Origin of the sequence: Dyella humi (assembly GCF_044904605.1) — a bacterium.
GTDB lineage: Bacteria > Pseudomonadota > Gammaproteobacteria > Xanthomonadales > Rhodanobacteraceae > Dyella_B > Dyella_B humi.
Window position 1 is genome coordinate 1377123 of the sequence record NZ_JADIKI010000022.1, and the last position, 57671, is coordinate 1434793.

The following is a 57671-nucleotide window of genomic DNA, read 5'->3' on the forward strand; positions in this document are numbered from 1 at the left end:
GGAGGGCATCAAGCTGCATCTCGGTGCGGAATGCATCGAACTGCAAGGGCAGGCTGGCAATGTGAGCGTCGTAGCCAAATGCGCGGATCCGCGCATGGAGGTGCGCGGTACGCATCTCTTGCTGGCTGTCGGACGCCGAGCCAACACCGATTCGCTCGGCCTGGACAAGGCCGGCGTGGCCACGGACGAACGCGGTTATATCACCGTCGACGATCAATGCCGAACGAACGTCGAAGGCATTTGGGCACTCGGCGATTGCAACGGCAAGGGCGCCTTTACCCATACCTCATATAACGATTACGAAATCGTCGCCGCCAATCTTCTGGACAATGAGCCCAGACGCATCTCCGATCGCATTGCCGCCTACGCACTATTCATCGATCCGCCGCTGGCACGTATCGGTCTCACCGAGCAGGAAGCCTTGAAACAAGGTCATGAGATACGGATCGGTGTGCGCCCCATGACACGCGTGGGGCGCGCGGTGGAGCGCGGCGAAACCCTTGGCTTCATGAAGGTAATCGTGGACGAGAAGAGCGAGCAACTGCTCGGCGCCGCCATCCTTGGCGTCAACGGCGACGAGGCTATCCATAGCTTGCTCGATGTGATGTACGCCAAGGCGCCGTATCGCACCGTGACGCATGCCGTTCATATTCATCCCACCGTTTCCGAGTTGCTTCCGACGACGTTGCAGAGTCTTGGTGCTGTGAGCGGCGGTGGCTAGGACAGCCTAAGTGCAAAAAAATTAAGCAAGCTTCAGCCAATCCGCATAGATAGTTCTACGTCTTCGGCGAACGGCGTGGACAGATAACCATTAGCGGGGGAACGCACATATGCCAGATAGTCAGGGCTGTGATCGGCGTTGTCGGCGACGATGAGGGCGCCTGGCCTGAGGTGGCTTTCCACCAGGCTCAGTATCTCGGGATAAAGCGCCTTGGCGCCGTCGAGCAAAAGCAGGTCGATCGTGCTGGGAAGATCGACGCTGAGTGTTTGCAGCGCATCTCCTTCACGGATTTCGACCAGATCGACGAGACCTCCCGCCGTCAGATTGTTCCGCGCCCGCGCTATCTTGGATGGCTCGAACTCGCTGGTGATCAGTTGGCCGCCGCCGTTGTCGCGCAGCGCCGCGGCGAGGTGCAATGTCGAGATGCCAAACGAAGTGCCGAACTCCACGATGGTCCGCGCGCGGCAGCTTCGCGCCAGCACGTAGAGCAGAGTGCCCGTCTCTCGCGAAACGGGTAAAGAAAAGTCTTTCAGGCGACGGTAGTAATCCAGGTAATCGGTCTTGGTGTACATCAGGTTGTGCATCAAGCGCGTCCGTTCTTCGGTGGAAAGACCGGCAAAGTCAGGGCTCGTTGCGGGCGAGGTCGCATCGGCCTCTTCGAACAGGCGTTTCAACAAGGGGGCAAGCGGGGAAGTGGTGAGGGTGGTCATACGGGTCTCCGGCCCAAAAATACGTCTTTGGTTGCGTCGGATTAGAATGCGACGAATTCGTCAGGTTTCCTATTCGCATTGCCGTGCCGCTTATGACCGATCGCCAAAACCCCAAGATTTCCTCGCGAAAACAGCCCAAACAGGTTCGTTCGACCGAACTCGTTACCGCCATTCTGGAAGCCGCGGCTCAGGTTTTGGCGAAGGAAGGCGCGCAACGTTTCACCACAGCGCGTGTGGCCGAAAAGGCCGGCGTCAGCATCGGATCGCTGTATCAATATTTCCCGAACAAGGCAGCGATCCTCTTTCGGCTGCAAAGCGACGAATGGCGAACGACGACGAATTTGCTGCGCACCATCCTAGAAGACACGCGAAGGCCGCCGCTGGAACGGGTACGTACACTCGTGCATGCCTTCATCCGCTCCGAATGCGAGGAAGTCGAAATGCGCGTGGCGCTTGACGACGCAGCACCTCTCTATCGCGATGCACCCGAAGCGCAGGAGGCAAAGGCATCAGGGCAGCATGCGGTCCAGCTCTTCATGCAGGAGATACTGCCCGAGGCATCCGAAGCGACGCGTACACTGGCCGCCGATCTGATCAAGACGACGCTCAGCACAGTGGGCAAGCATTTTTCGGAAAGCGCTCGAACCTCAGCAGAGATCGAAGCGTATGCCGACACCATGGCGGATATGTTTTGCGCGTATCTTGAAGGTCTGAAGAGCGGCGGATCGCGTAGGCTGGGATGGCAATCGCGGCAATAAGCCGTCATCCCAGCCTACATGGCGCTTGGTACTGCTTTACCCATGCAGATGCCCATGCATAGGTCCATGGCAAAGGCATTCTCCATCCGCATCGATGGCACCGAACATGTTGTGCAGCAGTGCTTCACTGGGGCTCCATTCGCCAATGGCCGGATGGATCAGCAGGGCCTTGCGCGCGGTTAGCCTGACATTGGCCAAGGCTGCATCGATCGCTGCGCGTTCGTAGGCTTTGACCGCATGCACCAATCCGCGCACTTCGTCGGGCAGGGGTGCAATCGGTTCGGGCACGATCGAATTGAGGCTGATATGCGCTGCCGTCTCCACGATGTCGTCGTCCGGCAGATCGGGAATGGCGCCGCGATTGCGCGTATTGACCACGATGGTCGCCGGCTTGGCACCCGTCAAGGCACTCATCACGTCGATCGCGATCCGGTGATAGCCGGTCGCGGTACGGAACGGGTCGACCTGCAGACTTACGTCAGGATCGAAGGCCGAACCGCCTTCCGCTTCCAGCTTCATGTATGAGCCGGAGCGCTGGTTGAGGTAGGCCGCATAGGCTGCTACCGCGCCATCGCCATCGTCGGCCATGAGTCGGCTTTTTAGTGTGTCAATCAGCACTTGGTTGAGTTGCTGGATTTCGGCGCCGCGGCTGCCGCCTTGCTGCAGCTGATTGTGCAGGGCACGTCGGCGTTCGTAGTAAAAGAACAGGTATTCGGTAGGAATGAGCCGCAACGAGCGAATCATATTGAAATCGAACAACGGTGCGAGATAAAGCTGGCGTAGCAATTCATCACTGCCGAGCAATTTATCCATCACGTCTTGCCCGCGTACACGCACACCGCGGACCCAACCCAGGTGATTGAGGCCGACGTAGTCGCATTGCACGTCGCTCAACGGCTCTCCCAGTGCCTTGGCGATATTGTGGAAAAGCTCTGTAGGGGTATCGCAGATACCGACCATCTTGACGCGTGTATGACTGGTTACGGCTTGCGTGATCAGGCCAGCGGGATTGGTGAAATTCACCAGCCAGGCGTCCGGGCTCAAGCGCTCGACGAGGCGTGCCTGCTCGAGCGCAGCGGGTACGGTGCGCAGCGCCATGGCGACGCCGGCGGGGCCGGTGGTTTCTTGCCCAGGGTAGCCTTGTTCGATGGCTGCGCGCTCGTCCGCCGCCCGCCCGGCGATGCCGCCGACACGGATGCTGTTCAACACGAAGTGCGCGCCTTCGATCGCCTGCTCGGCCGAGGTGGCCGCATGCAGACGCAAGGAGCCGCCGGATTTGGCCACGATCGCTTTGCCCAACTCCACCATGACCGCCAGACGTTCCTGATCGGGGTCGTAAAGCACCATTTCCGCGGCGCCCAATGCTTGCGTTGCTTCGTCGACGCCGAAAATCACCAGCGGTGCGCGCACGCCGCCGCCACCGATCAGGGCAATCTTACGGTCCATAGGTATGCTCATACGTACTCCTTAACAAAGAGAAATCGGGAAGCCCTTCAAGCGCACCGATCCGGGTCGTGCACAGCGCGCCGCAAATACAAGCGCGCCGCAGGCAGTTCTCGGTCGATTCGCCGTTCAATACGCCATCGATGAAACCGGCATCGAATGCATCGCCGGCACCGGTCATGTCCACGGCATCGACATGTGGTGGCGCTACGCGCAGCAGCCCACCATTGACGATGGCTGCCGCGCCCGCTGCGCCGAGCTTGATGACGCCATGCCGGATATCCATGGATGAAGACCAATCACGGAACGCCTCGGCGCTCTCGTCGCCGGTCAGCACCTGGGCTTCGCTTTGATTCGGGAAAAAATAGTCGACGGCACGGCAGGTCCATCGGTTTGCTGGATCGCGCAGCCAGTCTGGACTGAAGCCGACATCCAGCGATGTCGTGCATCCAGCCTTGTGCAAGAGCGGGAACAAGCGCTTGGCCAGATCCGCCATGAGAGGCATGGCGAAATGCACGTGACGTGCGGTGATCAGTTCGGCGCGGATGGTTGCCTCGTCCAGTAGTTCGGTCAGACGACGATTTGCGCCAAGGTAAGTGTAGAAAGAGCGGTCTTCCGCAGTGGAGACGCTCACGGTTACGCCGGTATTCAAGGCGTCGGAGCGCAGGCCATCGGCGGATAGGCCAAAGCCCTTCAGGCGTGTTTCGAACCAGGTACGATCGGCTTCTCCAATCAGCCCGATCAGGCGTACGCGGCGTTGCAGGCGGGCCAAAGCGCATGCGGTGTTGACCGCGCCACCGCCGAGTTCGCGCACGTAGTGATCGGCGTGTACTTCTTCACCCGGAGCGGGCCAGCGCTGAAATCCACTGAAGACGTGGTCCGCGTAAATTTCGCCCACTACGGCCACGTCCCAGCGTTTCATGGGTTGTGGAAAGGCCATGCTTTTTGTCTCCATGCGCCGATCGCGTAAATGAGCGTGCCAACCACCATGGTTGCCACGCCTGCCAGGATGTGCCGCGAAGGGCTGGTGCATACGATGTAAAGCCAACCGATCACACTGATCAGGATCGGCAAGGGATATAGCGGCATGCGGAAGGTGTTCGAATCGCGCCGGCCGTGGCGACGCAACAGCGGGACGGCCAGGCACTGTGCCATGTACTGAAACATGATCTGGATCACCATCAACGCCGCGATCAGATCGTCCAGTGACAGCATGCAGGCCAGTGCCGACGCAGCACCGGTAAACAACAGCGACACGGTGGGAAAATGGCCGCGCGGATGCAAGCGCGCAAAGACACGGAAGAACTGCCCGGATGCTGCTGCGGCATAGGGCACGCGCGAGTAGCCCAGCAATACCACCAGGGCCGAACCCCAGCTCGCCAGCAGTATCAACAGCACGGCGACGATACCGCCGGTTCTGCCGTAGATCGACTGCATGAAATCCGCGACGACCGCCTTGGACTGCGCAGCCTGTTGCCAGGGCAGCACGCCGAGCACCGAGATGTTTAAACCCATGTAGAGCACGGCCACGATCGGAATCGAAACCAGCACGGCAAGCGGGATATTGCGCCGTGGCCGTTTGATCTCGCCACCCAGCATGCACACGTTGTTGTAGCCGCCGTAGTCGTACACGGCGATCAAGCTGACCGCACCCAGGCCCAACCAGAAGCCCTGCTTGGAATCGCCGCCGGCATGCATGAAACGTGTGGCCAGATGCATATCGAAATGCATCAAGCCGCTCAATACGATCCACAGGCAGGCACCAATCACCACCACGCTGACCATGAGCGAAAGCCGTTGCACCGAATCGACTTTGCGATACAGCAGTGCTGTATTGACCAGGCACAGCACGACGGCAGCGAGTATCTGGCCCGCATGGCCCAGGCTCGGGATCAAAAAAGCCAGATATTGCGCGAAGCCGACAGCAGCCGAACCAATCGACAACGGTGCGGTAAGTACGGTTTGCCAGAGATAAAGAAAACCGAACAAACGTCCAAGGCGCTCGCTGCCGTAGGCCGTGCGCAGGTAATGGTAAGGGCCGCCGGATTCGGGAATCGTCGAGCCGAGCTCGGCCCACACCATGCCGTCGCACAGGCACAGCAGCGCGCCGGCGAGCCAGCCGACCAGCACCATCGGGCCGGCCAAGGCCGAAAGCGCCAGCGGGATGGTGATGAACGGGCCCACGCCGATCATGTTCAGCACATTGGCTGAAAGACCGCCCCAGAACCCCATGACGCGCGGTGGTGCGGCATTCGGACCAGGCAGCGCTTCATGTCCGGACAGCGCTACCGACATCGACGCTGTTTCGCCATGGTCATCCGCATTCGCCATAGGGGCTCGGGTCTGTTGCCCAAATAAGTTCATCATGCCGTGCCCGCCAGATTGTCTGCGCAACGCACGGGAGCAGCATGTACCTGATGCAGATCCAGAATCAGGATGCGGTTATCGCCAGTGGTCAACCATTCGCTGGGACAGTACAGACATTGCTGCGGCCCGATGTGCCAATAGCGTCCTAAAAGATGACCGTTGACCCAGACGTAGCCCTTGGTCCATGCGCGCAGGTCCACGTAAACGTCGCCCTGTTTTTTCAGGTGAACGGTTGCCTGGAAGAACATGCCAGGACGATCGGGACGGGTGAGCGTCGGTTTCAGGTCCGCGATGAAGGCATCGTCCAAGGGCAGGCCATAGACGTGCCAGTCGTGCAGCGGTTTGCCGTCGAGACGTACGCTACCGACCAGACCCTTGCGATCGCCCAGTTGGGGGCCAAAATTGATGTGCCCGAAACTGTCGACAAGAATATCCAGTGTCATCTCGCCATCGCTGCCGGTATGCATCAGACGCAGCTCGGGCGATGAATGGAGTCGGTGATCACGCACGCGCGAAATAGAGCCGCGCTCGGTCTGGTCAATATGCACGACCGCGTAATCATGCACTCCGTCGATGTGCAGCAAGTGACCCGGCTTTACGGTCTTGCGATAAATCACCAGGCCCTGATTCTGTTGCAGTAGTTGCTCGTTGCTGGTGGGCGCGTGGGTTTGTATCGGCGTGGCGGGAAGGTTGTCCCACAGCGACGCAAACGGCGTAGGCAGGACATCCGCAAATGAGGCTTTGGGGCAGGGCCGCGGTATGGGAGGTAAAGGCCCCGCGGTGGCGCGGCCGATGATGTCGCGCAACACGTGGTACGCCGGTGTAGGATCGCCGCGTTCGTTGATCGGTGCACTGTAGTCGTAACTGGTGACCACCGGCTGGAAGTTGGAGCCGTCGTCATCGGCATTGGCACCGGCGGTGAAGCCGAAGTTGGTTCCGCCGTGCACGACGTAAAGGTTGAAGGAGTAACCGTCGGCGACGATCTTGCGCAGTGCTTCCGCACAATCTTTGTTCGCTAGCTCATGTTCGCCCCAATGCGTGAGCCAGCCTGGATAAGCTTCGCCGACCCAATCCGGCGCATGTGGCGCGAAGTGCAGGCCTTCGCGTAGCTGCGGCGGTTCTGCGCCATCCAGACCAAGCGCGGCATCGGGCAGATACGCGTGACGGCGCTTGAGGTCGGACAAGACGTCGCTAATCGAAAACGGCCCATCGATGCCGTGCGTTTTCCATAGATCGCGAATCGCTTCGAGATAGCCCACGTCGTCGGCGAACGACGAATACTCATTCTCCACTTGCAGCATCAGGATCGGCCCGCCGGCATCGACCATCAGTGGCGCGATTTTCGGCGCCACCGCCGCGATGTAGCGTTGGACCGCAGCCATGTAATCCGGATCATGGCGGTCGCGCAGCTTGATGGCCTTGTTGCGCAGCAGATACGGCGGCAAGCCGCCCATATCCCATTCGCCGCATATATACGGGCCGGGGCGTAAATACACCCACATCCCTTCTTCCTGGCAAAGTTTGATGAAAGCGACAAAGTCGCGGCGTTCCGAGGTGAAGTCGAAAACACCAGGCTCGCGCTCCAAATAATTCCACATCACATACAGTGCAATGGTGTTTAGCCCCATCGCTTTGGCCATGCGGATGCGATGTCGCCAATACGATGCGGGAATGCGTGCGGGATGCATTTCTCCGCTGCGGACTTGAAATCGCGTGCCATCCAGCACGAAATCGTGGCCTTGCAAGGCAAACCGGTGTGGCTTGCCATCGGGGATCGGCGGTACGGCACCGTGCGGCTCGCCTTGGCTGGTTGTGGCGAGGACGCGACGATCCAGTGCCAACGTGGACAGAAGGGCGAAACGGATGAATTGCCGGCGTTTCATGCGTGGAAGTCACTATCCGTGCATGCGCATCTCGGACATTTGCATAACTTCCGAAATGGCAGACGAAGCCGAAAACCAGCTCCTCCCCCTGCTTGCAGGGGGAGGTTGGGAGGGGGTGAGTACTTGCGGGGTAGCGTCAGGCAAGTATTCACCCCACCCCAGCCCTCCCCTGCAAGCAGGGGAGGGTGCTGCATCGCGTGGCTGATGAGAGATGGTGCCGATCGCATCAAAAGTTGTACTTCACAGTAAGCAGCGATGTCATACCGGTATCGACGATGTCGGAGATTGCCAGGCTGCGCCTGCCGATGTGTGCCCAGTAACTGTAGTTGTTGGCCAGGTTGGAGATGGAAAAGTCCACTTGCAGGCCATTGTTGAACACATAGCCCGCATGCAGGTCGAGTCGCTTGATCGGGCGGATCCACAAGTCATCCCATGGCGCGCCCTGATTCAGGTAGTCGTAGTTCGCCAACCATGCACTGGTGTAGTGATAGCTCAAGTTGATCGAGAAGCCGTTCTTCTCATAGAAGACTTCCGCGTTCGCCATGAACTTGGGCGCGCTCTGCATTTCTTCGTTCTGGAAACCGGTCACCCCCAAGTTAACCTTGGTGTTTTGGCGGGTGGCGTTGAAACCAACGCCGAACCCGTCGAACGGGGCGGGGAGATTCTTGAACTTCTGGTGGGTATCCAGTTCGATGCCGTAAACGCGGCCGTTGCCACCGTTTTCGGGCGTCTTATAGAAAACCGTGCCTTCGCCGTTGGTGTTGGAGTTGGCCTGCCCGCCGCCGGCATCGTAGATATAGTGGCTCAGGTGCTTGAAGAAGCCGGCCACCGAAGCGTAACCGCCGTTGTTGTTGGTCCACTGTCCGGAGATGTCGAGGTTGGTGGCCTCGATCGCCTTCAAGTTGGGGTTGCCGCGCGTAATGGTGGTTATGCCGTCGGATATGCTGACCTGCGAGCTGCTGCCCAATTGGTAAAGAGAAGGGCGCGTATAGCTTTGCCACAGTGCGGCGCGATAAATGGCACCGTCGCTTGGTCGGTAATTCAGGAACACGCTTGGCAGCGGTTCGTTATAGACCGTGTGATTGCTCTGGAAATACCCAAGTATTTCGTTGCCCGCACTGTTTTGCGGCACCACCCAGTAGGTGTTCTGGATACCGGTGTGCTCGAAACGCAAACCGGGAATGATTTCCAGATTGCCGACATTGAACGTGGCCTTGGCATAAACGGCGCTGACCTCTTCCCTGCCGCGCAGGGTGTCGCAGTTGTAGTTATTCGCGTAGATGCTGTCGCCGCAGGTATCCAGGTCGCTGGACACCAGGTATTGCTGGATCAGATTGCTGACCGCCGATTCGCTGACCTTAGGCGACTTCCAGTTGTATTGGCCGGGAAAGATTGCGTTGTAGGAACCGGTGAAGATCCCCAGATCGCCAAGCGTGGTCACGCCATCGCTGATGCCCGCGGTCGACCAGTCGCGGTCGCTGAAATTGCGCACGCTTTCAGAGAACTTGGCGCCGAACTGAATCGAGGACAGGCTGCCGTCGGTAAAGTCGTAACGGGCGTCGATCTTGGCGCCGCCTTTACGCTGACCTGAGTAGATTTCGGTGAGTTCACCGTGATCGTTGGCGTACAGCGAAGGGATGTCGTTGACCTGGGCCAGCAACGCCGGAGTCAGCTGCGGATAAGGGAAGCTACCGCCGCCATAGCTCATCAGCGTGCTGCCGCTGTAAGCAAAATTGGTCTGCGAGTACTTGTCTTCGCGCCCGTCGATTTCCACGTGGTCCGGGCGATCGTTGTCACCGAAGCTGTAGAAAACATTCGGCGAGATCGTCCAGCCGCCGATAGTCTTGTCGGCGCCAAGCTGGAAGGTTGCCAGGTCCGCTATTTCCGGGTTGGTCTCGTACCAATAACGAGCGGCAATACGGCCGATGTTCGGCGTGTAGACGCCGCTGGTGCCGACTTCCTGATACGTCACGTTTTGCGGAATCAGCTGGGTAAAGGAAGTGTCTTCCGTGGTTTGGGCGTAAGCATAGGTCATGCGCAAATAGGCGCTGAGCGTTTCGTCGACTTTCCAGTCGAACGAGAAATTGCCGCCGTAGCGGCGCTCATAGCCGGGCACCACGCCTACGTCCATGCCAGTGCTGCTCAGATTGCTGGCTGGGTCGTAGCCTGGCGCATTTTTGCCAGTAGCGGTGGTGTGCGCGAATTGCCAGGACCCGTCGTTATAGGCGCTGGTGGCAGCAGCCTCTTCGCTGTTTACGTAAGTGCGATAGTCGTAATACGCGCTGGCATAAACGCCAAACTGTTTTTCGCTGCCGAATTTGGTTTGGAAGTCGGCGGCTGCACCGCCGCCCAGGCCGCTGTTGCCATAATCTTGTGCGCGGCTTTCCGAGCGACCGCTGATCGATACGCTGCCGCTGGTGGTCTTGGCGAAATCGAACGCCGTGGGAGTGCGAAAATCGACCGTGCCGCCGATAGCATCGCCATCCATATCGGCCGTGGAGGTTTTATTCATCACGATAGTTTGCAGGCCGGAGGGCGGCAGCAAACTCAGCTGCACGCTGCGGCTGTAAGGCATGCCTTGTGCAACTTCGACACCGTTGATCAAGTTGACGTCGTAATCCGCCGGTAGGCCGCGCACGGTGGCGTAGACGCCTTCGCCGCGTGCTGCGCCGTCGATACCGGAGAAATATCCCGAACCGGTATTGGTGACGTTGACGCCAGGAATCAGGCCAAGTGCTTCGGCCACGTTATGCACGGCGGTGTACTGCAAATCCGCGGCAGACAGGACATTGACCGAGTTGGGCGCATCCATTTGCATGCTGGAGGCATCGTAGCGATTGGCCGCCACGATGAGGCCTTTGAGTTCGGCGACCTTTTTCAAGCTGATGGTCACCGTGGCCGGACCGCTGCTGCCTACCGTCAGCGGGGCATGAGTCATTGCAAAACCGGCTTGCGAGACGGAGACGGTATAGCTGCCCGCCGGTACGTTTGTAAAAACGAAATTGCCTTCCTTATCCGCCGTGGCCGTGTAGCTGGTACCGTCCAACGTCACTCGTGCATTGGTGACTGGCTGCCCTGAATTTTCTTGCTGCAGATGACCGCGTACTTCGGTCGCCAAGCTTGGCGTCGCTGCTAGCGCAGCAACAAAGCCGAGCGAGACGGCCATCGCCAAATTTTTACGCTTTAAACCAGCCGTTTTCATTCGGGTTCTCCGGTTACAGGATGCGACCGTCCGACGGGCTCTCCCCCCGCAGCGTTCGGTCTTTCTTTCATGAGTGCGACGCGACGACCATGGCCTGCTGCGCAAGCCATGCATACAAACCGGTTGCGATCGAGAACATGCAGAGCACGCTCAATCAACAAGCCGAAAGGCGAATCGTCAGGTCGAAATTAAGGAGTTTCAGGCGACAAATGGCGGCGGCGAATAACCAGCAATGCATTTGCCGCGAGCGCGCAGCGCGCTTTTCTTGGCTTGATCGCGTACGGACATCGATTTGCACTGTCCCTTTGCGGAACAGGCACGAGTCACCACCGCCCAAACGGAGCTCGATGAACTTTCAGTTAGGGAACAGCGGTTCATGTATTACCGTTCCAACCAAGCCATATGCGCGACGGTGGTCCATAACAACGGGAGGATTAGACCTCATGGTGACGTGTCCTCTCTCCCCATCTAGCTAGAAGAAGACGTCAATCCATTTACTGCACCAACCTATCATCCGCATAGGCACTATGCTTTTACCTTCTGAATGCGCTTCAAGTCAACTAGTAATTTTGTAGTACTGCTTGAACGACAGTTAGCGAGCTCAAGCGGCCGTCAAGCTCCGCCTGGCTCGCATCCTGTCCATCGGCCTACGTCGCCGGCACTACGGTAATGGTGATCTTGGATGGATACGCGCCGCTGTGGTGCACTGCATTATTGGCGGTTACGCCCTCAGCCTCGTCGTAGTTGTTTCCACCTGTATTTAGATTGCGGTCGAAGCGCGGGAAGTTGCTGCTGGAGACGGCTACGCGCAGCTTGTGGCCGGGCTTGAAGTAATAGCTGGTATCGATTGGCTGGAAGGTCACCGGATACACCTCACCTGGTTTCATCCATGCCAGCGGTTTGTCGTAACCGTTGCGATAGCGCATGCGCTGGATGTTCTCGGTGATGTTGAACGCACGGCCGTCGGGGTACACGTCGATCACCTTGAAGGTGAAGTCGGTGTCCTTCGCGCTGGAGGAAACGTGCAACGTGACGGTGATCGGGCCGCTGACCTCGGTGCCTTGCTTGAACGGCTCGGTGTCGTACACCAGCACATCGTTGCGGGCCTCTTGTTCGCGCTGGTCGTAAGAACCGAACTTCACTGCGGTGCCCTGGCAGCAGCCACCTCCGCCATAGGTAGGCACAGGGTTGGCCGGATCGTAGACGAATTGGTCGGCATGGTCGTCGGCGTCCGGTTGAGCGGCCAGCTTGCCATCGCCGTACAACGTGTTGGCCTTGCCGCCACTACTGAAATAGAACTCCTGCGTGGTCGCGCCAACCGGTGGCCAGGTTGCCGAATTTTTCCACTCGTTCTTGCCCATCAAGTAGTACATCACCTTGGGCTGCTTGTTCACTATCTCGCTGTCCTCGCCCTTGAGGAAGCGATCGAACCAGCCGAATACCAGCGCGTTGTAATCGAAGCGTGCATCGCCCATGTCCATATCACCGACCATGGTGTGCTCGGTGGCGCGCGTGTAGGCGCAGTGCAGCACCGGTGCGATCACCGCGTACTGCTGCTCGGCCACTTCCTTCGGCGCGGTGCGGCGCACCTCGTTATACGCAGCAAGGTTGGGCGACACCGACACGTCGAACCAGCTCATGAACCACAAGCCCGGCTTGGCGATCTTCATGCCGTCATTCCACAGGCCGCCCTTGTACCAAGCCGGATCGTTAGGCGCGCGCGCGATCATGTTGCCGCCGGTGGCCACCGGCATGTGTGTCTCGAAGATGCCGGGCGGGCCGCCGACCGCCTTGATCATGTCCTTCTCCGGCAGATGCCAGAACGCTTTGTTCCAATCCACGGGAGGCATCTGCGGTGCCAGATCAAAGAAGTGCGAGGCGTTCACCAACTCTGCTTGCGTCGTACCCGCTGGGAACATCGGCCGTACCTGGTTCTGGATGCCGTAGTCGTAGATCCAGGAAATGAAGAGCATTTGCACCGCGCCGCCGCGATACCAGTTGCCTTGTTCGTAGTACGGGCCCACGCGACCCACGCCCGCACCGAAGCCCTGCACGTTGAAGGCGGCGAGGGCGGGCTCATTCTGAGCAACCACGGCCATCTGCCATTCCGCTGTTGACGAGCAGCCTGTGGTGCCTACCTTGCCGCTGGACCAGGGTTGCGAGGCAATCCAGCGCACCGCATCGACGCCGTCGCTGAGTGGCATGCCTAGAATGTCGTAGTTACCCTCGGAAAAGAAATGGCCGCGCTCGTTCATCTCTACCAACGCGTATCCATGTTTCACCGCTTCCAACTCATGGGTCATGTCGCGCGGTGCACCGAGCTTGACGTCCCAGAAATTGAAGTTGTACGGCGTGCGCACGAAGATCGTCGGCACCTTGCCGCTGGCGCTCTTGGGCCGATAGATGTCGGCCGCCATGCGTTTGCCGTCGCGCATCTTCACCATCACCTTGCGGTCGATGACTGCGACATCTTCCAGCGCTTGCTCGGTGGCATTGCGCTTGGCGATCTGCTCTGCCTCCGGATCCTTGGATTGCGCCGAGACGGCGAACGGCAGAGACAGACAGATGGTGACGGCCATGCTGCCGACGACCGAACCCAGATGCTTGTGTCGCATGTGAACTCCCCTGGTGGCGATTCCGCGACTATACGGAGAGCTGCCGAGCGAATGCTATCCGCAGTGCCGCATGATCGGCCTTTATCGATCGTTGCTGGCGGAAACATTTCCGACTGACAGGCGTAGGCGGGCAGGGTAGCGGGGCCGGACCTATCCGTCGTATTGTTTGTTCCCTGCGCCGGAGTTTGTTTTTTGACCGCAAAGGTCGGCTGTCTTAACGCCTTTCTGTTGGCGTCTCAGTGCGCTGGTGCGGTCGATACCGTACGTTTTTGCAGTTGTTCCAAAGGGTGCGTGATTTATCTCGTTGCTGCTTCCAATCTCTTGCTGACTTGGAGTGACACCCATGCCTACTCACGCCGTTCTTATCACCTGGAGAAACATGGAGCCCAAGGTGTTGCCGGATTTCATCAGCCGGGCCCAAACCAAGTACGGTGGCAACTTTCATCGTATTTACTTCGATGGATCGGCCACCGATGATCTCCGAAATTGGGTCCGTGGCATTCCCGCCGGGGATCGAATAAAGATGTACATATCCGGACACGGCGACGTCGGCATCCACTACATCACGGACGACACCCAGACCGTAAAAAAGACGGTCGACGATCTGATCGACCTTGTCACCGATGGTCTGCATGGGCGCGAGACCAGCAAGGCAACCAGTGGTATGTGCCAGGTCAATATGCTGTCCTGCTTGTTCGGCCGCACGCCGGATGGTCGCGCCAACTCATCGCCGGCGGCCAAATTGCACGATGGCCTGGCGGACTGGGATGTTTTCGTCGATCTGGTGGCACGTACGGAATCGATTGTTTGCACCCGTAATGGCCGTACGACAATCTCCCAGCTCAATCATCGGGTGTATGAACCCGTTTATGGCAAATCATTGAACTTCCTTCTGCCCAAGGCGCCCTATACCAAGGTTCTTTTTACGTACGCGGGCGACGCAAGGGTTATGCGCATTGCCGCCTACGATAAAGACGATACCTATATCGAGGCCTCGACACTTGATGGACGGAGGATCATGTGGGCCGATTACACCGTTGATCAGCTCGTTCAGACGATTAAGGTCAAAGGCACCGGCTGGCTCGGGAAAGGTCCCAAAGATGTTACTGACGAGCGGGAAAAAGTGCTGCAGGACATCGTTACCTGGTTTGGTGTCGTGCATAGCCCGGCGGGGCTCAAGGGAAAATTGGAGGCACTTGTAGATGGTAGCGGTGACAGTGAAACCACTAATTTTCTCTTGCACCGCAATCCGATAACCGCCGCGACATCCAGTTCGGTACCCAAGAAGGCCGGGCTAATTCAGGATCTTCTTGCTGTGTATCCCGTGTGATAAGTGGGAATAAGTTGTGTGTTCGACTGGAAGGGGACGTTACGCGATATGCACGCAGGACCGTAGTCGTTCTCGCCCGTGTCCCGTCCCTGGTTGGCGTCAGCCGTGCCGAACTTGAATTGGCCGGTAACTGACGGCGTGCGACACAGCTTGTCACCTGGATTCGCGTCAAAAATGTCGCAGTGACGCTGTTGGATACCCGGTAGGCGGCGTGGAAAGCGGGTTCCAGCCGCCTCAGAACGGGCGGCTCCAGGCCCATTCCAAGAAAAGCGCCCATCGGGCCTGCACGGCACAGAGCTTGCTTCACATTACGTGATGCATGACTTCATGCAACTGAAGACGCATGAGTCGTGGACCAGACTCGCCCACCGCCCCGAGGGTTCCATAGGACAAAACTGTGCAAAACGACGCACCAAAGGTCGTATCGCAGCAAGCGATTCGCATCTTCGGCAGTCTGACTGCCGTTTTGCTCTTTGTCGTACTGGCGAGCGACCTACGCTCGAATCTCCGCGCTCAATGGAACGAAGGCAGTCGCCGCGCCAACGAAGCGGCACTCAATGCCGCGCAAATGACGCTGGGTCCGTTACGTTACAGCTCGAATGCGATCATGCTCATCGCAGAGGAGGCCCGCCGTCTCCATCAAGCGTTACCTCAGCAGGACGATACGCTTATGAAGGGCTTCGTCGCCGCGATACTGCGACGACAGCCGCAGATCTCAGGCGTCGCTTTCGTTGATCTGACGTCCGCTGGCGATACATCCATGTCATCGCAAGCGAAAAGCGGTGTTTGGGCCTCCTGCGATGCAGACTCGCTTTCTTCGGCAACGATGCCGTGTTTTGCGCCGATCGAGAAATCGCAAAACGGCTGGGTATTACCGTTCGCGACGCGCGTCGAGGGACAGCGGTGGGTTGTTGGAGAAATTCAGGTTGCCGCGTTGGAGCGTTCGCTCGCGCACGTACCGCATGCTGGCGACGTGTCTTATTCGATCGTCGATACCCATGGGCGAGTAGTTCTGCGTGGCGGCAATCTCGAAGCCATGTCCGCCGTCGCTCGCGAATCCGGGGCGCCTTGGTGGATTCAAAAGCTGGTCGGAAGTCAGATTACCGCTCCACTTCAAGCAACGGTGCCGGTGGGTGCCTATCCGTTTGCAGTGTCGGTGGAAGCAACCTACCAGGACGTACTTGCCACGTGGCGCCACCAGGTGGCGGTGGCCGTCGTTTTCTATCTTTTCTATCTATCGGCCTTTATATGCCTACTGAAGGTCGTGTCCCGGGCTAATGAAATCCAGCGTCACTACATTCGGAGCCTGCAGGCCAAGACGGAAGATTTGCGTCTGGCCCAACGCGTTGGGCGAACCGCCATGTGGTCGCTCAGCGATCATGCGCGACGCTTTGAATGCTCCGAAGATGCCGAGGAGCTCTTTGGACTGCCGCACGGCAAGACCAGCGCAAGCGCCAAGGATTTTCTTGCCATGGTGCATCCGTCGGACCGCCTGTCATTGGCGCATCGAGTAAAAACGGCGTGGAAGAGCAGGGCGCCGTTGCATATCGAATTTCGCATTCGTCTCCACAGCGGCACCGAACGTCTTTTATCGGCGGGTGGTCAGCTCGTCGTCGACGAGAACGGTGTGAGACGCATGACCGGTACGGTCGTGGACGTAACGGAGCAGTGGGAGGCTCGGCAACGGCAGGAGGAAAGCGAACATCGGTTCGATGCGCTGTTCGAGCAGAATCCGCTTCCGTTCTGGGTGTTCGATGTCGCTTCCTTGCGTTTTCTTGAGGTCAACGCCGCCGCCATACGGACATACGGCTATACCCGCGAAGAGTTCCTGGCGATGTCCATCCTGGATATCCGGGACCCAGACGATCGCCCTGCAGTCGTTACGCATGTAGCGTCGCCGTGGGAAGTAAGGCAAACCCCCAAGGTATGGGCGCATCGCACCAAGGACGGCGCGGTTATCAGCGTACGAATTCACAGCGGGGACATCACCTTTGCCGGCCGTCCGGCGCGTCTAGTACTGGCTGAAGACGTCACGGCACATTTGGCCGATGAGCGCGAATTAGCGTATCGCGCCTCACATGATCTCATTACGGGACTCCCCAATCAGCACGCGCTGATGGAATGGATGGATGTGCGCATCGCCGGTGGCTGGGCTTTTGAAGTGGCTTACATTCAGCTTCTCGGCATGGATGCGGTTGCGGATACCTTCGGGATCAACGTGGCTACAGGCATTTTGCAAGTGGTGGCTTCGCGTCTTGCCCAGCTCACCGATGGCAGAGGCTACCTAGCGGCGGTAACCCAGCAGTCATTCGTGTTGGCCGATGCAAATAAGCTGACCGATACGCTGCTGCAAGCGATCGCCAACTGCGTGACCGATCCCATCTATTACAAAGATACCCAGCACCAGTTAAACATTGTGATCGGGGTAGCCAGTCATCCGCATGACAGCATCCAGAGCGATGCGTTGCTGGCGCGTGCCGCGTTAGCTGCGCACGCACATATTCACAGCGATGAGCCCGTTCACCATTTCGAGCCAGCTATGGCGCAGCAATCGCGGGAGAAACTGCATTTTGCGGCTTCTCTGCGGCGAGCTGTAAAACACCATGAATTCGAGTTGCACTTCCAGCCGATCACCGACTTCCCCGATAAGCGTTTGATCGGCCTGGAGGCATTGATCCGCTGGCCGCAAGCCGATGGCAGTTTCATTTTTCCATCGACCTTCATCCCGTTATGCGAGGATTCCGGCCTGATTGTGCCGTTGGGTGAGTGGGTGCTGAGTCAGGCGGCCAAGGCAAGCCGCGAACTAAGGGACGCCGGTTTCGACAGCTTGCCGATTGCAATCAACGTTTCCCCTGCGGAATTGCGAAACAGTGATTTGATCGCCAACATCCGCGCGGTTCGCCAGGCGTATTCACTCGCCGATAACGCGCTCCGCATCGAATTGACCGAAAGCAGCCTGATCGAGCATCGGGATAAAGCCATAGCCGCGATGAAGCAGCTGCGGGGGGACGGTGTCGCCGTCTCGCTCGATGACTTTGGCACAGGTTTCTCCGGCCTCTCATACCTGCGCGACCTGCCCATCGATACATTGAAAATCGATCAGGCGTTCGTGCGCAATGTCGATCGCGACGCACGCTCGGCCACGATTTGCGATGCCATCATTGCGCTTGGCAAAAGCCTCAAAGTAAGCATTGTCGCGGAAGGCATCGAAAGACATTCGCAATATCGCTGGCTACACAATCATGGATGTGACGGCGCGCAGGGCTTTTATCTCGGCAGGCCCGAAAGGCTTTCGGATCTAATGACGCGATGGTCGCACGCGAAAGATAGAGTGTCATAATTCTTTTACTACGAAGAAAGATCAGCTCAGCCTGAGCGAGACATCGCTTTCTACGTTCACAACTATGCCAGAGGCATAGCCTGATTGCGCCCGAGATCAGACGACGCGTTCATGCCGCTGAATGAATGCAACGGGTGTGGCACTACTAACATCACCAGAGTGCTCATGCCGCCATCGATACGCAAATGGATGCCGCCTTGTTGACCGAAGCGTGATGCGCTTCGATCAACAAGATGGGATCGTGGTTTAAACGATGCTGGCACCAAGAGCAGGGAACACATCGCTAAACAACAATCCGATCAGTTGTTGTCCAGCGGGAGTTGACCAGTCCTGCGCGATTTCTGCGATGAGCGTATTGGTGGCGGTGAGCACTACGCCCGCGTCGTGCATCCGTTGACGGGAAAATTCTTCGGAAAGGTCGCTGGGCGAACCCGACGCATCCAGCACAGCCTGCACAGCAAAGCCTTCGAGTGCAGCGTCAATGGCCGGGAAGATAAGGCAAACATCGGTGGTGACACCCGCCATGATCAGATTCTTGCGGCCGGTGGCGAGCACCGCATCGCGGAACGGGGCGTAGGCCCATGCATTGACTACGCCAGGACGCTTGATCCGTGCCGCATACGCTTTGGGCTGGGTCTCGGCGATTTCCGGCAAAATCGGGCCTTGGGCATGATCCTCCTGGCTGGACGTAATCACGACCGGCATGTTTAGGATCTTCGCCATCTTGGCCAGCGCAATCGACTGCTTGGCAGCAAATGCACTGTCGATATTTTTGATCAGTTGCATCGTGCCGACCTGGTGGTCGATCAGTAGCAACGTAGTGTTATCAGCGGTGAATCGTTCTTGAGCCATGGGTAATGGTCCTTTTTGTCGGGTTTAGAGAAAGGGAAGCGGCGATCCACTAAAGAGCATGACTTTGGCGTCACCTTGGGGCGCTCCCAACGTGATGCGATGTGGAGTGTTTTGTGCGGTAAACACCGGGAGCTTGAGGTCCTCGCGATCGAAGCGTTGAGCCTCCACTTCCACAGTGCCGTAGATCGGCATTACAAAAATGCAGTGACCTTTGACAACGGGCACATTCAGTTCAGCACCGTCCTCCAGCGAGATGTCGAGCATCGTCACCTCAGTGGGTGGATTCAGTGGGGAGCGTATTTCGCCATAGTTGCCCACGGGCACGCGCACCTTGGCGCCGGGAAGTTGGATGGATGGAATGTTCTGAGGGTCCAGGCTCAGTGCAGCGGGTGGCATGTCCTGCCGATCGCGCGGCAGGTTGACGAAGATCTGCAGCGAATGGACTGTTTTGCCCGTCTCTGCCGGAACCTCTTCATGCACGATCCCGCGTCCGGCGGTTGTCCAATGCAAACCACCGGGCTGGATCAGATTGCGAGTGCCTATCGAGTCTCGATTGCTGATTCCTGTCTCCGAATCGAGAAAGACGTAGGAGACCGCCGAGAACCCGGCATGAGAATGCGGCGGAAATGTCGGCTCACTCATCCATGCGTGATCGACACCAAGAAAGGGATTGATCAGCGCGGCAGCAGCTCGCAACCCGTAGGCTCGAAATCCGCCGCCGTGGTTGGCACGCTGGAGTGTGGCAATCGTAGGCATGACAGTCTTCCTCAAGCAGTCACGGCTTCGCTCAACACGGGGTAGTCGATGTAGCCACGCGCATGGCCGCCGAAGAATGTGTTGCGATCTGCATCGTTCATCGGCGCGTTGGCCTTCAGCCTGACGATGAAATCCGGATTAGCCAGAATCATCTGACCGTAGGCTTCTAGATCAGCCAGCCCCGAGGTGAGGTCGGCCCCGATCTGCTCACGCGGGCGGCCCGGTCGATTGAGAATCAGCGTTTGCTTCCAGCGTTTGCGGATATCGGCAAGAAGCGACTCGTTGCCCTGATGCATGATGTGCAGATAAGCAAGACCCAGCTTGTCCAGTTCTTCGACCAGATAGCGATAGAGATCCGGTCCCTCAACACCTTCGTCGATGCCCCACATGGTTGTGCCTGGCGACAGACGAATAGCCGTCCTTTCCGCGCCGATTTCTTCGGCGATGGTGGTGGCCACTTCGATGGCGAAGCGCGCGCGGTTTTCGATCGACCCGCCGTATTCATCGGTACGCACGTTGGCGCTCGGCGCGAAGAACTGTTGGATCAGATAAGCGTTGGCACCGTGAATCTCGACGCCATCGGCGCCAGCCTCGATCGCTCTGCGCGCCGCGAAACGAAACTCCGCCACGGTCTTGCGTACTTCCTCGGTGGTCAAGGCGCGCGGCTCGGGAATGGGCTGCATGCCCTTGGCCGTGAACATGGGCGTTCCGGGCGCAATGGGGGAGGGCGCCACACTCTGACGATGATGCGGAGTGTTATCGGGATGCGACATGCGCCCGGCGTGCATGAGCTGGATAAAGATGCGACCGCCTTTGTCATGCACAGCCGACGTGACCTTCCGCCAACCGGCGACATGTGCGTCCGTATAGATGCCCGGCGTGGTGAGGTAGCCCTGACCATCGTCCGACGGCTGAGTGCCTTCGGTGACGATCAGGCCGAGATCAGCACGCTGCGCGTAGTACTCGACGGCCAACTCGCCCGGGGTACCATCGAACTCGGCACGGCTGCGAGTCATCGGCGCCATGACTACGCGGTTTTGCAGCGTGTAGCGACCGACGCGAACGGGGGTGAATAATTGATTCACGATGAAATCCTCGAGTGTGATGTGTTTGTGGGAGTCGGTTTCGTGATGAGGAAATCAGGCGTCAGGTGCTTGCCCGAGCCGCCAGCGCTTCGGAAGCGGCCAGGAATTGGCGGATGTGCGCGTCGGTAAACCCCGGTTCCGCCAAGAACGGCAATCCGCCATCCCTGAAAGTCGTAGCCCGCGTCATCGGTACGGTGCCACTCCGTACGCTTGTCTAACTTCACGGTGATTTCCTCGAAATCTGGACGAGGAAATCATGGATCACGCCATGCGTGGAATAAAGACGGTATAGTGGATAACATTGGTCCATATATGGAGCAATGTTATGGAACTCCTGAACGACATGGCCTTGTTCGTTGAAGTGGTCAAAGCCAAGGGTTTCCGAGGTGCGTCCGAGGCGACCGGCGTCCCGAACTCGACCCTCTCGCGACGCATCAGCGCGCTGGAAAAAGCGATTGGCCTGCGCCTGCTGCACCGTACGACGCGCAAGGTCGAACTCACTGAAGCAGGTCAGATCTATTTCGAGCGCTGCAAGCGCATCGTCGACGAGGCAAGGCTTGCGCACGAACAATTGGGCGAAATGCTTGCGCAACCCAGCGGCGTATTGCGCGCATCGCTACCTGTGGATTTCGCGGTGATCTACATGGCGCCGTTGATCGTCGAATTCGCGGAGCGTTATCCCGGTATCACTTTCGATTTTGACCTTACACCACGGCAGGTCGATCTTGTCAGCGAGCCCTTCGACGTGGCGATTCGCATGGGTGAGCCAGAGAGTTCACATCTCATCGCGCGTCCATTGGCGTCTCTCGTACCGCATCTTTACGCGTCGCCCCGCTACCTCCAGCGATCAGGTGAACCGGAGAAACCTGCCGACCTTGAGCGGCATGAATGCCTGAACATCATCAAGGCCAATGCATGGACGTTGCACCGAGGAACAGAATCGACCCAAGTCGCAACGAGCAGTCGATTTAAGCTCAATAGCGTTGGCTTGATACGTCGTTTGGCGACACTCAGCATGGGCATCATGCTAGTGCCGGAGGCCATCGTTGCTGATGATCTGGCCGCAGGGCGGCTAGTTCGCTTGCTCCCTGATTGGCACGGCAAACCTATGCCCGTTTATGCGCTTACTGAAACCCGGTTGCTTCCGGCGAAGACGCAGCGATTCATTGAATTCTTCAGGGAGCGGTTGGCGTAAGTTTGATTCCTTGCATCTTCAGCGCTATTGCGTCTGCTTGTGTGACGACAAACTGCGGTCAGCGTGAATGACGCAAATATCGATCACGCAGCCCAGTAAATTGCCGCTGTGTAATTGTGATCGATGTCACGTTCGAAACACTATCTCCCTTTTTTTGACGCCTCACTCACATATGCGGGCGTGCAATGGCGCGCATTTGCGTATTTCTGAAAGTCTCTTCGCATCAGACGCTAGCGCATGATTCATGCGCCCATGGAGGGTCATGTCATGATGTCTTCGGCACGTACCGTACTTGATCATTTTCAGCATCATGCCAGCGAGCATCCCCACGCGCTGGCCCTTATCGACCGACAGCGAACACTGACTTATGCGGAGCTCGACAGGCACAGCAATGCTGTCGCGGCTTTTCTGTTTGGCAGGGGAATACGTCCCGGCGATCTCGTGCCGCTGCTGGCAGACCGCTCACCGGAGTTCATCATCGGGCTGCTCGGTATCGTCAAGGCGGGGGGAGCCTATGTGCCGATCGATGAAACCTACCCGACACAGAGAAAGCACTACATCGTGGATCAGACAGGCGCTTCGCTGGCGCTGTCCACGACGAAATTGCCACAGATAGGGCAATGTGAATGCGCTGTTATTAGTGAATCCGATGTCATGTCCGACACCGCTGACGAGGTGGCTGGTCGCCTGCGAGTAGCGTCTTCGTCAAACCAGGCGGTCTACGTGATCTTTACGTCCGGCACCACCGGCGTACCAAAAGGCGTAGTGATCGAACACCATTCGCTGGAAAATATCGTCGCCTGGCATAACCGGGAGTTCTCCGTTACTTCGCAAAGCCGGCTCACCTTGATGGCAAAAATCGGCTTCGACGTATCGCAGTGGGAAATCTGGTCAGCCTTGTGTGCCGGGGCGCAACTTTATTTGCTGGACGATGCGACGCGCATCGATGCCGATGCGCTGACGGACTTTTATGCGAGGCATGCCATTACGCATGCCTTCGTGCCCACGGTGATGGTACGCGACGTCGTTGCCGCCACTTCGAAGGTGTCAACGGCCTTGCACTTTCTGTTCACTGCCGGCGAAAAGCTCAATCCGGTCGATACCGACCACATTCACTACGCGCTCGTCGACTACTACGGCCCCACCGAAGCGACGATCTTTGCCACCGCCAACCGCGTGGCCAGTGTCAGCCGTGGTCTGCCGTCCTCGATCGGCGTACCAGTTGCAGGTGCGGAAGTGCTGATCCTTGACGAGGTGCTATCGGAGGTTCCCGCTGGCGAAGTAGGGGAGCTATGCATCGCAGGACCAGGACTGGCCAGGGGTTACTTGAACAACGAACCGTTGACGCATGAGCGATTCATCGTGCGCGACGGAAAACGCCTTTACCGCAGCGGCGATCTCGCCCGTTTTCTGCCGGATGGCGGCATACAGTTCCTCGGTCGGCGCGACGAACAGATCAAGATCCGCGGCAACCGCGTCGAATTGGGTGAAATCGAAACTCAGCTTTCGCTATTGCCACAAATCAGAAAAGCTGCAGTTGTCGCAACATCGCCGCTTGATCTTTCCAGGAAAGAGATCGTTGCTTTTCTAATTGTCGATAGGGACAGCGTCGACAGGGACGATCACGCCCAAGACGATGCGCTGGTGGCTTCTATCAAGGAACAGCTGAAGACCATCCTTCCCGACTACATGCTTCCCGCCAGTTACGTGCTGGTAAACGATCTTCCCCTCACTCCGAACGGAAAGACCGACAAGCAGGTCTTGTTGCAAAGCTATACGAAACAACTCGTCGCCGCATCGGGAAGCAAGACGGTCTATGAAGGCAGCCAGGCTGTTATTGCAGACATTTTCAGCGAATTGCTTGGGCACAACGATTTTGACCTGGATGACAGTTTTTTCGAGATTGGCGGCCATTCGCTGCTCGCGGCCCACCTGATCAAGGACGTCTCCGACAAGCTGAGTATCAAGGCCTACATCCGTGACATTTACGAATATCCCAGCGTCGGGGCGCTGCATGCCGAACTGGAGCGCAGGGCAGGGGCCTCGGCGCCCGCCGTCGACGCGGAGCCGATACGCGCGCTAAAGGATGATGTCTATCTGCCTGAAGGTGTGGTTTTCAATCGCCCCTATTCGACAAGCCAGATCACAGCGCCCAAGCACATCCTCCTTACCGGTGTCACCGGGTTCGTCGGCATCCACCTCCTTCAGGAATTGCTCGATACCACCGATGCCACAGTTCACTGTCCCATTCGGGCGGAGAGCCAGGATCACGCGCAGACGCGGTTGGGAGAGGTGCTGGGCAAGAACGATATCCCGTTGCGGCCGGTGGACGTCGGCCGCATCCGGGTATATGCCGCCGATCTTGCCAAGCCTGCGTTCGGTCTTGCGCAGCAGGATTATCAATACCTGTGCGATACCGTCGACATCGTGTACCACTCGGCCAGCGCCGTGAATTTCATCCAGCCGTACTCTTACATGCGGCGGGACAACGTGCAGGGGTTGAGGGAAATCATCCGTTTTGCCGCGACCGGTAAGCTCAAGCCACTAGCGTTGCTGTCTACCATTTCCGTTTATAGCTGGGGTCACCTGCATACCGGCAAGCGTGTCATGCGGGAGGACGACGATATCGACCAGAACCTTCCGGCGGTCATTACCGATATCGGTTACGTGCGCAGCAAATGGGTGATGGAGAAGATCGCCGATCTGGCGGCAAGTCAGGGCCTGCCATTGATGACATTCCGACTTGGCTACGCCACCTTCCACAGCAAGACGGGGGTTTGCGCTAGCTATCAATGGTGGTCGCGGCTGGTCAGTACATGTATCGCGCACGGCACTGTGCCGGCGCTGCATGATTTGCGCGAGGGACTGACCACGGTCGATTACATGGTGCGCGCTATCGCGCATATTTCCCGCAAACCTTCCGCGCTTGGGAAGAAATTCAACCTGATTCACTCACGCGACAATAATCTCACACTGCAGGATTTCTTCGGAAAATTGGAGACGAATTTCGGCTTTTCTTTCAAACGAATTCCGTATACGGAATGGCGTGAGCAATGGGAGCACAAGTACGAGGCGCCGCTGTATCCCTTGCTGAGTCTATTTAAGGACGTCATGTGTGATGGAAAGTCGACGGTAGAGCTATATCAGAACACCTATCAGTGGGATTGCAGCAACGTGACCGAGTTTCTGCACGGCAGTGGCATCGTCGAGCCGGCATTCGAGAAGAGCGAACTGCGGCGATATTTGAAGCGATCGATAGGCGTGGTGCCGGCCTGATTTGCTGTGTGCGCGGCGAACGGTTTTTTTTAATGTGCTAGGTTCTCCTAATTTCAGTAACTTACTTTTTCCAAATAAGTCCCCGTATCGTTTAAGCGAGGCCGGGATTAGGATCCTCTTGAGCGAACGAAAAGCGGTTGACGCCGCTGCGGAGTAGACTGCATCCGTTACGTCGCTCGGGTGCCGTAAGGGAAGGGGTTACCGACGAGCGTTCGACAGCCACAGTCGTGGATGCGCATTCTTCGGGCGCGGAGAAGGTCGGGTATGGTGGATCGTACGAAGCATGGCCGCATACCTTGCCTGCTGTTAGCCGTGCGAGCTTTCGCATGCGTGGGATGGATGGTGTGGGCGGCGTGTTTGTCCGGTTGTGCATCAACGGGCGGGGGACGTTCTTCCCATCTTTCTGCCGAGGCGCTGCTCGAGAGAGCTCAGGCGTCGGAGGTGGAGGCCATCCGGGGAAAGTCAGCTCAGGCTGAGGCGTGGCTTCACTGCGCAACGCTGGCGCACGATGCCATGGCCGCCGGAGAAACGGCTACCGAAACGGCAGCCGGGCTGCTCGCGACACAATGCAGTCGCGCTTTCTTCGATCTAGTGGCGCAAGGTGGACCTATCGGCGTGACGATGGGACGGTCGTACCTCGGCGGTATCGCCATCCGCGTCGAATTCCGAGGCGTGCCCGATAGCCTGGCCAAAAGCGTCTACCTGGAACCTGCCGATCAGGTACCGATGGACCCCCTGGATGGCGTTCGCTACCACCATGCCGGCTTTGGCGTGCCGCTCGTGGCGTTTGCGTTGCCGTGCTCCGATCGCCCCATCTGTCGTCTTTATCCGCCGGAGGGTGTTTTCCGACCGGTAACCATGTGGCTGGAAACGCCATCCGACACCGGCTCTCATGACGACACGCCTGTTCTGGTCCTGCAGAACCCCGTACTCCGGCCCGAACATGTGGCGGGTACCAATCGCTATGAACTTGCCGAGGATGTATCGGCGCCCACCGCACAATTGCTGGAACGAACGCGCCTGAAGCGACTGGCATGGTGGGGCATGATCGGCGGCGCGGAAGTAGGGAAGCGGTCGGGACTGTTTCTTCTGGACGACTACGATCCGAACAAGACCCCCATCATCATGATTCATGGTGTTGCCGGGAGCCCCTTGATCTGGGCGCGATTAAGCAACGCGATCATGGGCGATCCCGAACTGCATCGGCGCTACCAGATCTGGCACATCGTGTATCAGAGCAACGCACCGCTTCTGGTGGAGCGCTATCGCGTGCAGCATTACATCGATAACGCCTGGAGCGTTCTCGATCCGGACGGTCACGCGCCGGCACGACAGGGTGTCGTATTAATCGGGCACAGCATGGGTGGCGTGATTGCGCGATTGCTGTGCGCGCAAAGTACGCCGGAGGTATGGAATGCGGCTTTTACCGAACCCATGGACAGTCTGCATGCCGATGCGACCGATCTGGTCACACTCAAGAACGTTTTCCAGTTCAAACCGTATCCAGGCGTCGACGAGATCATCTTCATGGCCGCGCCACAGCGCGGAAGTCCCTCGGCGGAAGGATTGCTGGGGCGCTTGGTGGGACTGTTGGCATGGCGGCACATCGAGGAGATGACCGGGCTCATGCGCATCGTCGCCGAGAATCCGAAAGCCATCCAACCGGCGCTCCAATCGATTTTTCAGACAGGCCACATCACCAGCATCACCAGCTTGCGGCCTGACGAACCCGTGACGCTCGCGGATGAGAAGCTGATGCCTGCAGCCGGCGTGCGCTATGACACGATCGCCGGTGTTCTCCCAGGCGTAAAGCCGCCTGGAGACGGCTATGTACCATTGAGCAGCGCACTGCTACCAGGCTCCACGACGACGTTGATCGTTCACTCCGATCACAAGGTGCCAAACAGGCCGGAGGCGATTGCTGCCGTACTGAAGATCCTGCGCGAGCACGACAGTTCGCACGATGTTGTGAGTAATGCAACGCCCTAGCAGTGCGCTTGGCTGAGAAGCGAGTGGCGGCGCAGAGCAGGGAATCCGTTGCACAGGCCCAGATGCGCCAGGATGACCGTCTCACCCAGTTGCACTTGCATAGGCATTTAGATCGTGACAAATTGACGTTGAGACTGGTATTCCCAGCCATCCTAGAGACGCTGCCGGGGAGGGCTGCCATGGATATTTTGGGTTGGATCCGCGATCAACTGACTGGCTTTTTTGGCCTAGGGCCCTTGCTGGAGATGCTCGCCTCCGGCAATTACCAGAAGCTGCTCACGGTAGACGGCTTCGGCAGCCTGATCGCACCCATCATCCCGCTGTTGTTGGTATTCGAACTCGTGCGCGGCCTCGTGCTGCGTCGCACCAAGCGCGAAGATTACCAAGTTCCACTTCTAGTGATGGTACTGAACCGTTTCATCGGCGCTTTTCTCACCATTGCCATGGTGGGCCTCTGTATCGGCCTGTTCAATCGCTTTGCTCCGTTTCAGGCCGGGCTCACTTGGTACGGACTGCTTTACGGCTACGTGGTATGGGAGCTGGCGCATTTCGTGTATCACTTTCTCGCACACAAAGTGCGCCTGCTGTGGTGTTTGCATTCCACTCACCATGCGCCCGTTGCGATGAATCTGTCGGTGAACTTTGCGCACATCTTTCTCGAAGGCACCTATGCCGACTTTGTGCGCACGAGCATCTGCATACTGCTGGGAGTAAGTCCGCCACTCCTGGTCCTGATCATGATCATCGATAGCTTCTGGGGCAGTTTCATTCACCTTGGTGAGAATGTGCTACCAGAGGGGAAGCTTGGTGTGTTTTATCGTGTAGTGCTGACACCGTCGCACCATCGTGTTCATCATGCACGCAACGTGCTCTACATGGACACCAACTTCTGCAACTTGCTACCGATCTGGGATCGCATCTTCGGCACTTATATGGAAGTGCATAAGGACGTCCGGATTGAATACGGCATCACTCGACCAGTAAAACCTTACAGCGTGCTTGATGCCTATCTAGGTGAATTCTGGTTGCTAGGACGAGACGTATGGCGTGCGCCGGGTATACGCAACAAGCTGCTGTATCTGGTTATGCCGCCAGGCTGGAGCCACGACGGCGACCATCACACTGCCAAAGCGGCCAAGGAAGCGCTGCAGACGCAGCAGAGATCTGGAACGCATGCAGAGGCTGGCATTTAGCCGCAACACTGCTCCATAAAACCTACGCGTGTATCTCGTCTACGCAGATTTGATCTAGATCAAGTTCACGCTATGGCAACACATGACATTGCAAAGTCGAACTCGCTAAGGTTCACGCCACGGCGTTCGCTGGTGATGTGTTTGATTTCTATATCGTTCTGTTTCAATTCGCATCGATCGAACGAAAGCAATAGCTGATCTGTGCGAGGCCGGCTTTCCAGTGCCCGGCCGTAAAAGACGACAGATCCTGGAGAACGATCTGATGCTTTGCAGGCGGTAAAAAGAGAGAGTCGATTCGGTGACATGGATCAATACACGGCAAAAGGCCCTTTTACAGCGAAGCCGCCGTTTTCATCCGCTTCATCGAGGAGGATTCTTCAATGCGCGCCTATCAACGTTTTGCTTATGTGTCCCTGACTGCACTGGCCATCGGGTTGGGTGGATGTCAGGGCTACGTCAAGAAGGCCGATTTTGACTCAGCCATTGGCGACCTGCGTGCCAACCAACAGAAGCAGCAGCAGGAAATCGACGGTCTGACGCAGCAGATGCAGCAAAAATTTGCTCAATACGACGCGAAGATCGCGGAGATGAACGGTCGTATCCATGTCGATACGGCTTCCCACTTCGCTTTCAACGACGCCACGCTGCGCGATCAGGACAAGCCCTTGCTCGACGATTTCGCCAAGATCGTGTCGAAAAACTATCCGCAGGCCGTGGTCACGGTGGAAGGGTTTACCGATGCCGCGGGTGGTTCGGCTTACAACATGCGGCTAGGGCGCAAGCGTGCGGATGCCGTGCGCGATTACCTGGTGAACACGGGCGGCATGCCGGCCGATCAGGTGCGCACAGTCAGCTACGGCAAGGCGCTCAATCGCCAGGTGATCAAGGGCAAATCGGGTGATGATGGAGAACCCAATCGTCGCGTAAGCCTGGTGGTGGATTTTGCCGGCACTCAAGCCCAGGCGTCCCCGCAAACGACTCCACAAGCTCCGCAAGGATGAGGCCACATGCCGCTGATGCCTTGCCGTCGTTGCACGGCAGGCATCAGCCGCTGATCGTTCAGGCCAGGATCGGATACCTGTCTTGAAAGGCCAACGGGTTGGCCTTTACTTGAACTTCCCAAAACACAACCTTTCCGGTGTCTAGCCGCACATACTCGGTTTGATGCAACGGATAAAGGGGAAGTCTGTGTCAGGGGAAAGTCAGGGAGTGATGCGCGTGGCACGCATCAAAAGTGCTGCGGCCGAGGCTGAGAAGAAGATCGGTGAAAATGACCGTGGAAATTCCTACGACCTGATGCGGCACTTCGCTGCTGTGCTCGTGCTATATAGCCACCAATTTGCCCTGCATGGATCAGTGGAGCCGATCTATCCATTTTGGGATACCTATGGCTTCGTTGCAGTCGCCATCTTCTTTTCAATCTCCGGCTACTTTATGCCGGCTAGTTTTAAACGATCCGGCAATTTTATCGAATTTAGCAAGCGGCGGTTAAGACGCCTGTTACCTGCCATGGTGGTGTGCGCGTTTTTGATGACCTATGTTCTGGGCGCTATCTACACAAGCGAGACAAAGTGGGACTACTTCACATCTAACTTCGCACTGGTAACTTTCCTGAAGTATTCGATATTTTTGGGTCAGGCAATTCCGGGGGTTTTTGCGAACTATATTTATCCAAACGCGATTAATGGAAGTCTCTGGACGCTGCCCATTGAGTGCGTCTGTTACATCACAATCGGTGTCGCGCTGTCTTTTTCACAATCCTGGAAGGTCATTCTTGCTCTCTTTGCCGGATCGATCCTGGGAACAGCATCGCTTGTGCATACCGGTACCGGATTTGCGTTTTACGGTGTTCCACTGAATTACCTTTGCATGTTCGGGATATGCTTTAGTGGCGGAGCCCTGCTATCCGTAACAAAAGAGACTTGGTATCCAAACAAGTGGTTACTTTTGATGTTTGGGATTGCTGGCATGTTCCTCATGCCAGGCAAGCTCGAATATAGTGTTATCGGAACGCTTGGCATTACAATCGTCGTTGCGATTATCGGAGAGTCATTCAGCGAAAAGCTAATAAACGGAAAATTCGACATTTCGTACGGTGTGTATATTTACGGATTTCCGATCCAGCAAATCGTTATTAATGAAATTACACATCGGTTCTGGCTTGGAATGGCGATATCTCTCGTTCTTGCATTGGCTGCTGGGTATCTTTCTTACCGTTTCGTCGAAAAGCCTTTTCTTCGCAAAGGTCACAAGACTCAGTCATCATCCGACACTGCAATGGTTGGCTTACCTGAACCTGATTAGCAGGCTGATCAAATCGGTCTATTTCTTACCTTGCAGTCGCGCCACATGGCTGGCGAGGCTCGCCGCGACCAGGCGCATGACCGATGGTGCGTCCAGCGAAGGATCGTCGAACAGCATTTCCAGCGTAGCGTAGGCCATGCTGTCGGCCACGCGGCTGATGAGTTCCAGATCTTCTTTCGCGACTTTCGGAAACGCCTGGCTCAGCCGTGCGGTGGCCTGCGAGGCGACTTCCTTGGCTGATTCCAGTCGAACGTCTTGAAGCATGGGTATCGCACGCAGTGCGCGCATGATCCAGATGCCGCCGGTGGTTTCGCGCGTGACCTTGTAGGTTTCCAGCAAAAGTCCCGTGATCGCGTCTTCCAGCTTTTTCGCCGAGCCGAACGCGGCAGGCGTCAGCCACTGGGGAATCAGCGCATTCTGCTTCTGCATCAGACGCAGGCCGAGCTCATGCAGCATCGCGTACTTGTTGGGGAAGTAGCGATATAGCGCCGGCGGCGACAATTTCGCGCGCTCGCATATCAAGTTGGTGGTGAGCAGTTCGAAGCCGACATCGGCAAGCACCTGCGCGGTGACGGTGAGCAGGTGCTCGTAGGTTTCGGCGGCGCGTGACTGCGCCGGCATTACTTTGGGACTCAGGGCGAGCTTGGGGCGTTTGGCCGTGCGGCGGGGCTGGGAGGGCACGGGGTGCGGTCCGGCAGGGGAGGGCTTGCGCCGATTATAGCGATAACTATATTGTAGTTAAAACTATCTTTTTGGGGTAAGTCGACGATGGCGAGCGCCGGGCGGGCCGCAGTGTCTTCCAGTAACGAACGCCTGGTCTTGGCGGTCGATCTGGGCACGTCGGGCTGCAAATGTGCGTTGGTGGGGCTGGATGGCAGTGTGCAGGCATGGGCGTTCCGACCCGTCTCGCTGCATCTGGTTGGGGAACATGGCGTAGAGCAGGATCCCGAGGATTGGTGGCAGGCCTTTCTCGGTGCGGCGCAGGAATTGCTGGCAGGTCATGCGCAGCGCCGCAGGCAGATCATTGCCGTTTGCTGTTCCGCTTTCGGCGAATGCACGGTGCCGGTGGATAAGCAGGGGAATGCGCTTTCGCGCGCCATGCTATGGCTGGATATGCGAGGCGCTGACGCCATTCGTCGACGCGCCCGCAGCGGAAGGCTGAATATCCAGGGCTACGGGCCGTTGAAGCTCGCGCGCTGGTTGCGGCTTACGGGTGGTGCGCCGTCGTTGTCCGGCAAAGATCCGGCCGGCCATATCGCCTGGCTGCACGATCACGACAAGCCGTTGTTCGAACGCACCTACAAGTTTCTCGGTGCGCTCGACTTCATGAATCTGCGGCTCACAGGCCGTTTTTGTTCCACCTACGATTCGGCGCTCACTACCTGGGCAACCGACAACCGCGACCTTTCGCGAGTGCGTTACGACGACCGGCTGCTGCGCATGCTGAAGCTCGATAGCAAGCAGCTGCCGGAGCTGTTGCCGTCCACCGAGGTGATCGGCCACCTGACGCCGAAGGTGGCCGAGACGCTTGGACTTTCCCCTGCCACCCGTGTTGTTGCCGGTGCAGTCGACAACTCTGCGGCGGCAATCGGCGCCGGCACCGTGCGCGATCGCGAGCTGCATCTCTATCTCGGTACGTCGTCATGGATCGGCGCACACATACCGGAAAAACGTACGAATCTCAGCGCGTTTATCGCATCGTTGCCCTGCGCACAAAAAGATCGCTACCTGGCCATGGCCATGCAATCGGCCGCATGCAGCAATCTGACCATGCTGCGCGATCGCATCCTGTTCCATCCGGACGAGCTGATGCGTGATGACTCTCGGCCGGACGTCTATGCGCTGCTCGACAACATTGCCGACCGCGTGCCTGCCGGATCGCGTGGACTGATTTATCTCCCGTGGCTGCAAGGCGAGCGCACACCGGTGGACGATCGTCACCTACGTGCGGGTTTGTTCAACCTGTCGCTGGAACACACACGAGAAGACATGATCCGCGCGTTTCTCGAAGGCGTGGCGTTGAACACGCGCTGGATGCTGGAGCCCATGCTGACCTTCGTCGGTTGCAATAGGGGAGCGTCGATGACGGTGGTCGGTGGTGGTGGCCAGTCGCACGTGTGGTGTCAGATGATCGCAGACGTCACCGGTATGGTGATCGAGCAACCTGTCGCGCCGATTCAGGCCAATGCAGTGGGCGCTGCCTTCATCGCAGGCGTCGGTCTCGGCGAAATGTCGTTCAACGATGTCCCCGCCTTATGCCAGCGCGAGCGGCGATTCGAGCCGCGCGAAGCCTTGCGGCATCTCTACGACGATCGTTTCGGCACGTTCAAGGAACTGCATCGGCGCCTCGCGCCGCTTTACCGTCGCATCAATCAGCATCGGAGTGCGCCGCGATGAAATTTCAAAGCGTCCGCCAGCAAGTGGTCGACATGAGCGTGAAGCTGGCCGATCACGGTTACTTTGCCGCGACGGGCGGCAATCTTGCGCTGAAGGTTGATGATGAGCACATCGTCGTCACGCCATCGGCCACGGACTATTACCAGATGACGGCGGAAGATGTCTGCGTGCTGAGGCTACGCGACCTCGCCAAAGTCGATGGCGATCGCAAACCGTCGGTGGAAACAGGCATGCATGCCAAGGTGTTGCGCATCCGCGCCGATTGCCGCGCCAGCATTCATACGCATCAGCCGATTGCGAGTGCGTGCACTCTGCTCGGACAGCCGGTGCCGGTGAGTCGTGCCGAAGATCGTGCATTGCTTGGCGATGAAGTGCGGATCGTCGGTTATGCGCCGTCGGGTACGAGCTGGCTGTCGAGCAAACTTGCCAAGGCGCTGCGACCGGATGCCAACGCCTATCTGTTACGCACGCATGGTGCCATTTGCTGCGGCACCAGCGCAGAGCGTGCGCTGCGTGCCATCTCCGCACTCGAAGCGCTGACACGCGATTACCTGCGCGAGCGCATCGCCGCGCGTGCGGCGCAATCCTCACCTCAACAGGCCGCGTTGCAGCGTCTGCTGGCAACGCTTGATGCCCAACCCATTCAGGAACTGGTCGTATGAACTTCTACGATGCGTCCACCGTGACCGCCGACAGTGCGATCTCTCAATGGCCGGATACCGATTCGCTTTATCGCCGTTTCGATACGCTGGTGAAGCAGCCGATCCGGCCGATCCGTCGCGATGCGATGGCCAAGGTGCTCGATTACTTCGAAACACGCTGTCAGAGCTCCAAGCGCCTGTCGGAGCAGGCCAAGCAAGTGATTCCGGGCGGTGTGCAGCACAACCTAGCGTTCAACTATCCGTTCCCGCTTGCGATCCGGGAATCGCGCGACGCGCATATGACGGACGTGGACGGCAATCGCTACATCGATTTTCTGCAAGCCGGCGGGCCGACCTTGCTGGGCTCCAATTATCCGGCCGTGCTTGCGCAGGTGCAGACACTATTGAACGAATGCGGGCCGATCACCGGTTTGCTGCACGAATACGAGGTGAAACTGGCGGAACTGGTTTGCCAAGTTATGCCAGGCGTCGAGATGCTGCGCATGATGGGCTCCGGCACGGAAGCGGTGATGGGTGCGATCCGTCTAGCGCGCGCGTACACCGGCAAGAAGTGCGTGATCAAAATCGGTGGCGGTTACCACGGATGGAGTGACCAGATGGTGTACGGCATGCGCTTGCCGAACACCGGTCGCATGGAGGCGATCGGCATTCCGCGCGGCGCAACCGCTACCACGCAGGAAAGCCTGCCGAACGATCTCGATGCGATCCGCCGCAAGTTGATGTGGAATCGCCTGCGCGGTGGCACCGCTGCCGTTATCGTAGAGCCGTTCGGGCCAGAAAGCGGTACCAGGCCGGTGACGCGCAACTTCAACGCTGGGCTACGCAAGCTTTGCGATGAATTCAATGCCTTGTTGATCTTCGATGAAGTGGTGACCGGTTTTCGCGCAGGCATGGGCGGTGCGCAGGGCTACTTCGGCATCAAGCCCGACTTGACCATACTCGGCAAGTGCCTCACCGGCGGTTATCCGATGGCAGGCGGTATTGGTGGCCGGCGCGACATCATGATGATGCTGGTCGGTGGCATCGGCACCACTGCCAAGCGCGCCTTTGTCGGCGGCACGCTTACCGCGAATCCCTTGTCATGCGCGGCGGGCTACTACGCCTTGCTGGAAATGCAGCGCACGCAAGCCGCGGTGAAGGCAGGCCGCGCCGGCGACCGCTTGAGGCAAGGACTGGAACAGATCATCGAGCGCCTCGGCCTGCCTTACGTCGCCTACAACATGGGCTCGATCGTGCATCTGCAGACGTCCGGTGTGATGCTGCTGGATACCAGCAATCTGCTCAAGCTCATTCGCGTGAAGAATGAAGCCAAAGAGCGCAAACACATGATGGAGGAAATGGGTGCGGCGTACACCGCGCATGGGTTGATCACCTTGGCGGGGAGTCGCATCTACACCAGCCTCGCGGACACCGACGAGGTGATCGACGATGCGCTTAATCGTTTCGAAGACGTGCTGAAACTGGTGTGATGCCCATGGCGCTCGAAAACCTTCTCCTTGATGCGATGCATCGCTTGGACGACAAGCATCTGCTTGGTGCGGACGGCAGCGTTTCCGTAAGACTGCCTGGCACGCATGACCTGCTGATCGGTACGCTCGGTGCTGAGCCGGTGCGTGTGCCGCTGTCCGCCAAGCCGAAAAGCGAATCGGCGCAGCAGCATATCGCGGTTTATGCGGCGCGCCCCGATGTAGGAGCAATTGCGCTGGGCGGCGGTGCTTTCGGGCGCATGCTCGGAAGCTTCGGTGGCCATCTTCCGCAATTGTTTGACGAACAGGCCAGGCATCTGGGTGCTACCGCTGCACCGATGCTCCGTCACGCCGATGACTTGCAGGCGGACGCACGGCAATGCCTTGCAACCGGCGGCAACGTGTGGGCCAGTGAGCATGGCGTGTTGGTATTCGGCAGCACGGTGCACCGGCTCGTGCTCAATGCAGAACTTCTGGAGAAGTGCGCCAAGGCCTATGTGCTTGCTTTGGCCACGGGCGGGCGGTTGTACACGCTGCCATGGTGGGTTTGCCGCATTGCCAATGGACGATTGAAGAAGGATCAAAAGCGCGCCGCGCAATGTTTTGCGCAAGGACAGTTACCGGAAGAAGTGAGAGGTTACTGAGGGGGAACGTCATGTCGCCGTACCAAACACGCCTTTGCACAAGACATCCATGAATACATCGGTCTCGGTGCACTTCAAACCTTCCGAAACCGTCGCCGCGCTAACGGTCGGTTGCGTGGCGTTGCTGGTGCTCGGCCTGCAACCGGCGTTGCTGGGAAGCCTGTTGGACCAACAGCGCATTTCGATGGAAGGCGTCGGCCTCGTCGCCATGGGCGAAATCTTCGCGTTGGGCATCGGCACCATTCTCGCGGAAAAGTGGCTGCCGTTGAACCGCCTTCGCACGGTTGCCGTGGTGGCAAGCCTGGTGCTGGTGTCCATCAATCTGTTGACGCTGACGGCCCATGGCGACCTGATCTGCGTAGCTTGGCGTGTGGCGGCAGGGCTTGCCGAGGCCTGCCTGTTCTGGATTGCGACGATGGTCATTGTTCGCTCACCGCAACCGGATCGCCTGGCCGGTATTTTCCTCACGGTACAGACGTGCGTGCAGGCGCTCGCCGCTCTGGCGCTTGCCAAAATATCGATCGCTTCGCTCGGTTGGGGTGAGGCCTTCGTGCTGCTTGCCGTGCTTTGTGTGCTGCCGTTGCTGGTCGCACGGCGACTGCCTGCACGACTTGGCGCGCATACGGAAGAAATTCAACCTTCCGTCGTTTCATGGACAGGCTTCTTCGCGCTGCTGGTGCCTTTTCTGCACATGAGCGCGGTGGGAGCACTGTGGGCCTATTTCGAGCCTGTGGTGAATGCTGCCGGTATCGGTATTTCGATCGATGCGCTCGCCGCGCTCGTGCTGGCCATGCAGATTGTGGGCGGCGGCGCGGCGGCTGTCATCGTGCGCCGATGGAGAGTTTTACAGGCGCTGGTTGTCAGTGCGTTGGCGTTTGCAGCCATCGGCATCGCCATGCATCGGCTGGCGCCGCACAGTTCCTTGGTTTTTGTCGTGCTATGCGTGGTGTTCGGCTTCGTGTGGTTGTTTCAGATGCCGTTTCATATCCGGCTGGCGTTCGATATCGATCCGCGCGGGCGCATCGCCATGCTGGTGCCCCCCGCGCAGTTGGTTGGCACCGGTTTTGGGCCTTTGGTGACGTCATTGAGCGTACATGGCAACGACGTACATCACGTCCCGCTATTGGTCGCGGGATTTTCGGCATGCGTATTGGTGGCAGTGATGGGGGTGAAGCTCGGTGTTCTCTCCAGGCAGAGATCACGCGGAGCTTTATCGGGTGAGGGGGACGTCAAATAGACGATACGCATCGCGCCAACAGCGATGCCGTGACTTGAGGGGAGAATGGCATGAACATGCGTCAACATAAGTTGTCCACGTGCCTGCGTCAGGCGCTCTACGGTGGTGCAGCGTTGCTGTTGTTTGCAGCACTGCCGGCCGCGGCTGAGGGGGCAGGGCAGGACACCAACAACAACGCGGCGACGAAAAAGCCCGGAGCAGGCCAGCAGGCACCTGATGCCAGCCAAGCCAAGCAACTTGGCAATATCACGGTAACGGCACAAAGCCGCACGCAGCAAATGGAACAGGTACCGATTCCGCTGCAGATCCTTACCGCAAAGCAGATCGAAACGCAGGCTGCCACCGATCTCAGCAAGATCTCGCTGTTCGTGCCGGGCTTGGTGGTGGATGGCAGCCAGCCCACTCAGCCGAACTATTCGCTGCGCGGCATCAGCACCAGCGACTTCGGTATCGGCACCGAATCGGCGGTGGGTGTCTACATCGACGGTGTGTATGCGGCGCGCTCCGGTGGCGCCTTGCTGGCCTTCAACGACATCGACCGCATTGAGGTACTGAAAGGCCCACAAGGCACGTTGTTCGGCCGCAATGCGGCGGGTGGCGCGATCTCCATCGTCACCAACGAGCCCACCGACACATTCGAAGGCAAAGCCTTGATACGCGTAGGCAATGAAGGCGAGCGTTACGAGAGCGCGCTGGTCAACCTTCCGCTCAACAAAGACATGGCGCTGCGCGTCAGCGTGCTCGACAACCAGAGCAACGGCTGGATTCGTGACCAGGCCAACGGGCAGCGCTACGGCAAGAACGACGATTGGGGCAGCCGCATGGTCTACCGCTGGAACATCACGCCGAACACGCGCGTGCTGTGGTCGTGGGATCACGAGCGGCTGGATCAGCCGCCGCGTCCGGCGATCGGACTGGTACCGCTGTCCAATGATACGAACGAACGTCCACCTTATCCGCCGAATCCCGCTACCTATCTGAATCCGCTTACCGCGCCGCTGTACAACGATGCGATCCAGGCACGCGAATGGCGGCATTTCGACGGCTCCACGCTGACCATCGATCACTCCTTTTCGTGGGGCAGTTTCACCTCAACCACAGCGTGGCGCCACTTCAATACGTTCAACGATGAAGACAACGATGGCACCGATCACATCGTCAGCTATCTCGACACCGCCAACATCGAGCACAACAACAGCTACTACCAGGAGTTCAAGCTGTCGGGTTACAACGACCTGATGGATTGGGTGTCCGGCGTGAGCTTCTATTCCGAGCAAGCGCGCCAGACCAGCCAGGTGAATACCAACACCAGCAGCCTGGACACGCTGGCGCAGAACGTCGACGGGCTTGGCCTGCCGCTCACCGAAATCACCCAGGGCCTGCAGGCGCTCGGTCTGCCTTACAGTCTGCTCAACGATCCGTGGCGCGAACAGATCAACAACGTCGGCAAGTTCAAGGCGTATGCCGCCTTTGGCGACGTGATTTGGCATGTAAACGACAAGCTCGATCTCACCACCGGCCTGCGTTACACCCAGGACCAAAAGGACTTCACATGGTTCACTCCGCTGCGCCAAGCGGATGCGTTCGACCAAACCGTGGCCGCGCTCGCATCCAGCGGCATCGTCGGCCTGCTGCCGACGACGGCGCAAGAAGCGCTTGCAGCATTCAGCGGAAATGTCATCTTTCCCAATGCGGTGGGGCAATGGGTGTCGGTACATCACACCTGGCACGACTTCAGTCCGCGCGCGGTGGCGAGCTATAAGTTCACGCCGAACGTGATGGCTTACATGTCGGTCGCCAAGGGTTACAAAGCCGGTGGCTATAACAGCCTGCAGGTAGGCTCGTTGTATGCACCGGAAAAAGTGTGGAACTACGAAGGCGGCATCAAGGCGGTGGTGCCCGAATACAACCTGCTGTTCAACGCATCGGTGTACTACTACCGCTACTCGAATCTGCAGTCCTCCGTGCTCAACCCCAACTTCACTGGATCAGGGGTGCCGTTCTACACCGTGATGACCAGCGACCAGCACGCACATGGACTTGATTTCGAGGCGCAATGGCAACCTACGGATGCGCTCCGCTTGAACTTCACCAGCGCTTATATCGACAGCACTTATACCAAGGGCACCTCCACCTCGGGCGTCGACCTGTCCGGGCAGTCCACGGGCGAACCTTCCTTCTCTGCGACGGCTGGCTTCGACTACACCTGGCACGGCGTCTATCACGGCGATCTGGAGTTGAACATGCAATACGCGTATCGCGGCCATACGCGCTGCAATGCCGACTCCGGCTTTCAGGGCACCTGTCTGAGCACACCGCTATTTAGCGTGGGCACCTCCACGCAGCGCACCGATGCACGCCTGGACTGGCATACGCCGGATCAGCGCTGGGGCGTGGGTTTGTACGTCAACAACATGTTCAACAAGCGCTACGTGCTCGGCATCGGCAACGACAGCACCAATGATTTCGGTACGCCGTATGCCACCATTACACCGCCGCGCACGTATGGTGTGGAAATGCGAGCGAAGTTCTGAGTGGATTCGACCCGAGAAAGACACTTGCATTCTAAACGGCCATATCTTCGCGTCTAATTCTGAAAGTGGAACGTAACTAGAAAGCCGAGGCATTGCTGCCTCGGCTTTCTGCTTTTTGACAAATCTCGATCCACGCGGCATACAAATCCATGCAACTGTCCTTCTACGCAAGCGTTTATCAGTCGTCGTTTGGACGCATGGATACACGTAAAGCAATGTTGTCACATTAGTGCGAGTGATTGGCCTCATATGACATGGCCATCATCCGCGACATGTTCGACAAATCAGAAGCGAACATCTTCCGTTCCATGCAGCACTTCTAGTTGCCTGATGAGAAGGTCAGTCGGCCGTCACGCAGGCAACATTAATTTGTAACTGTTGGTGATAAAAATAGTGCGCGATGAGGCAAGTGCCACTCCATGGTGGCTGTTGCCTCATCGCGCTAAGTGTTCGCAAGCGAGGTTGGCGGTTGGGGACATGCGGCGTTGTCCATCACTCAGGAACAATGTCTGGAGGCTCTAACATGAAACTTCGTTCAAAGAAGTGGCCGTTGCATGCGCTCAAATGTGCGCTGTTGCTTTCCATCGCCGCTGTCGTATCGCCCAAGGCGTCGGCAGCGGCCGAACCGTGCGTTTATAACAATCAGAACATCATCTCCACCTGGCGAGGCCTCCATAACGATCGCAATATGGTGATCGTGATTGCCCATCGCGGCTGGTGGGGCGAACACAGAGGGCCGTCCAACTCGTGCGGCGCGGACATCAATTACTTTACGAACAATCCGGAAAATTCCTTCTGGTCGATCATGGATGCGCTGCACACCGGCTTCGAGGCCGTGGAGGTCGATATCAAGATGACGCGGGATGGCGTTCCGATCCTGATGCACGACTACACCCTGGGACGCACCACGAACATCTACCAGCTTGATCGCCAGAACAAGTACGATCCGTACAGCGGCAGGGGCTTCAATCCTTACGTCAACCAGGTCAATTGGTACGGGACACTCGAGCATGGCTTCCTGCTCTCGACCGATCGTGGCCATGTGACGTCTGCACCTATTCCGGCGTTTGCGCAGCTACTGGACAAATACAAGACCGACAACACCAACGGCCTCCTCGTTCTGGACGTGAAGGATCGCGCAGCGATGCAGGAAGTTTGGCGCCTGATGAACGACCACGCAGACAGTCGCGGGAGCCTGGCGCGCAATTGGGTGGCGGTCAAGTTCAATCTGACGACCTATCCCAATCCTGCCGACCTCGAGGCGGATCTGTATCGGCACGCCAACCCGCATGGCGGATCGATCAATAACAAGTGGAATGAACCGTTCCTCGGCATTCCGGTGATTACCAATAACATGCTGGACAAGTTGCCGAATCTGGTAAGCATCGAAGAAGAATACATGCAGAAGGACTACACACTGGGTGTGGAAGTCAACCTCAACATGAAGAATGGCCGCCTACAACAAGCGTACAACGCAGTAGGCAACGCGCTGCACCCCGTAGGTATCTTCAACCCCCTTGCGGACCCCTATGCGTGGACGGGTACGGGTGAAAACCAGGCATTTTTCCAGAACACTGGACGGTGCTGCTATCGCCTCTACACGGTGCGCTTCGACGATAACTACATCGAGCGCCAGAACTGGTCATTCCTTTACGGAGACAACTGGAAGGCCTTCGACTTCATCACGACGGATGAAGCCGGCGGGATGATCGACGACCTCACCGCGAAGCATCTGCGTCAGGGCAACAACCTGATGATGAACTAAGCGCAGTCCGTGTCGGCTGGCGTGCTGCCGCGAATCACGTGTAGTGCGCCAGCTTTTCATAGCAAAGCATCCCTGTTATTGAGAAAGGTTTCGTCATGTCATTTCGCCGTCTGAGCGCCCTTGCACTCTTTTCGCTGCCGTTCGTCACCTCGTTTGCCCTTGCTCAGTCCACGGGCGACGATCCGGTCGTTCTTTCCATGGGTCATGAGCAGTGGACCGCTTCCCAATTCAAGCGAGTGATGGTGGATACGCCACCACAGCTGAAGGCGACGGCCGCTGAAGATCCCGCCTTATTCGCCAAGCGCTATGCAGAAATGCACTTGCTCGCGCAGTTGGGGCAATCCCGTCAGCTCGACCAAGATCCCGATGTGCGACAGCAGATCGAGTGGCTGCGTGAGGGCATCATGGCCAACGCGGCCAGGGAAGATATGTACCGGCGCGCGCAGGTGAGCGATGAGGAGGTCAAGCGCTACTACGACGCACATAGCGGAGACTTTATCGATTACTCACTGCAGCATCTGGTGATTCGCTATCACGGTTCCTCCATTCCCTTGAAGGCAGGGCAGAAGGACATGACGGAGGACCAAGCACGTGCGGAAGCGGAAACGCTGCGCAAGCAGATACTGCAGGGCAAGGATTTCGCCGAGTTGGTTGGTCAGTACTCGGATGATGCCGATTCCAAGAGCGAAGGTGGCATGCTGCCGGAGACGTCTTCGCGCAATCTTTTGCCGGAAATCGCACAAGGCGTTGCGGGGGTGAAGGAAAACGAGATATCCCAACCCATCAAGACGCAGTACGGCTATCACTTGGTGCGCGTCATCAAGCGATCGGCAAACACGTTCGAGGATGCGCGTCCGCACATTGTGATTTTGCTGAAAGGTGTGGCTGTCGACAAGCAGATCGAGGCGATGAAGCAAGCGCAACCGGTCACGTTGAACCCAGCTTTCTTTGGCGAGCATTCGACTCGATAGAGCCGCTCGTGGGTTGGGGTTCGACTTCGTCTCCCCCCAACCTACACACGTCATTGGTCTGTCAGCGGAAAAAGCATTCCTTGAACGGAAGCGTGGCGGCACCGGTCGCCACTGCATCGAACGGTGTCTGCGCGGACAAAATACGAGGAACGGGACGCACGTGGCCACGACGCGATAGGTTGTCGATCTCGATATGTGGAATGAGCCGGTTCGCGAGATCTTTCGGAATTCTTCCGCCGAGCACGATAGCCTGCGGATCGAGAATGGCGACAACGGCCGAAGCAATCACTGACAAGCCGGGCGCTACACGCTTGATCCAATGTTCGATGGCCGGCCAGCTCGGGTCGTAGCTTTCTACCATCGACTGGATATCCGGCAGGTTTAAACCGTCCTCGTTCAACAACGCACGCAGCGTTTCCAGTGCGGCGCGTTCGAGCCCCAGCCGCGGCAGCATACCGGCGAACTCGCCTGCGTTGCCGTGTGCACCGCGAATGCAGCGGCCATCCATCACCAGACCGCCGCCGAACCCGTGGCCGAAGTAGAAATAAGCGAAATCGCGAAATTGACGCCCCAGACCGTGCAGGCTTTCGCCGATGGCAGCAACGCTACCATCGTTGTCCAGCCATACCGGATGGTCTAATGCATCGGCAAAAAGCGCATCAAGTTCCACCAGGGCGAGTTCGTCCAGGGGCGAAGGGGGATTGACCTTGGCGCCATCGCCAATGAAAAAGCCGGTGATGCCCATGCCAATGCCGAACAGGCGGCGTTCGTTGACATGCGCCTTGCGCAGCAGGCGTTCGACCAGTGTGCGCACGCGTCGCAACAACGCGGCACGGCTGAGCGTCGGCATGGGCTCGTTATGATGGGCGAGTACATTACCGGCAAAGTCCATCAGCGCCAGCGCAATGGAATCGGTGGTGATCGATACGCCCATGGCATAGGCATAGTTGGCCCGCAGGCTGACGGCCATAGCGGGCTTGCCGCGGCCTTCCTGCGGTACCGCTTCGCCGAATTGCAGCATGCCCCGTTCGACGAGTTCATCCACCAGGCGCATGACCGATTGTGCGGTAAGGCCGGTGGCGCGTCCCAGTTCTGCTCGGGTGGTGGTGCCGCTTTTGCGCACCAGATCCAGAAGGTCGCGCTCGTTGGCCGACACGATGACGTCGGCATCATCGCCGCGCAGAAAGCCCGAATGTAATTCGCCTGCAAACGGAATGAGGGCCGACATAGATTCTTGTGTGTTTTGGCGGGAGGACTGGATTATGTCACCGTGCGTTGCGAAATCGTCATCCCAAGTTGTCGATACAGCTGCCACGGCCGCCAGGCGATCAGCGCGATGAATACACCACAAGCTGCCATGCCAACCACCAGCGGTAGATCGGAATGCGCCATGCCGGGGGCCAGGGCAAGGCCAATCGCTGCGGCCGGCATGGCAACCAGCAGCCCCGAAAGCGCGGAAGCACTTGCCGCCTGATCGGGAAAACTTTCGTTGACCGCCGCCTGACCGCAGGACTGGTGTACGGCGTGGCCGTATACATAGAGACATTGCGGCAAAACGATGGCCCACACGGCGTGCAATCCGCATAGGTAAAACAGGGCTATGCCCACGCCGCCCGCCAGCGTCAGTGCTGCAGCGCGCGCAAGCGTGCCGCGCACATCGTGGCGGCGCAGCCAGTAGCGGCAGTGAAACGTGCCACCCATATGCACCATGGACCCCAAGGCAAGCACCAGTCCGTAGTCGAAGGGTGTCATGCCGAGCCTGGCGATCAGCGTATAAGAGGATCCGGCCAGAAAGAGGTAGTGGCCGATATAGCTGCCAGCAGTGAGTCCGGTGTAGCGTAAAAACAACGGATGTTTGAGCATGCCCGCATAAGCCGTACCGAAGAATGGGGGTATGAGTGCATCCGCGATTGGACGCGTTTCCTGCACATAAAGAAGAATCACCAGCCACGTCGCTGCGCCGTACGCAACCATCAGCGCCAGCGTCAAATAAAGCCCGGCATGTTCATAACTCAGCGCACCCAGCGGCGGCCCAATGAGGGAGATCACGCCGAGCCATGAAAAAGCGCGGGAGAGTTGCTGGGCCCGGTCATGCAGTGCGTAGATGTCTCTCAACATGGCGCGGCAGGCGACACCTGCGGCAGCTACGCCAAGGCCCTGTGCAATACGGCAACCCATGAAGATGGCCAGTGTATGAGTACCTGTCATGCAGAGGCCTGCCAGGGTGTACATCGACACGCCTGCCAGCATGATGGGACGTCGACCATAGCGATCCGCCAGCGGTCCCCAGAGTATCTGACCGACGCCAAAACTCACGATTGCGGCGGACAACGTGGCTTGCACTTGCGCTGCGTTTACATCCAGCATCGACTGCAGGGCAGGGAGCACCGGCAGATAGAGATACATGGCCGTGGGATGCAGGCCAAGCATGAGCACAACTGCCAACATCAGCAATCGGACGGATGAAGTTTGGGCTTTTGGCACGCGGTAGTGCTCGTTGTAGCAACGGAATGTCACATGCTGCCGTTCGGTAATGACGGAATCGTGGCGATGTGCGCTTTCTTCGCTCGCGGGAGGTCGCGTTTATGTTGACGGTTCGGAATGGCGATTGTTCCGGCAGGCTTCTGCCGGAACGTTAGTGACAAGTTTGCCGATGCGCATGTCACGGCGAAGCGTCGATGCGCAGCCCCAGATGATTGCCTACCGGTCGTTCCCGGCCTGGAATGCCGGTATGGATCGGGCTGTTGGCGATCTGCAATTTTCCATCCTGACGAAGCACCATCGTGGACGACCCGCCGCCATCCATATTGATGGCCGAATCGGCACCCAATTGCCGCAGCAGCGTGGTCAGTTCGGGTAGCGGCATGCCTTCGCTGTAATGCGGTTGGCGTCCATCCACCACGACCCACCACATCTTTCGTCGCGCCTTGTCCAACGCGATGGCGGTACGCGGTTCGGTGTTGTAGTAGTAATCGTGACGCTTGCTTTCCAGCGGAAGTGCCTTGCCATGGAGCATGAGCACCGGACCCCCACCAACGGCGTCGGTGGTTTGCCTGGGGCAGTGCGAGGCCGTGATCTGAACATCGCGGGTGTGAATGCACACGGCGCCGGTCGAGCGCGGATCGGGACTGGCGTAATCCGAATCCATGTGCCCATGCGCCATCGATACACCGTCCACCTCCACGCCCTGGCCGAGTGCGGGCACATAGGGCTTGTCCAGCAGATGTCCGCCGTCGAACGGACGGAAATACGTGGCGTTGATGGCGGCATCCAGATGTTCGCGCCCGGCGAATGCAGTGGTCTTTTCCGCAACGAATTCGTTGCCGTCCTTTGGCACGCCCGGCGTGACGACAAATGTGAGGCCCGGTGTATCCAGATCAATCTCCAGGATATGGATCATCATCGGCCGCGGTTGCGTCACTTGCTGATGCCAATAATGCAGACCTGGCCGGAACGTCACGGGTGAGCTGTTACCCTGAGGCCGCTGCAATACGGGTTGAACCAGCACGCGCGCCTCTGCCGAAGCGTTGTGGATCAGCGCTTGCACATCATCCAGTGCGGATGGTGCGACTTGAAGCAGCAGACGCGGAGCCGGCTGCAAACGCAGCACTTCGTCCAATGGCACGCAATCTGCACCAACTTGGCAGGGCGTATCGGCATAGTCCGTTGCGGCATAGAGATTGCCATCCGAACCTATGCGCACTGCCAGCATCATGAATGGCATGCCCTTATGTGCGCATTGCTTCAGTGCGCCCAGCACGTCGCCGGGCCGCATATCCCAGCACGTGGAACTCGCCACGACAGGAATGGCGTTTGCAGATGTGCCGGACGAAGCCGGTTGCGATTCACTTGCATGTGCCATGCCCATCGCAAGAGCGGTCACTACGCATGCGTGCAGCAGCGTGCGAACAGGGAGCTTAAAGGACATAAGTGACTCCCAAGTAATAGGCGCGGCCGTTGTCCAGTTGCTCCTTGATCAGGCTTTGATCTGGGCCGAGCACGCGGGTAGGGCGCGCATTGGTGAGGTTCTTGCCTTGCAGCAGGAAGCTGATATGAGAGCTGTACATGTAGCGTAACTGCGCGTCGTACGTTTGCGTCTGTGCGTAGTAGATGTCGTTCACGGGATTGTCCGTGGCGAAACTGATCGGCATCTTGCCGGTGTGGTTGGCGCTTACCTGGGCACTGAACGGGCCCTGGTTGTAGAGCAGCGATGCATTGAGGATGTGTTTGGCCGCGCCGACCAACATCGGCAACTGGCGCTGGCTGCCGTCGTTCATCGTGATCGTCGGGCCATCCATGTCCAGCAGGGTGGCGTTGAAGGTGGCACCAAAGTGGCTCAGTACACCCGGCAGAAAGTCGAAATGCAATTTGGCCGCGCCGAATTCCACTCCCTTCACTTTGGCAGTGGTGGCGTTCTGTGCCTGAGTGGTTGTCACCAAGTAAGTGCCGGCCAAGCCATCCGGGTTAATCTGGGAAGCGGTGGTCGTCAGATTGACGATTTCGTGCTGGATACGCTTCTGGAACGCCGCCAGGGAGAACATCGCGTCGTTGGCCGGATACCACTCCAGCGACAAGTCATAGTTGGTGGACTTGCGCGGCACCAGATTCGGATTGCCGATACTCTGAGAGATGGTATTCCCGGCCAGGCTCACAGTGGGTGCGCTGTTCTGCGCCAGCGCGGCATACGAAGCACGCGCCAAGGTTTGGCTGGCACCCGCACGCAGAATCAGATCCGGTTCCAGGTTGTAGGCAAGGATCGCCGAAGGCAGCAGCTTGCCGTAGTGATGAAGGTTGTCGAGCTTGCTGAAGTTGGTGAGGCTGCTGATGGGATTCGGCTGCGTGTTCTGCACATCCTGCGACGTGTCCTCGTAACGCAAGCCAACGATGCCCATGAAGTCGCCCTGGCGATAACCCGTCATGGCGTAGCCGCTGGTGGTGGCTTCCTTGATGTTGAAATCGCTGATGGCGCTGGTGCGTGCGTTGGTAGCTACCGGCGTGTAAAGATTGGGATGATCCAGGAAGTACTGCGTCACTTTGGCCGGATCGATGAGCAGCATGTTCTGGCCGTTGCCATCGTAGGGCTGGAAATAGACATCTTCCGTGCCAATGGCCGCGAGCGACACCGATGACGTAGGAGCGTAGCCGATCTGAGTGAGATCGTAGCGCTGCTGTAGATTGCGATACTGCACACCGGCTTTGTAACCCCAGCCTTCAGAATCTTCCTGCAGGTTGTGGTTGAAGTCGGCTTTCAGTGTGAGCAGTCCCGACTTACTGCGTTCCAGCGCATTCATATAACTGGTCTGCAGATAGTTCGCCGGGTTCATGTAGTAACCCGCGTTGCTCGGCGTAAACAGGGCGACGCTGCCGGGCGAGGCGTCGTAGTTGAATCCTAGATTGGGAGATGCCGCACTGGTAAAGACATCTTCCTGCGTGGATTGCTTGTAGTCACCGACCGCGTAATTGGCAGTCACGTCGAGCTGACTGCGCTCATCCGGTTCGAAGCTGCTACCAAGTTCCGCGTATTTGATCTGGCGAACCTGGTCGTAATGATCGAAATCGACTTGGGCAGCGCCCTTGGCGAAACTGCCCGTCGTGTCGGAGGTAAGCGTGGCAGGCCCCACCCGCGTCAGGAACTGCGAACGGCGAAATTCGTTGTTTTCGTGCTGAAAGAAACCGCCAGTGGCGTGCGCCTGCAGATTTTCGTGATTGTCGTATTCGAACTTGCCAAGCACGCCCTCGCGTTGCCGCACGTTGTCGTAAGTAAGCCAGCGGTGACGATCGGGAACGGCAACCAGGCCATCCACGTCGTTATTTGGCGTCAAGGTGGAGCCAGTCCCCGCTTTGTTCTGACCCAGCGAGGAAAGTTTCTGCGTGCCGCCTGTGTAGTGGTAATACCCATCGGTATCCATTGCCGTATCGAGCGAGGATGTGTCGCGACGGTAATAGCTGGTCGACAGAATAAAGCCGAACTGATGCTGGCTGCCGAAGGTATCACTGATCGTATTCTCGATCTGTCCCGACGGGCCGGAATGCGCAACCACGCGCGAGTTGTTCCAATCTGCATAGTCGGCACGGCCGGATATAAACAAACCCGGATGGTCGAATGCGCTGCGCGTGCGAAGGTTCACCACGCCACCGATGGCGTCGGCCGGCATGTCAGCCGTCACCGTCTTGTAGATGCTGACATGCTGCGCCAGGGAAGCCGGCAATACGTCCAGCGACACGTTACGCGTCGTGGTTTCCGTAGAGGGCAGGGCAATGCCATCCACCGTCACCGAATTGTAGTCGGGGTTGAGGCCGCGCAAATTGAGGAACTGTGCCTCGCCACGCCCGTTGTTGATGGTCATCGCTACACCGGGAATGCGCTGCACGGCTTCGCCAAGACCGAAATCCGGCACCGAGCCGATCTCATCAGCCGAAATGCCGTCGGAGATGACTGACAGCGAACGTTTCTCGGCGATCGCCTTTTCCACGGACAGTGTTTTGCCGCTGACTTGCACGGTGTCCAGCGTCTTGGGTGCTGCGTTCGAGGTGGGCTTGGTAGCTCCATCATCGGTGACAGGCGGCGGAGCGGATTGAGCGAAGGCCTGGCCGATCGCCAGGGTCAGACTGGTTAGCGCAATGAGCGGTACGCGGCGTGTGTTGCCGCCACGCATCTTCGGTCGATACATCATGAAAGCGGTTTCCTCTCCAGGCGTCGAGCGCACCTGAGTGTGCGTGCCGCACAAATTAATCACTATATGTGAATTAAATTTGACAGAAGACGTGCAGCGTTGCGCCACGCGTGATATGCCGAGAAAAACGCACGCCGAATCAACGATGTTCAATGCGTGTTGTTATTTGAGGACAGGGTTGGTCGAAAGTGACAGCGGCATGGCCGTCGGTAACCGGTGGTCAGTGGCAATCATTCCGGTCCGCGTTGAACACCTACGCTGGTTTGAACAGCGGAAACGGCACCGTGGGAGACGAAGCCACAACCGCCAACCCGGTCAAACCGGAATTCAAGGCATCGTTAACCGCAGATCTACACGCCGCCAGGCGCTGCTGTTCACAGTAACCAGAGCTTCACAGGTTACATGCGGTTGCGAGCCTAAATTGCCTTGTCCGACGCACGTTAGGGTGTCGATCAGCATGGTGCGCCGGTAGTCCGAGCCAGTGCCATGGCGGCCGCCATGGCCGAAGGAGGGTGTTATGCAAGTTATCTCGTGTCATCGCGCCTTGCTGGCGCTTGTCTGTTTGTCTACCGCCGCGTTCGCGGCCCAACCGTTGGCTGCTGCCGCGCAGACATCGCCCGGCACGGTGCTTTTCTCGCGCACCTTGGACGGCACGGTCGACGGATTCACTACGCCCGTCAGTTCGGCGATCTTCAGCATCGGCGACGATGGCCTCCATGAGCGACAGTTCACGCCATACGTCAACGGCGAATTCAACATGTCCAGCGTCGCCGGCTACGACGACCTCGCTCCGGGCAACGAAGGCATGTGGCTGACGAATGCATTCAATCCGCAAGGGACGTACAGCGTGTACGTTGAGGCGCACTCCACGCTCCCTCACTACAATGACACGCCTTACCACGGTAAGTACTACATCGTGAATGCGTACGGCGTGCGCACGCCGCCGATGTTTTTCGGCACCGATGACCTGCAAGATCCGCGCGATGGCCCGAGCTATGGCTCCGTCAGCTGGGGGCCGGCCGCTAACGACCAGATTGCCTACGCCAACGCCGCAGACGTGCTGCCGCACAAACATCCCCCATGCATACACCTTATGCAGTCGAACGGCAGCAACAACCACGTGCTGTGGTGCGCCGCCAAATGGTATTACCGGGGAATCGAGGCGATCCGTTGGTCAGGCGATGGCCGCAGCCTGTTAGTCTATGCGGTGCGCACAGATCCGACTCTCAATCCGGAAGCGGATCTCTACGTGATCAATACCACCACCGGTGCCGCGACCCTGGTGGAGGTGAACACCAGTGCGCCCTATATCGGATGGGGCTTCGGAGATATCTCGTACGACGGCCACGAGGTCGTCTATGGCGTGACCTACGACTCACATGACACAGGCGCCTGTCACGTGGCGAGCAACGCGACGTATATCGTGTGGTGCGCCAAGAACATGCTGACGGGCCAGACGGTCCTGCTTAGCGATCCTAGCAACGTGGTCACGTTCGAGTTTCAGAAGCAGATTCTAATCTCGCCGGATGGCAGCCAGGCTTTCTTGACCGCCAACGTCTCGCCTCCACCTCCAGCCGCGCAGCCGGAGGAGGAGATCTTTGCCGTGAAGACCGACGGATCGGGCCTGCGTAAGATAACCTCACCATGCGTCACCATGGATGCGAGCACGACGCTGTGGTGGCGTCCGGTGCGCTTGTCGCCGGATGGCACGCGGATGCTGGCCAACTGCCACGCTGAGAGCAACCCGCCCAACGCGCCCATCGTTTACACGAATAAGGTCATGGTCGTCACCCTGACCGATGGCAGCGCCCGCTTCGTGACCAACGGCACGGCATACGACTGGCACACGCAGTGATCGCAGGAATATTGCCTTGTCTTGAGTGATTGTCCGAGTGAAATCATCCCCAATAACTGGCAAATTTTTTGCGGTAGAGAGGTTCTTTTGATCCGGCCCGATGCCGATATGGACATCGTCCGACGACTTTCTGAAGACTTAAAGAAAGTCATTTCGGTTGAACATTTAACGTCAACGTAGTACTCGCACCGTACGATCGAGAAGATCTGTCACTTGATTTTAGGCGTGAGACTACGTTGGCGTCTTTTGTGCCTTCGATGTTCAATCAGACGCTCTGTAACTAAGCAGCGGCGTGATTGTTCAAGAAGAAATGGACCGACTGATCAACTGAACCGGAACCCGCAGGTAATCGATGATATGCATGCGCGGGATCATCCTAATTTGCATCCGCATTTCCGTATGCCGCCATAAAGACATCAACGGCTCTGTTGATAACTTTCGTGATGTTGCGAGATGACGTGTCCACGGGGACATCCAACAGGCAAGGCTCGGCCAATTCGGCTTCGTAGAGTGCACGGAGATGCGCGGTTGCGACCGGGGCGTTGCACTTGCGCAAGTGGCCCAACCGGATGGAATCCTGCAGGAACTCCGTGACCATCGTCCAGCCAACCTTGGGGCCGCGCTCATAGAACTGGGCACCGAGCGAGGAGCGCCCGCCTTCATAGGTGGCCAGGCGGCGCATCGCGAGCAACTTCGGCTTGAGCACGGCAATCAGGTAGTGCTTACCAAAGCTCGTCAAGGTATCGCGAATGGGTGTTGAGGTGTTGAGCAACGCAAAGGCCGCTTTGATCTCGTCTGCGGCGGATCCGACCATGACTTCGACGAACAAATCCTCTTTCGATTCAAAGTAGCCATAGAGCGTTTGTTTGTAGACGCCGGTGCGGGCTGCAATCTCGGCCATCGACGCTTGCTCGTAGCCGACCTCGCCGAATACCTCAACGGCGGCGTCAATGATCGCCTGCCGTCTTGCTTCTGTCTTTTTTCTCACCGGACTTTCTCCTGTGTGCTGTGGCGCGGGCGTATAGGGTGGGGCCTCCACGTGGGCTTATGGAGGGATCATATCAAAACTAGACCTATTGGTCTGATTATGTTGACACCGGATAATTTTTATAACTAGACTTATTGGTATGGTTATAGAGGAGGCGTCATGCCGATGAAAAGCTCAGTGTGGGGATGGGCGATACGGGCCCGGCTTACGGTCGCCCTGGCCACTACGCTCGTGAGCGCGTGTGCCCAGTTTCCCAACATGCCGCCCAAGCCGGTGGTGAAGGACGTAGGGAGCTATCAAACCGCGCAAAGTTTCGCTGCCGATGCAGGACAAACCCCGTCAGCGTGGCCCGACGATCAGTGGTGGCAGCGCTACAACGATCCGCAGTTGAATGCGCTGATCGCCGAAGCGCTGAAGGGTGAGCCCACGCTGGCGGCGGCTGAGGCTCGTCTGCACAACGCTGAGGCTTCCGTGCAAGAGGCCGGGGCAGCGCTGCTGCCGGACGTCAGTGCGCAAGGATCGGTGGAAAAGGAAAAGCAGAGCTACAACAACGGAGTCCCTGCAGCGTTCGTGCCCCAAGGGTGGCGCGAGTATGGGAGCGCCGAGCTCAATTTCAGCTACGAAATCGACTTCTGGGGCAAGAATCGTGCAGCACTGGCCGCCTCGACGTCCGAGCTGGATGCGGCACAGGCCGATGTTGCGCAGGCCAGGATGGTACTGGCCGCCTCGATCACGGACGCCTACGCGGATCTTGCACGTCTTTTCGCCGAGCGCGACAGCGCCGAAGCCGCCGTCAAGGTACGCACGCAATCCGCGCAGCTGTTCGCGGAGCGTTTTGCCAACGGCCTGGAAACGCAATCGGGTGTCCAGCAGGCGGAGTCGAAACGGCAGAGCGCGGAGGCGGACCTTCTTTCGCTGGACGAATCGATCGGCTTGACACGAAATCGCATTGCCGCGTTGATGGGGGAAGGGCCCGATCGTGGTTTGAGCATCGTGCGCTCGACCGTAAATTTAACGCAGTCTGCCGACATGCCCACGAATCTGGCCTTGGGTCTGCTGGGTCACCGTCCGGATGTTGTCATTGCACGGTTGCGTGCCGAAGCGGCCAGCAAACGCATCGACGTCGCACGCGCCGGGTTCTATCCGGACGTCAATCTCAGCGCCATGATTGGTGCGCAGTCCCTTGGCCTGAACATGTTGACGAAATCGGGATCGGTCGTCGGCAATGTGGGGCCGGCGATTACGTTGCCGATCTTCAATGGCGGTCGTTTGCGGGGCGAATTGCGCGGTGCGCGGGCAACCTATGACGAGGCGGTTGCCAACTACGACGAAACGTTGACGAAGGCGTTGCACGACGTCGCAGACGTTGCGGTGAGCCGGCGTGCCTTGGCAGATCGGTTGCGCGCGACTCAGGCGGCTTACGATGCCGCCGCGCAAGCACATCGTGTTGCCGTCGATCGCTACCGCGTCGGTCTTTCCGGTTACCTGGACGTGCTGAGTGCCGCTGACACGATGATCACGGCACAGCGTCAGCTGGCCGACATCCAATCCAGAACCTTCACGCTCGACGTCTCACTGGTGCGCGCCCTGGGCGGCGGTTACCAGTACTCGTCGACGTCAACGAAGTCGAACCAGCAAAGCTAATTTTGAGGATCTGAACATGTCTCAAAGCCATTCCATGGCCGTTGATGAGGCCCTGACCGCCGCTCATCCGGCTGATGCCACCGCGACGCCCAGTGTCCAGCGTAAGAAGCTATTCACCATGCTGGCTGGCGCCATAGCAGTCGTGGGTTTGGGGTATGCCGGCTACTGGCATTTCATCGGCTCGCGTTATGTATCGACGGACAATGCCTACACCGCCGCCGAGGTCGCCTCAATCACGCCGTCAGTAAGCGGCATCGTGAAAAGCGTCAACGCGGTAGACACCCAGTACGTGCACAAAGGCGATGTGTTGGTCGTTATCGATGACACCGATGCAAAGCTCGCGCTCGAACAGGCTGAAGCTGAAGTAAGTTCGGCTGAGCGTAAAGTCCGGGCGTATCTGGCGACCGATGCAGGTCTGACCGCGCAGATCGATGCGCGATCGGCGGATGAGGCGCGCATGGCCGCGCAAGTTGCCTCGGCGCAAGCCGACTATGATCGCGCAGCCCTTGATTTGAAGCGACGGGAGGTGCTGGCCCATTCCGGTTCCGTGTCCGGAGAGGAACTGAGCAACGCGCGAACGTCCTTTGCCAGTGCTCAGGCGGCGCTGGCCTCCGCGCGTGCATCCGCCTTGCAGGCGAAGGCCAATCGCGAAGCCGCGATTGGATCGCGTGACGCAAACAAGGTATTGATCCTGAACACAACGGTAGATACCAACCCAGAGGTGTTGCTGGCACGCGCAAAGTGTGATCAGGCACGCGTCGACCTTGAGCGAACCCAGTTGCGTGCGCCCGTCGATGGTGTCATTGCAAGCCGAGAAGTTCAGATCGGGCAGCGGGTTCAGCTGGGTGCATCGCTGTTGTCGGTGGTGCCCATCGATGCCGTGCACGTCGATGCCAATTTCAAGGAAGTGCAGTTGGACAAGGTGCGCGTCGGTCAACCCGTTGAACTGACCTCGGATCTCTACGGCAGCAAGGTCGTCTATCACGGCAAGGTAGAAGGTCTTGCTGGTGGCTCGGGCTCTGCGTTCGCGATGATTCCGGCACAGAACGCCACCGGCAACTGGATCAAGGTGGTGCAACGCTTGCCGGTTCGCGTGGCGATTGATTCGGCCGACCTGCGCGCACATCCGCTCGGTGTCGGACTCTCCATGGAAGCGACCGTGGATACCCGCGGCGGCAAAGACACACCGGCAAGCTGAGGCCTCCCCATGTCTTCCCCTCAAAGCCGGGATATCCCGTTGCCCCCGCTGTCGGGCGGCATGCTGATCGCTGCCGGTTTGATACTGGCTGCCGCTAATTTTGTGGCGGTGCTCGACACGACCATCGCCAATGTGTCTGTGCCGACCATCGCCGGTGCCTTGGGCGCATCCTCCAGCCAGGGCACTAATGTCATCACGTCCTACTCCGTGGCCGAGGCGATTACCGTCCCGTTGACAGGCTGGCTGGCCAACCGATTCGGCACGGTAAGGGTTTTCATCACGTCGCTGATCATGTTCGGTGTGTGTTCTGCGTTATGCGGCATGGCGACGTCACTCAGCATGCTGGTGGTGTTTCGCGTGTTTCAAGGGTTCGCCGGTGGTCCACTGATGCCGCTGTCGCAAACCTTGTTGCTACAGATTTTTCCCAAGGAAAAGGCCGCCATGGCGATCGGCATGTGGAGCATGACGACGCTGCTAGGTCCCGTCGTCGGCCCCGTTCTCGGCGGCCTGATCTGCGACTGGATGCACTGGGGTTACATCTTCTATATCAACGTGCCGGTTACGCTGTTTTGCGGCTATTTCGGTTGGCGTCTGCTTAAGCGCTACGACACGCCGCTCGTGCGGCTGCCCATCGACAGAGTTGGGATCGCGCTGCTGATCGTTTGGGTCGGATCGCTGCAGATCTTGCTTGACGAGGGTAAAGACGCGGATTGGTTTGCTTCTTCGGAAATCTGTGTGCTTGGCATCGTTGCGGCCATCGGCTTCGCGGCGTTCATGATCTGGGAGTTGACCGAGCGCCATCCAGCGGTGGACTTGCGGGTGTTTCGCCATCGTGGGTTCAGTGCGAGTGTCATCACCATCGTGTTGGCGTTCGGTGCGTTCTTCGGCACGGCGGTGCTTACGCCGTTGTGGCTGCAGAACAACATGGGCTACACCGCGACGTGGTCCGGCTGTGCTGTGGCGATGACCGGTATTCTCGCCGTGGCGTCGGCGCCCTTGGCGGCAGCGCTGTCTTCCAAGATAGATGGTCGCTGGCTCGTCTTTTTTGGGGTGATGTGGTTGGGCGTGGTTACCCTCGTGCGCACATACGCCAACACGGATATGCCTTTCTGGAGCATTGCTTTTCCGTTGCTGCTGCAAGGCGTCGGCTTGCCGTTCTTCTTCGTGCCATTGACGGGATTGGCGCTAAGCAGCGTCGACGAGGCCGAAACCGCCTCTGCGGCGGGCCTGATGAGTTTTTGTCGAACGTTCAGTGGAGCTATCGCCACGGCACTGGTCAACACGTCGTGGGAGGACAAGACCAAATACGCTCGCGCGGAACTGTCTGGATTGGTCGACAAGGCAGGGCACTATGCATCCAGGCTGACGAACGTCGGATGGAGCGTCGATCAGGCGAAAGGGCAGATCAGCAATCTTGCACAATCACAGGCGGTGATGCTCGCCACCAACCAGCTTTTTATGGTGGTCGGGTTCTGCTTCGTATTTGCGGCAGTAGCTGTGTGGTTTGCACCGAAACCGACGCGTATTGCCGATACGTCGCAAGCGCATTAGCTCTTATAGACAAGACGTAAAACCAGTTTATACGAATGGGGACGTCAGTCTCGCTCAGTTCGGCATCGGTCGATGCTTTAAGGGCGCATGTAGCCCGCGTAAAGGAAAAAGATAATGACACTCTCGAAAAATGCCACATCGCCGATGTCAAGCAAACTGTTGAATGCCAGTCTTTGGCTAGCTCAAGCCCTTGTCTTCACTGCCTTCGTGCTCATTGGCTGGATGAAGCTTTTCAAGCCTATCCCTGAACTTGCCGCCATGTGGCCATGGACAGGTCAACTGCCCGCGATGATCGTGCGAGGGCTTGCCGTGATCGATATTGCAGGCGGGATCGGTATCTTTATCCCTGCGCTCATGCGGGTTAAACCAGGTTTGACAGCGGCAGCAGCGACTGGCTGCGTGATTCTCCAGATTTGCGCGATGACTTTTCACATCTCGCGTGGCGAAATTGCAGTCGCACCGTTCAATGTGATCTTGCTGACGCTCTCCGCCTTCGTTCTCTGGGGGCGTCGTAAACGGCCTGTGCGGGCGCGCTGACTTATCAAGCTGTCTGGATGTAACCCTCTTTCTCTTTTTAGGCCGCCATCGCGATCGGCATGTGGAGCATGACGACACCGAGAGAGAAGTGTCGCTATAACCCAATTGGGGGATGGCGTTCCGTTGGACGAGAACAAAGGATGGGCCGGGGACCTGGCATGTCCGATGAGCGCGTTGTTGCGCTTTCCGGCGCTGCCTCGGATTTCGGTAGCCGCGAGCCACGATGGTGAGATATCGCGAAACTCAACGAGAACGCAATGCGCCGTAGAAGGCAAAAACGAGAATCTAGACTCGTGTCTGGGCGAAAGACGATGGGTCCACCGTGAATAGGGGCGTGCGCGCTTATCCCGATCTCATGCTCTGTGAGCATTGCGACGAGGTTTACGACCGAACCCTCATGGCGCCCGGTGCCAGTTATTACTGCAGTCGTTGCGGTTCGCGACTGGCAAAGGGTTCGATCCTGTCTACGAGCGCCTGGCTCGCGTGGACCCTCACCGCCGCTTGCTTATTCGTGTTTGCCAACACGTTT

General features: G+C 58.2%; 40 protein-coding genes (2 of these 40 cut by a window edge). 24 read left to right on the forward strand and 16 right to left on the reverse strand.

Annotated elements, in window-relative coordinates; translation table 11 throughout:
• On the forward strand, positions 1 to 721 hold the 3' portion of the coding sequence (locus ISP18_RS10845; protein ID WP_380010733.1) for an FAD-containing oxidoreductase. The gene continues 668 nt to the left of window position 1, outside the view; only the last 721 of its 1389 coding nucleotides appear in the window; its start codon lies beyond the left edge, outside the window; it ends in the stop codon at positions 719 to 721.
• 32 nt (positions 722 to 753) lie between these two features.
• Here the strand turns inward: ISP18_RS10845 and ISP18_RS10850 are convergent, their stop codons facing one another.
• Entirely contained in the window at positions 754 to 1431 is a 678-nt protein-coding gene (locus tag ISP18_RS10850) for an O-methyltransferase (protein WP_380010736.1), read from the reverse strand.
• A gap of 92 nt (positions 1432 to 1523) precedes the next feature.
• Here ISP18_RS10850 and ISP18_RS10855 point away from each other — a divergent pair, with 92 nt between their 5' ends.
• Positions 1524 to 2189 (forward strand): TetR family transcriptional regulator, encoded by a 666-nt coding sequence (locus ISP18_RS10855; RefSeq protein ID WP_380010739.1) that lies wholly within the window; start codon positions 1524 to 1526, stop codon positions 2187 to 2189.
• A 36-nt stretch (positions 2190 to 2225) separates the two neighbouring features.
• On the opposite strand, the gene ISP18_RS10860 is transcribed toward ISP18_RS10855, so the two are convergent.
• The 6 genes from ISP18_RS10860 to ISP18_RS10885 form a co-directional block, all read right to left on the reverse strand.
• On the reverse strand, positions 2226 to 3647 hold the full coding sequence (locus ISP18_RS10860) for a family 4 glycosyl hydrolase (protein ID WP_380010742.1): 1422 nt from the start codon (positions 3645 to 3647) through the stop codon (positions 2226 to 2228).
• The gene (locus ISP18_RS10865; protein ID WP_380010745.1) at positions 3625 to 4572 is read right to left on the reverse strand and encodes a carbohydrate kinase family protein; all 948 of its coding nucleotides are present in this window, start codon (positions 4570 to 4572) and stop codon (positions 3625 to 3627) included. The genes ISP18_RS10860 and ISP18_RS10865 overlap by 23 nt, the downstream gene beginning before the upstream one ends.
• The gene (locus tag ISP18_RS10870; RefSeq protein WP_380011059.1) at positions 4551 to 5927 is read right to left on the reverse strand and encodes an APC family permease; all 1377 of its coding nucleotides are present in this window, start codon (positions 5925 to 5927) and stop codon (positions 4551 to 4553) included. The genes ISP18_RS10865 and ISP18_RS10870 overlap by 22 nt, the downstream gene beginning before the upstream one ends.
• 68 nt (positions 5928 to 5995) lie before the next feature.
• Positions 5996 to 7882, reverse strand: a complete 1887-nt coding sequence (locus ISP18_RS10875) for a beta-galactosidase (RefSeq protein ID WP_380010748.1) — start codon at positions 7880 to 7882, stop codon at positions 5996 to 5998.
• Positions 7883 to 8108: 226 nt separating this feature from the next.
• A complete protein-coding gene (locus tag ISP18_RS10880) occupies positions 8109 to 11084 on the reverse strand; it encodes a TonB-dependent receptor (protein ID WP_380010751.1) in 2976 nt (991 codons plus the stop codon).
• Between the two features lie 647 nt (positions 11085 to 11731).
• Positions 11732 to 13699, reverse strand: coding sequence for a CocE/NonD family hydrolase (locus ISP18_RS10885; RefSeq protein ID WP_380010754.1), 1968 nt, complete (start codon positions 13697 to 13699; stop codon positions 11732 to 11734).
• 343 nt (positions 13700 to 14042) lie between these two features.
• Here ISP18_RS10885 and ISP18_RS10890 point away from each other — a divergent pair, with 343 nt between their 5' ends.
• Both ISP18_RS10890 and ISP18_RS10895 read left to right on the forward strand, forming a co-directional pair.
• Positions 14043 to 15029, forward strand: coding sequence for a hypothetical protein (locus tag ISP18_RS10890; protein ID WP_380010757.1), 987 nt, complete (start codon positions 14043 to 14045; stop codon positions 15027 to 15029).
• 397 nt (positions 15030 to 15426) lie between these two features.
• Positions 15427 to 18369 carry a putative bifunctional diguanylate cyclase/phosphodiesterase gene (locus ISP18_RS10895; RefSeq protein WP_380010760.1) on the forward strand — a complete coding sequence of 981 codons (2943 nt, stop codon included), beginning with the start codon at positions 15427 to 15429 and terminating at the stop codon, positions 18367 to 18369.
• Positions 18370 to 18615: 246 nt separating this feature from the next.
• Here ISP18_RS10895 and ISP18_RS10900 read toward each other — a convergent pair whose 3' ends face one another.
• The 3 genes from ISP18_RS10900 to ISP18_RS10910 are packed head-to-tail and all read right to left on the reverse strand — an operon-like array spanning position 18616 to position 21062.
• A complete protein-coding gene (locus tag ISP18_RS10900; RefSeq protein ID WP_380010763.1) occupies positions 18616 to 19221 on the reverse strand; it encodes an isochorismatase family protein in 606 nt (201 codons plus the stop codon).
• Between the two features lie 24 nt (positions 19222 to 19245).
• Positions 19246 to 19977, reverse strand: a complete 732-nt coding sequence (locus tag ISP18_RS10905) for a pirin family protein (protein WP_380010766.1) — start codon at positions 19975 to 19977, stop codon at positions 19246 to 19248.
• 11 nt (positions 19978 to 19988) lie between these two features.
• Positions 19989 to 21062 (reverse strand): alkene reductase, encoded by a 1074-nt coding sequence (locus ISP18_RS10910; protein ID WP_380010769.1) that lies wholly within the window; start codon positions 21060 to 21062, stop codon positions 19989 to 19991.
• 325 nt (positions 21063 to 21387) lie between these two features.
• Here ISP18_RS10910 and ISP18_RS10915 point away from each other — a divergent pair, with 325 nt between their 5' ends.
• The 6 genes from ISP18_RS10915 to ISP18_RS10940 all read left to right on the forward strand — a co-directional run bounded on the left by ISP18_RS10915 (position 21388) and on the right by ISP18_RS10940 (position 31019).
• Positions 21388 to 22257 (forward strand): LysR family transcriptional regulator, encoded by an 870-nt coding sequence (locus ISP18_RS10915; protein WP_380010772.1) that lies wholly within the window; start codon positions 21388 to 21390, stop codon positions 22255 to 22257.
• Positions 22258 to 22524: 267 nt separating this feature from the next.
• Positions 22525 to 25533 (forward strand): amino acid adenylation domain-containing protein, encoded by a 3009-nt coding sequence (locus ISP18_RS10920; protein ID WP_380010775.1) that lies wholly within the window; start codon positions 22525 to 22527, stop codon positions 25531 to 25533.
• A 513-nt stretch (positions 25534 to 26046) separates the two neighbouring features.
• The gene (locus ISP18_RS10925; protein ID WP_380010778.1) at positions 26047 to 27522 is read left to right on the forward strand and encodes an esterase/lipase family protein; all 1476 of its coding nucleotides are present in this window, start codon (positions 26047 to 26049) and stop codon (positions 27520 to 27522) included.
• An 8-nt stretch (positions 27523 to 27530) separates the two neighbouring features.
• On the forward strand, positions 27531 to 28715 hold the full coding sequence (locus tag ISP18_RS10930) for a sterol desaturase family protein (protein WP_404559521.1): 1185 nt from the start codon (positions 27531 to 27533) through the stop codon (positions 28713 to 28715).
• A 380-nt stretch (positions 28716 to 29095) separates the two neighbouring features.
• On the forward strand, positions 29096 to 29716 hold the full coding sequence (locus ISP18_RS10935) for an OmpA family protein (protein ID WP_380010784.1): 621 nt from the start codon (positions 29096 to 29098) through the stop codon (positions 29714 to 29716).
• Between the two features lie 217 nt (positions 29717 to 29933).
• Positions 29934 to 31019, forward strand: a complete 1086-nt coding sequence (locus ISP18_RS10940; protein WP_380010787.1) for an acyltransferase family protein — start codon at positions 29934 to 29936, stop codon at positions 31017 to 31019.
• An 18-nt stretch (positions 31020 to 31037) separates the two neighbouring features.
• Here ISP18_RS10940 and ISP18_RS10945 read toward each other — a convergent pair whose 3' ends face one another.
• Complete coding sequence (locus ISP18_RS10945) at positions 31038 to 31700, reverse strand: TetR/AcrR family transcriptional regulator (RefSeq protein ID WP_380010790.1); 663 nt, start codon at positions 31698 to 31700, stop codon at positions 31038 to 31040.
• Positions 31701 to 31811: 111 nt separating this feature from the next.
• Between ISP18_RS10945 and ISP18_RS10950 the strand changes: the two genes are divergently transcribed.
• From ISP18_RS10950 to ISP18_RS10985, 8 genes are all read left to right on the forward strand, one after another.
• Positions 31812 to 33416, forward strand: a complete 1605-nt coding sequence (locus ISP18_RS10950) for a xylulokinase (protein ID WP_380010793.1) — start codon at positions 31812 to 31814, stop codon at positions 33414 to 33416.
• Positions 33413 to 34078 carry a class II aldolase/adducin family protein gene (locus tag ISP18_RS10955; protein ID WP_380010796.1) on the forward strand — a complete coding sequence of 222 codons (666 nt, stop codon included), beginning with the start codon at positions 33413 to 33415 and terminating at the stop codon, positions 34076 to 34078. Before ISP18_RS10950 ends, ISP18_RS10955 begins: the two co-directional genes overlap by 4 nt.
• 20 nt (positions 34079 to 34098) lie before the next feature.
• Positions 34099 to 35547, forward strand: coding sequence for an aspartate aminotransferase family protein (locus tag ISP18_RS10960; protein WP_380011062.1), 1449 nt, complete (start codon positions 34099 to 34101; stop codon positions 35545 to 35547).
• 5 nt (positions 35548 to 35552) lie between these two features.
• On the forward strand, positions 35553 to 36188 hold the full coding sequence (locus tag ISP18_RS10965; protein WP_380010799.1) for a class II aldolase/adducin family protein: 636 nt from the start codon (positions 35553 to 35555) through the stop codon (positions 36186 to 36188).
• A gap of 49 nt (positions 36189 to 36237) precedes the next feature.
• The gene (locus tag ISP18_RS10970; RefSeq protein WP_380010802.1) at positions 36238 to 37425 is read left to right on the forward strand and encodes an MFS transporter; all 1188 of its coding nucleotides are present in this window, start codon (positions 36238 to 36240) and stop codon (positions 37423 to 37425) included.
• 50 nt (positions 37426 to 37475) lie between these two features.
• Complete coding sequence (locus ISP18_RS10975; RefSeq protein WP_380010805.1) at positions 37476 to 39959, forward strand: TonB-dependent receptor; 2484 nt, start codon at positions 37476 to 37478, stop codon at positions 39957 to 39959.
• A gap of 523 nt (positions 39960 to 40482) precedes the next feature.
• Complete coding sequence (locus ISP18_RS10980; RefSeq protein WP_380010808.1) at positions 40483 to 41724, forward strand: glycerophosphodiester phosphodiesterase family protein; 1242 nt, start codon at positions 40483 to 40485, stop codon at positions 41722 to 41724.
• A 95-nt stretch (positions 41725 to 41819) separates the two neighbouring features.
• The gene (locus ISP18_RS10985) at positions 41820 to 42695 is read left to right on the forward strand and encodes a peptidylprolyl isomerase (RefSeq protein WP_380010811.1); all 876 of its coding nucleotides are present in this window, start codon (positions 41820 to 41822) and stop codon (positions 42693 to 42695) included.
• A 61-nt stretch (positions 42696 to 42756) separates the two neighbouring features.
• Here the strand turns inward: ISP18_RS10985 and ISP18_RS10990 are convergent, their stop codons facing one another.
• The 4 genes from ISP18_RS10990 to ISP18_RS11005 form a co-directional block, all read right to left on the reverse strand.
• Complete coding sequence (locus ISP18_RS10990) at positions 42757 to 43923, reverse strand: ROK family transcriptional regulator (RefSeq protein ID WP_380010814.1); 1167 nt, start codon at positions 43921 to 43923, stop codon at positions 42757 to 42759.
• Between the two features lie 32 nt (positions 43924 to 43955).
• Complete coding sequence (locus ISP18_RS10995; protein ID WP_380010817.1) at positions 43956 to 45179, reverse strand: MFS transporter; 1224 nt, start codon at positions 45177 to 45179, stop codon at positions 43956 to 43958.
• 178 nt (positions 45180 to 45357) lie between these two features.
• Positions 45358 to 46623: a phosphodiester glycosidase family protein gene (locus tag ISP18_RS11000; RefSeq protein ID WP_380010820.1), complete on the reverse strand. Its 1266-nt coding sequence runs from the start codon at positions 46621 to 46623 to the stop codon at positions 45358 to 45360.
• On the reverse strand, positions 46613 to 49369 hold the full coding sequence (locus ISP18_RS11005) for a TonB-dependent receptor (RefSeq protein WP_380010823.1): 2757 nt from the start codon (positions 49367 to 49369) through the stop codon (positions 46613 to 46615). Before ISP18_RS11005 ends, ISP18_RS11000 begins: the two co-directional genes overlap by 11 nt.
• 517 nt (positions 49370 to 49886) lie before the next feature.
• Between ISP18_RS11005 and ISP18_RS11010 the strand changes: the two genes are divergently transcribed.
• On the forward strand, positions 49887 to 51224 hold the full coding sequence (locus ISP18_RS11010; RefSeq protein ID WP_380010826.1) for a TolB-like translocation protein: 1338 nt from the start codon (positions 49887 to 49889) through the stop codon (positions 51222 to 51224).
• A gap of 376 nt (positions 51225 to 51600) precedes the next feature.
• Here ISP18_RS11010 and ISP18_RS11015 read toward each other — a convergent pair whose 3' ends face one another.
• A complete protein-coding gene (locus ISP18_RS11015) occupies positions 51601 to 52212 on the reverse strand; it encodes a TetR/AcrR family transcriptional regulator (RefSeq protein ID WP_380010829.1) in 612 nt (203 codons plus the stop codon).
• A gap of 159 nt (positions 52213 to 52371) precedes the next feature.
• On the opposite strand from ISP18_RS11015, the gene ISP18_RS11020 reads away from it, so the two are divergent.
• The 5 genes from ISP18_RS11020 to ISP18_RS11040 all read left to right on the forward strand — a co-directional run.
• Positions 52372 to 53856, forward strand: a complete 1485-nt coding sequence (locus tag ISP18_RS11020; protein ID WP_380010832.1) for an efflux transporter outer membrane subunit — start codon at positions 52372 to 52374, stop codon at positions 53854 to 53856.
• 16 nt (positions 53857 to 53872) lie between these two features.
• Complete coding sequence (locus tag ISP18_RS11025) at positions 53873 to 55054, forward strand: HlyD family secretion protein (protein ID WP_380010835.1); 1182 nt, start codon at positions 53873 to 53875, stop codon at positions 55052 to 55054.
• A gap of 9 nt (positions 55055 to 55063) precedes the next feature.
• Entirely contained in the window at positions 55064 to 56605 is a 1542-nt protein-coding gene (locus ISP18_RS11030; RefSeq protein ID WP_380010838.1) for a DHA2 family efflux MFS transporter permease subunit, read from the forward strand.
• A gap of 114 nt (positions 56606 to 56719) precedes the next feature.
• On the forward strand, positions 56720 to 57142 hold the full coding sequence (locus ISP18_RS11035; protein ID WP_380010841.1) for a DoxX family protein: 423 nt from the start codon (positions 56720 to 56722) through the stop codon (positions 57140 to 57142).
• A 334-nt stretch (positions 57143 to 57476) separates the two neighbouring features.
• Positions 57477 to 57671: the 5' end (the start) of a paraquat-inducible protein A gene (locus ISP18_RS11040; protein ID WP_380010844.1), read on the forward strand. It continues 414 nt past the right edge of the window; 195 of the gene's 609 nt are visible here — the first part of the coding sequence; its start codon is at positions 57477 to 57479; its stop codon lies beyond the right edge, outside the window.

Coding starts and splice junctions, on each gene's coding strand:
- ISP18_RS10850 (WP_380010736.1), bottom strand. CDS start 1,431: ATGACCACCCTCACCACTTCCCCGCTTGCCCCCTTGTTGAAACGCCTG.
- ISP18_RS10855 (WP_380010739.1), top strand. CDS start 1,524: ATGACCGATCGCCAAAACCCCAAGATTTCCTCGCGAAAACAGCCCAAA.
- ISP18_RS10860 (WP_380010742.1), bottom strand. CDS start 3,647: ATGAGCATACCTATGGACCGTAAGATTGCCCTGATCGGTGGCGGCGGC.
- ISP18_RS10865 (WP_380010745.1), bottom strand. CDS start 4,572: ATGGCCTTTCCACAACCCATGAAACGCTGGGACGTGGCCGTAGTGGGC.
- ISP18_RS10870 (WP_380011059.1), bottom strand. CDS start 5,927: ATGTCGGTAGCGCTGTCCGGACATGAAGCGCTGCCTGGTCCGAATGCC.
- ISP18_RS10875 (WP_380010748.1), bottom strand. CDS start 7,882: ATGAAACGCCGGCAATTCATCCGTTTCGCCCTTCTGTCCACGTTGGCA.
- ISP18_RS10880 (WP_380010751.1), bottom strand. CDS start 11,084: ATGAAAACGGCTGGTTTAAAGCGTAAAAATTTGGCGATGGCCGTCTCG.
- ISP18_RS10885 (WP_380010754.1), bottom strand. CDS start 13,699: ATGCGACACAAGCATCTGGGTTCGGTCGTCGGCAGCATGGCCGTCACC.
- ISP18_RS10890 (WP_380010757.1), top strand. CDS start 14,043: ATGCCTACTCACGCCGTTCTTATCACCTGGAGAAACATGGAGCCCAAG.
- ISP18_RS10900 (WP_380010763.1), bottom strand. CDS start 19,221: ATGGCTCAAGAACGATTCACCGCTGATAACACTACGTTGCTACTGATC.
- ISP18_RS10905 (WP_380010766.1), bottom strand. CDS start 19,977: ATGCCTACGATTGCCACACTCCAGCGTGCCAACCACGGCGGCGGATTT.
- ISP18_RS10915 (WP_380010772.1), top strand. CDS start 21,388: ATGGAACTCCTGAACGACATGGCCTTGTTCGTTGAAGTGGTCAAAGCC.
- ISP18_RS10920 (WP_380010775.1), top strand. CDS start 22,525: ATGATGTCTTCGGCACGTACCGTACTTGATCATTTTCAGCATCATGCC.
- ISP18_RS10925 (WP_380010778.1), top strand. CDS start 26,047: ATGGCCGCCGGAGAAACGGCTACCGAAACGGCAGCCGGGCTGCTCGCG.
- ISP18_RS10935 (WP_380010784.1), top strand. CDS start 29,096: ATGCGCGCCTATCAACGTTTTGCTTATGTGTCCCTGACTGCACTGGCC.
- ISP18_RS10955 (WP_380010796.1), top strand. CDS start 33,413: ATGAAATTTCAAAGCGTCCGCCAGCAAGTGGTCGACATGAGCGTGAAG.
- ISP18_RS10965 (WP_380010799.1), top strand. CDS start 35,553: ATGGCGCTCGAAAACCTTCTCCTTGATGCGATGCATCGCTTGGACGAC.
- ISP18_RS10970 (WP_380010802.1), top strand. CDS start 36,238: ATGAATACATCGGTCTCGGTGCACTTCAAACCTTCCGAAACCGTCGCC.
- ISP18_RS10975 (WP_380010805.1), top strand. CDS start 37,476: ATGAACATGCGTCAACATAAGTTGTCCACGTGCCTGCGTCAGGCGCTC.
- ISP18_RS10980 (WP_380010808.1), top strand. CDS start 40,483: ATGAAACTTCGTTCAAAGAAGTGGCCGTTGCATGCGCTCAAATGTGCG.
- ISP18_RS10985 (WP_380010811.1), top strand. CDS start 41,820: ATGTCATTTCGCCGTCTGAGCGCCCTTGCACTCTTTTCGCTGCCGTTC.
- ISP18_RS10990 (WP_380010814.1), bottom strand. CDS start 43,923: ATGTCGGCCCTCATTCCGTTTGCAGGCGAATTACATTCGGGCTTTCTG.
- ISP18_RS11000 (WP_380010820.1), bottom strand. CDS start 46,623: ATGTCCTTTAAGCTCCCTGTTCGCACGCTGCTGCACGCATGCGTAGTG.
- ISP18_RS11005 (WP_380010823.1), bottom strand. CDS start 49,369: ATGATGTATCGACCGAAGATGCGTGGCGGCAACACACGCCGCGTACCG.
- ISP18_RS11010 (WP_380010826.1), top strand. CDS start 49,887: ATGCAAGTTATCTCGTGTCATCGCGCCTTGCTGGCGCTTGTCTGTTTG.
- ISP18_RS11020 (WP_380010832.1), top strand. CDS start 52,372: ATGCCGATGAAAAGCTCAGTGTGGGGATGGGCGATACGGGCCCGGCTT.
- ISP18_RS11025 (WP_380010835.1), top strand. CDS start 53,873: ATGTCTCAAAGCCATTCCATGGCCGTTGATGAGGCCCTGACCGCCGCT.
- ISP18_RS11030 (WP_380010838.1), top strand. CDS start 55,064: ATGTCTTCCCCTCAAAGCCGGGATATCCCGTTGCCCCCGCTGTCGGGC.
- ISP18_RS11035 (WP_380010841.1), top strand. CDS start 56,720: ATGACACTCTCGAAAAATGCCACATCGCCGATGTCAAGCAAACTGTTG.